Here is a 57,671-nt window from a genome sequence, read left to right as displayed (position 1 = left end):
GTACTTAAAACTTCTGGTTTATTTAATCGAACAACAGAAATAAAAGTAACTTTAGATAAATTTAACACTGTTTCAGAGGAAATCACCAATCAAACCTTAAATGATAACGATAATTTTACATTAGATAATAATGCAAATGATAGCTTTGAATCTGGTATCAAAGTTGAAAATGGAGAAATTATTATAATTTCAGATCCTAATAATACTAATAACGAGAAGTTCACCATAAGAGCCTGTGATGGAATAAATTTAAAAATAAATGATGTTCTCTGTCAATCCAAAATTCCATACCCAGTTTACGAAAACGATATCTTAAGTTATACAGCTTCCACAGTTGAATCCCATAGAAAAATGGATATTAGAATTTCTGAAGATAAAATGAACGTATATTCAATCATTGAATACACTCCAGAATACACTTATTATCTTAAAGACACATCTTTATCTAAAAATTTAGTTTTAAGAGCAAGAAAAAGACCCGGATCATATCCTAAAAAATATACGCCAAATGAACTAAAAACTGCTTTATATAACTTAAAAGTACGTAATGGAATAATTGATGAAGTATTAAATGAAGTATGCGAGGGTACACTTGGTGCAGAAATCTTAGTTGCAAAAGGTACACCTCAAGTAAATGACAAAGAAGATGAAATTAAGATTTTATTTAAACAAGAAGAAAAAAATCATTTTGATGTTGATTCTAAAGAAAAAATTGATTATAGAAATCTAAATAATTTATCTAATGTAAAAAAAGGTGAAGTTCTTGCAGTTAAAATTCCTGGTGTCATCGGAAAAAATGGATCTGATGTTTTTGGGTCAGTTCTTCCCAAAAAAACTTCACGCAGTAAGCCATTCAAAGCCACAAAAGGATGCACTATCTCAGAAAATAAAATTATTGCTACTAAATCTGGACGACCTAGTGAACAAAATGGTGTTTTCATAGTTAATGATGTCTATTCTGTCAACGATGTTGATTTAAATACTGGTAACATTAACTTTGTTGGAGATGTTGAAGTCAATAATAGTATTAATGATGGAATGAAGGTTCATGCAAAAGGCCGCCTTTTAGTTAGAAAAAATATCACATCCGCAACTGCTTCCGCAAATGGTCCTATATCTATAATGGGAAGTGTAATAAATTCTAGTATATTAGCCGGTGGGTATGATGTTGAAAGAAAAATTTACTTAGAAAATCTAAATAAATATTATTCAGATTTAACTGGTCTAATTGATGCAATTGAACTTCTTCTTGAAAAATCACCTGAAAGAAATATTGGTGAACTAATAAATGTTCTTATGGATAAAAGGTTTAAAAATATAACAAAACTTTCTATGAGTGTTTTAACTTTTAATATTTCCGCAGGAATTCAAAAAAGTGAAATATTAGACTTTATAAGAAACAAACTTATGGGTTTAAACACTTTTAATATTAAATCAATTGATGAGCTTAAATATTTTAAAGAACTAATTGAAGAAGAAATAGAAATAACAAATGATTCTTTAGAGATTCCTATAGATGTAACTTTATCTTATTGTCAAAATAGTAATATAGTATCTACAGGTAGCATTTTCATCATTGGTAAAGGTCAATTTACTTCTAAAATTAAGGCTTTTGATACCATTGAATTTACTCAGGAAAAAGCTGTTGCTAGAGGTGGAGTATTAAATGCAAGAAAATGTATAAAATTAAAAACAGTTGGAAGTGATGCAGGTGTCTTTACTACATTAGAAGTTGAAAAAGATGGTATTATAACCGCTGACATAGCTTACAATAATACAGTTTTCTGTTTTGGTAATAAGAAAAAAACATTGGAAGTTTCCGGAAGAAACGTCAAAGCTTTTATGGACAAGGATGGCGAAATCATAATTGAAAATTTCGTTCTTTAACAATTAAAAGTGATGTGAAGATTTTATAACCCTACACATCACTTTATTTTTATCCAACTTAAATATTCAATACAAATTTATCATCAACTACATCAATACTGCATTTTCCACCGTCTTTTAATTTTCCAAACAAAATTTCATCAACTAGAATATTTTTTATTTGTCCATTAATAACTCTTGAAATTTCTCTTGCACCGAACTCATGAGATGTGCCAATTTTAGCTACACGTTCAATACATTTTTGTGAAAATTCAATTTCTATTTTCTTAGCCGCAAGTTTTATCTTAAAGTCATTCAACTGCTTAGTAGCAATATCAACAGCCATTTTATCATTAATATGATTAAACACTACAATTTTATCAAGTCTATTTCTAAATTCAGGAGTAAAATAGCGTTTAACTTCCTCCATAATAGCTTCTCCTTTAACTTCACGATTTCCAAAGCCAATAAGTTGCTTTCCTATATTTTTAGCTCCTGCGTTTGATGTCATTATTATGATAGTATTTTTAAAATCTGCTTTTCTGCCTTTATTATCAGTCAGTGTCGCATAATCCATAACTTGTAATAAAACGCTCACTATATCTTCATGTGCTTTTTCAACTTCATCCAAAAGCAATACACAATGCGGAGTCTTTCTTATTGTATCAGTTAAAAGTCCACCTTCCTCATACCCAACATATCCTGGAGGTGATCCTATAAGCTTAGCTGCTGCATGCTTTTCAGTATATTCACTCATATCGAAACGTACAAGTTCTATTCCTAAAGAAGATGCTAATGTTTTTGCTATTTCAGTCTTACCAACACCAGTTGGTCCAACAAAAAGCATTGAAGCTATTGGTTTTTCATCATCTGTAAGTCCTGCTCTAGACATCTTTATACATCTTACTATTTCTTCAATAGCTATATCTTGATTAAATATTCTTGTCTTTAAATTTTCTTCCAAATGTTCCAAACTATTGATCTCATTAGTCTCAACACTTTGCTTTGGAATACTACATACTTTTGATATTACACTCTCAATTATCTTTTCATCAACAGTTATTTTTTCATCAGTACTTTCAATAGTATTACGTGCGTAAGCTCCTGCTTCATCGATAATATCAATAGCTTTATCTGGTAAAAACTTATCCTTAATAAATTTATCACTTAATATAACTGAACTTTTAATAGCCTCATCTGTATATTCAACATTATGGTATTCTTCATAGCTAGTCCTTATTCCATTTAGTATTTCAATAGCTTCCTTAATTGATGGTTGCTTAACATCTATAGTCTGAAATCTTCTGCTTAAAGCTTTATCCTTTTCAAAATGCTTTTTATATTCATCAAATGTAGTGGCTCCAATGAATTTTATTTTTCCATCTGTAAGATATGGCTTAAGTAAATTTGATGCATCTAAAGCTCCACCATTTAATGCTCCAGCCCCAACAATACTATGAATTTCATCAATATATACAATTGGATTTTTAATTTTGCTTATTAAATCAAGTATCTTCTTAATTCTTTCTTCAAAATCTCCTCTATACTTTGTTCCAGCAATAACAGATCCAATATCTAAAGAAAATATCTTACTGTCTTTAAGTTTATCTGGAACATTTCCATCCACTATAAGCTTCGCAAGTCCAAGAGTAATAGCAGTTTTACCAACTCCAGATTCTCCTATATGGATTGGATTATTTTTATTTCTTCTACAAAGAATTTGAATTGTTCTATCTAGTATATCTTTTCTCCCTATAAGTGGATCTAAGTTTTCCTCTTTAGCTTTTTCTGTTAAATCAATAGTAAATTTATGAAGAAAAGCATCTTCTCTCTTTTTAGTTTTAGCTTCTTCACTAAGTTCTAACTCATCTCTATTATTATCATCAGAATTATCTTCTTTATCTTCTGAAATAAACTCATCCGTATCAGATCTATGGCAAAGTTTATATAATAATTCTCCTTTTATTATTCCTTCCTGTTGTAGATAATACAGCGCATAACTCTCTTCCAAATCAAAAAATGCCGCCATTATATGTTCTACATCAATAGCATCTCTCTGACTATATCTAACTTGTTCATTCGCTCTAAGTATAACCTTTTGAAAATCTATACTTTCTTGAGGTTCTCCAGTTTTTCTACTTATATATGTCTTTATATATGTTGCTAAGTTATATCTTAATCCACCTATATCTCCACCTAATTCTTCGATTGCATTCATAATAGTGTCATCAAATGTAGCTGCATACAGCAAATGTTCTGGTGTAATATATTCACTATTTCTCTCTTTTGCTTCTTCGTATGCTTTTACAAGTATATTGTTTACTTCACTTGTAACCTTCATAACTATACCTCCTCAACTGTAAGTTTGAAAGGAAAATCTTGTTCCTTTGCGAGTGACATTGCTGTAGTAGCTTTTGTAACAGCAATATCATAACTATATATTCCTGCTACCCCTATTCCTTTTTCATGTACATCAAGCATTATTTTTTCTGCTTCAACTATATTTTTATTAAATATTGACATAAGAACATGTATAACAAATTCCATAGTAGTATAATCATCATTATACATTATCACTTTATAATCTTTTGGCTTTTTTATTTTTATTTTCCCTTCGCTTTTTACCTTAGTAATAGTCCCTACACTCATCTATCTCTATTCCCTCCTGGGTAGTCTTATAGAACTCTATATTATATACTAATTTTCTATAAACTTTTCTTACTTTTAATATACAATAATTAGTTTAATTAATCAAAGTTATTATCAAGATTTCTAATTTATACAATTAATTATAACTCATTTCAAAAAAAGGATTCAAAATCCTGAATCCTCTCTCTCTAAATTATATAAGTTTATCTTTAGGTTAATAATATTTCTGATTTTCACATTAAATTTGTATATAATTACGATTATCTTCATTAGTTTTATTATATTCTAAATTTTAATTACTTAGATACATTTCCTGCTACATTAAGTGCATCCCAAGTTCTAGCAAATGGTGGTGCATAACATAAGTCAAGCATTCCAAGTTCTCTAGTTGTAAGTTTACCATAAATACATGCAGCAATTACATTGACTCTCTGCACTGCATCCTTGTATCCGGCAACCTGCCCGCCTAAAATCACTTTTGTATCTGCATCATAAATTAATTTTATATAAATTTTGTTTTGTCCTGGATAATAACTTGTTTGATTCATATCTGATATAAATGTAGTCTTGTAGTTTAATCCAAGCGCTTCTGCTTTACTTTCAGTTATACCAGTTCTTCCGGCTTCCATATCTAAAACCTTAATACAGCTTGATGATAAAGAACCTTGGAACGCAATATCATTTCCACCTATATTTTCACCTACTATACGTCCAAGTTTATTAGCCCCTGTTGCAAGTGGTACATAAGCATCTTCGTTTGTTACTATTTGCTTAATAGTTGCGCAATCTCCTGCTGCATAAACATCTTCAATTGATGTTCTTCCATATTCATCTACTATGATTGCTCCATTCTTAAGCATTTTAAGCTTATCACTTTTTATAAATCCAGTATTAGGTCTAACTCCAGTTGCTACAATTACTATGTCTGCTTCTATTTCTCTATTACTGCTTATAACCTTTTTAACTCTATTATCTTCACCTACGAGTTCTTTAACAGTTTCATTAAGATATAGGTTTACACCTTTACTTCTTAATTCCTCTTCTAATAAATCTGTTATTTCTTTATCAAATACATCTTTTAATATTCTATCTTCCAATTGGAAAACAGACACTTCTTTATTATTATGCTTAGCAGCTTCTACAGCTTCAAGTCCAATAAATCCTGCACCAATTATTGCGATTTTTTTGTTTTTCTCATCGCTTATAAGATGCTTTAACATCTTCCCATCGTCCATGCTTTTCAATGTATATACATTTTCAAGCTCTAAATTTTTTATTGGTGGAATTATGCTACTTGCACCTGTAGCAATCATAAGCTTATCATAGCTATCATCAAAAGTTTCATTACTTTTTATATCTTTAACAGTAACTTTTTTATTATCAAAATCTATATTTATTACTTCATGTTCAAGCTTAACATCTACTCCACTTTTAATAAATGCTTCTGGAGTTCTTGCAATCATGTTTTCTGAATCATTAAAAAAGTTTCCAACAAAGTAAGGTAATCCACATGCTCCAAAAGAAACTATTTTAGATTTTTCATACATTATTATTTCAGCATCTTTATGGATTCTTCTAAGTTTAGCTGCTGCACTTGTCCCTGCTGCAATACCTCCAATTATTATAACTTTCATTTGTTTTCCTCCTATATTTTTATATACATTATATGATATAAAGTATATTTATTTTTCTATTTATCTTTAGTAGTTTAAGTTTAAATTTAATATTTTATAATATAATTTATGGTTAAATCATAATTATTTTGATACGAGTTGTCAATATATCCTATCAGTTTACTCTTATTAATTTCAAATTTATAATTCAGAAAAAAGTGCGTTAGCACGAATATTTTATATTACAGCAATATGGTATATACTATATAAAATTCTTATAGTACAAAAAATATTCAACACTCATAAAGACATTCAGTAGAAATATAATCTGTTAATGCTATAAGCCTATGTTTTAAAATAATGTTGTTAACATTATTTTTTATATAATATATAAAACAATTCTTACATACTATCTAATTAAAATTTCATTTTAGAGCATTACATTTTTTAGATAAATAATGTATTAAATCAAGTTGTTGATCTCAATTTAATACATTATTAACAAAATAATTTTTAGATAAATCATATGTAAAATCAAGACTATTAAATTTCTTGTAAACATTAAAAATAATAAAATATGAAAGATATCCTTCTAAATATTTAGTCGCTACTCCTTTAAATCCACCTATCCATCTTTTCAAATTACCTCTAAATTTTTTTATACATTCTTCTCTATATGCATTTAAAGTTATTCCTTTATTGTGTTTCTTTGCAACATTCATCATATATCTGTCGTAGTCTGACACTATGTATGAATTTTCTTCTATTTTTGAATATACTAAATTTTTAAAACTATCTTCACTCCAATAATCCTTGCATATTGGAACTATAATCATTGAATCGTGTCGATCTCTTGCTGCTACAATCCATATATTTTTTCTTTCTGAGGTAGTAATATTTCTGCATCCTTTAAAATTTTCCTTTTCAATTGCTTTTGTTATAAAAACTTTCCCTTCTAATTTATCAGCCATTATCTCCTGAAGCATCCCATGCATAACTTTATGTCTCCATATGAACGCTGTTCTTATGTTTATTTCTAATATTTTTGAACATGCCCTTAAAGAAATCTTTTGAAGCATTAATTCCATAAATTCAATCCATTTTTCTGGGTCTTTTTTTGAATAACGCCATAAAGCTTTTGTAGTTTTAGAAAAAGTTTTTTCGCATTCTTTGCATTTATATCTCTGAATTCCTTTATATTTTCCAAACTTAATATAACTTTTTCCATTACAATTTGGACATTCTTTAATACATCTATTTTTATAGATATCATATTTCAAAAGATTTCCTGTATGTTTTCCCAATTTTTCAAAATTACTATCTTCTTGTACCATAATAATCTCCTATATCAAAATAAAACTATTATTTTGATACTTTCCACAAAACAGCATTTCTAAACATAACAACATTTTATTAAAACATATATATATGTTTAAGCAATAATATCAATAATGCTTATTCATTCTTCAAGTTATTGATTTTTATGTATCTGCATACTCAAAAATATTAGAATCGATAGTTTTGGAAATAGAAAGAGCTATTTGGAGTATTATTGTTGGTTGATTTTAAGAAAGAAAGTTTAAAAAACTAAGGTTATAAAGAAAAATTTTAAAATGAAGAATAAGTAAAAATTAAACACCCAAATCATATATTATTTGGGTGTTTTAGACTGTTAATTAATTAACCTTTATACGCTATAACTTCAACTTCACATAAAACATTTTTAGGAAGTTCTTTAACTGCAACGCAAGAACGTGCAGGCTTACTTATAAAATACTCTCCATATATTTCATTAAACTTTCCAAAGTCAGACATATTAGCAAGGAAGCAAGTAGTCTTAACTACATTTTCAAATTTTACATTATTTGCTTCTAATATCGCACTAATGTTTTTCATAACTTGAGTTGTTTGTTCTTCAATAGTTGTTCCAACAACCTCACCTGATTTTGGGCATAAAGCAATTTGTCCTGATGTAAATAATAAGTCTCCAACTGAAACTGCTTGTGAATATGGTCCTATAGCAGCTGGTGCTTTATCTGTATTTGTGATTTTTAACATAATAATTCCTCCCGATTTTTCATATTAATTGTTTAATAATAGTTAATTAAAATTTATCTTTTATCAACTTATATTATATTTTACAACTAAAATCGTAATAAAAAAAGTTATGAAAACAGAAATTTATACATCATTGCTTCATAACTTATCTCAATTATATCACAATTTCTTAATGCCATTCAACCAATTGTACGTCTTAAATATATGATAATTTAAGATATATGAACTACTAAAAACTTCATAGTATACTTCAATTTTATCTAGATGATTTAAATTTTATTGATAAGCACATAAAAATATATTGACATTTTTTTCTTGCCATTATATTATTGTATTAAGAACTTAGTACAATAATATAATAATACAAAAGGAGTGAGATTATGACATGGCAATTCACAGATGATAGACCAATATATTTGCAACTTATGGAACAGATTCAACTAAAAATAATATGTGGCCAATATAAAGTTGGAGAAAAACTTCCATCAGTTAGAGACTTAGCAAGTGAGGCTGCTGTCAATCCAAATACAATGCAAAAAGCTCTTTCAGAGCTTGAAAGAATCGGTTTGGTTTTTAGCCAGAGAACAAGTGGTAGATTTATTACGGAGGATAGTAATATGGTTGAAAATATGAGAAAAGATTTAGCAAGAGAGCAAATTGAAAAATTTTTAAATAACATGGAAAAGATAGGCTTTGGCAGAAAAGAAGCTATTGCGCTTATGGAAAATATTGCAAAGGAGATGAAATAATAATGAACACTAATAATTTAACTACTTCTCCTACTAATGATGAAATATTAAATGATAATCCTATACTTGAATGTAAAAACTTAGTTAAGACCTTTTCTAACAAACAAGCTTTGAAAGGAATAAACCTTTCAATAAAAAGAGGTAGAATTGTTGGTCTTCTTGGACCAAATGGTAGCGGGAAAAGTACATTAACCAAAATTGCTAATGGCCTTTTAACTCCTACAAGTGGTGAAATTTTAATAAATGGAATGCATCCTGGAATTGAAACTAAAAAGATGGTTTCATACTTGCCTGAAAGAACCTATTTAAATGATTGGATGAAAGTTTCTGATATCATAAGCTTCTTTAGAGATTTTTATGAAAATTTTAACTCTGAAAAAGCTTATGATATGCTAAAAAAGCTAAATATTAATCCTAATGATAAATTAAAAACTATGTCAAAGGGTACCAAAGAAAAGGTTCAGCTTATCCTAGTGATGAGCAGAGAAGCAAAACTTTATTTTCTAGATGAACCAATAGCCGGTGTTGATCCTGCTGCAAGAGATTATATATTAAACACAATATTAACTAACTATAATGAAGATGCTACTATTATAATAACTACTCATCTTATTTCAGATATAGAGCGAATACTAGATGATGTCATCTTCATTTCACACGGTGAGATAGCTCTTGAAAAGACTGTTGATGAAATTAGAGAAGATGAAGGAAAAAGTGTTGATTCTTTATTTAGGGAGGTGTTCAAATGTTAGGAAAGTTATTAAAATATGAATTTAAAGCAACAAGTAGAATATTATTACCCCTTTATGGTGCTCTTTTAATCTTTGCTTTTATCGTAAAAATATTTATTGGGACTAAATTAGATGGCGTAAACATGGACTTTCTTGGCGGAATACCTGCTGTAGTTAGCATATTTACCTATGGTGCTACAATGGCAGCCGTATTTATAGTAACAATATTTATAATAATACAGCGTTTTTATAAAAACTTACTTGGTGATGAAGGTTATTTAATGAATACACTTCCTGTTTCTACAACTTCAAATATATCTTCAAAACTTATTTCTGCTATAATTTGGAGTTTAGTTAGTATTTTTGTTGCTATATTATCAATAATAATCATGATGTATAACAGAGAAGCATTTAGTAACTTCTTTTCAATAATACCTGAAGCATTTTCTAAAGCTTACTCTGAATTTGGTGGATCGCTTATACTTGTAGGTATAGAATTCTTAGTAGCTGGTTTACTACAACTTGCTTTAAATATCACTTTAATATATACTTCAATTTCAATCGGACACTTATTGCCTAAAATGAAGATTCTTGGATCATTTGGTGCCTTCATAGTTTTAAATATAATTATGAATACAATTTTCTCATCAATTATGCTTTTAATTCCTAATAGTTTTAGTGAATATATGAGTTTAGTGTTCCAATCTAATATGACAGCACTTGTACATCTTATAGGCTTAGGAGCTGCCTTTATAAATGCTCTTTGGTTTACTATATTCTTCTTAATCACTAGATATATATTGAAAAATAAACTTAATTTAGAATAACAGTAAAAATATATAAAGTATTTAACAAAATATCGATAATTAAATATGTAATATTTTCAATACTTTGTATGATAATAGAAAAGGAGTTGATTTTGATTAAATTATTATTGAAGCTATCAATACCACTTATAATTTTTATAGGTATATTTATATGTTTTCAAACATTTATTTTTAATGATAAGAATTATATGACATCTAATTTATCTTCATTCGATCAGTATACTATAAACAATAATAATGATTCAAAGTCATCTGATTCTTTTAAGCATATAGGATCTTTATTATTATCAGATAAAAATAATGAAGAACATAATGATAGATCTTCTTCTAGAGAAATCAGAAAGCTAATCCAAAACACTAGTCGATGTATAAGATCTAAATTTCTGCCTATAAAATAGTTTTTATCTAAAAATTTAAGGATACAGCCTAAAATACTGTATCCTTATTTATTTAATTTTTTATATACTATTAATGGCCTACATAGCAACTCCAAAATTACTTTCAGCCTATAGAACTATCTTAACGAACTTTTTCTTTCCAATTTTAATAACATCACCATTGTTTAATATTGCACTGATTTCATTTATTTTTTCACCATTTATTTGGACTCCACCTTGACTTATAAGCCTTCTTATTTCACTTTTACTTTGAATAAAATTATCATCAATAAGCAATTGTATAATATCTTCTAAATGTTTTATGCTATCATTCATTTTTATTTCTGGAATATTTTCTGGAATTGATTTTTTACTAAATGCTGCATCATAAAATTTAATTGACTCTTTTACTTCTTCATCTGAGTGATATAGTCCTGTTATAATTTTAGCTAACTCAAATTTAACATCTCTTGGGTTTTTTCCATTCTTCAATTGCTCCTTTATTTTATCTACAATATCTGGATGTTCATCAGTTGCAAGTTCAAAGTATTTAATTATAAGATTATCTGGTATTTCCATAACCTTTTTAAACATTACATTTGCTGGTTCACTAACTCCGATATAATTTCCAAGGCTCTTACTCATTTTTTCTATTCCATCTAATCCTTCAAGAATAGGCATAAACATTGCCACTTGCTCTTCCTGTCCTTTTGCCTTTTGAAGTGTTCTTCCAATTAAGATATTAAAAGTCTGATCAGTTCCACCGAGCTCTATATCTGCCTCTAATGCTACTGAATCGTAGGCTTGCATCAATGGGTAAAAGAATTCATGAATCCCTATTGGCACATTATTCTTAAATCTTTTTTGAAAATCATCTCTTTCCATCATACGCGCTACAGTAGTTGTCGCTGCAAGATTTAATACATCATCAAAGGCTAATTTTGAAAGCCATTCACTATTAAATCTAATCTCAGTCTTATCTTTGTCTAAAACTTTAAATATTTGCTCTTTATAAGTTTCTGCATTAGCTTTTACTTGTTCATCTGTTAACGCTTTTCTTCCTTTAGCTTTTCCTGTTGGATCTCCTATCTTTCCTGTAAAATCTCCAATTATAATTACTGCCTTATGCCCCAAATCCTGCATTTGTTTAATTTTACGTAATACAACTGCATGGCCTAAATGTATATCTGGTGCACTTGGATCAAGGCCAAGTTTTATTGTAAGCTTTTTATTTTCTTTTTCGCATTTTTCTAATTTTTTTCTTAAGCTTTCTTCACTTACAATAGTATCTACTCCCTTCATTATAATCCTTAATTGTTCATCAATTGTTTTGTTCATTTCAAAACTCTCCTTATATTATATTTTTTAATATAAGCAAGTTCTATAAGATTCATGAAATGCTTGCATAAGTTCTCTTCTTAAAGTGATAATGTAAAATTTACAGCTATTAAAAAAAATTATTAAAATCTATTATATCCTTAAATAGTACTATTTTAACAGTTTCAGATTCACTATAAATTCTGAGAAAATAAAAAACTCCCGTCCTCTTGAATATCAAAAGGACGAGAGAATATCTCGTGCTACCACCTTAGTTTATAGACAACTCACATTGTCTACCTCTTCGAGTACTCCATTGCTTTACATGGGTTATACTCTAGCACTATAACGTGTGCAGGTTACGTCACAGCCTACTAGATAAAAAATCGTTTGGTGTGAAGCTCAAAGATGTATTCATAATAAACTACCATGCACCTCTCATCAACCGGTTACTTTCTGTTTGGATTATATATTACTACTTATTCTTATCATAGCTTTTCATATCTTATACTCCAAAATATAGATTTTGTACTATAAGTTTTCGTTATGCCATATTAAATTATTTTAATACTACTATTATTTTTCTAAAAAGTCAATACTTACTTATATTCTTTCTATAGAAAAAGTTTCATCCTCACTAAATATATATCTAAAGTTATTATTTAAATTCTTCACGAATTCTTCAATCCATAAGTTTCTTAAACTATAGAATATACTAACGTCTACTTCTTCTTTTTCCCATGTTTCTTTATGGACACATACTCTTCTTTTCCATGTTACCTTTTCGTCACTAAGCTCTATAAATTCATTAACTCTATCACATGGCATACCATCTAAAATATAATTATTAACTTCTGTAAATATATCTTGTGCATTTTTTATATCTTGCTCTTCATTTTTAACTTCATCAGCTGCTTTTATACCTTGTTCTTTATATATATTTTCAATTTTAGTCAAAGATAGATTATCATTTTCTAAAATTGTTTTAGTATAAAAAGCCATTCTTCCTTCTGCATTATGAATCTTATTTTGTAACCATCCATGTATATTGCTGTGATCTATTAATTCTTCAAGTGATTTATGTGGTAATTTCTCACCATATCTTTCTTCGGCATGCATTTTCAACTTTTCTATATTTAAACCTTCATCTTTTGCAAGGTTCACTATCTCATCCTCTAGATTTTCAAACCATAATATTTTATTAAATAACCAATAATGGATTTTTCCTAAAAAAGCGCTCATATGTATTCCTCCTAAATTAAAATCTAGTATAAAAATTATTCTAATTAATATCTACGATTTTCATACTTATATGTAATAAAAACTTCTTATAATTAAATTTTTGTTAAAATTATTATATCTTTTTAACTTGTTTTTGTATGTAACATTTGTTACTAAAATATAATAAAAAGCAGTAATAGCTCAATATTAACTTCTCCTCTATATAGACATTTTTATTGTTTTACATGTCTACCAAAAAAGGAGCATATAACTACTATTACTGCTTCTTTATTTATAAGATTTCTTTAGGATTTAATCCATAAATATTCTTTTCTAATTGGCTATCCCTGCAAAGTAATATAAGCAACCATATACCACCTATAATCGGAATAAAACTTATAAAATACCACCATCCACTTTTTCCAATGTCATGTAGTCTCCTAACGCAAACTGCTATACCAGGAATAAGTACTCCTAAGCTGTAAATTAAAGAAATTATTGGAGATGTTCCAAGTAAATAGTCAATAACATTCAATATGATTGCGAAAATAACATTAAATAATACAAACATCCAATATTCTTTTCTTCTAGCTCTTCCATTAAAATTCACATAATTTTTAAGTACATTTAAATACCAACTCATTTTCATCCTCCCTTCTTATAATAATATACTATACAATTATTATATTATTACAGATGTTTATAAATTACAAATATCTATAAACATCTAATACACTTCAAATTATCAATAAATAATTTAATCATATACTATATTTAATCTAGGGCTATTGAAAATAAAAGCAATTTAATTATTACATCAATTTTAATTTCTCTTCATTTAATACAATTATCCTTTTCATTCCATCTAATTGTATTATTCCATCATCTTCAAATTTCCTAAGCTTCCTACTCATTGTTTCCCTCGTAACGCCTATATAATTTGCCATGTCTTCTCGTGTTATAGATAGTTCTATAATTATATTGTCATCTTTTCTATGTCCATATTTTTCAATGAGTTCTATTAATAAATATGCCACTCTTGCATCTATATCATTAGTCGCTAAATTTTGGATTAATTCTTCCATTTGAGATAATTTTTCTGCAACACTTTCTAAAATTTTAATGCCCATTTCAGGATTATTCATCATCAGTGTTTTCATCTCATCTTTAGTTATAATGCATAACTTACAATCTTCTATAGCTTCTGCATTAAATTTATGAGGAGATTCTTTTAATAACTCCAAATCTCCCACAAAATCATTTTTTGATAGAATGCTAAGTATCTGTTCTTTCCCATCTTTTGTATATTTATATAATTTAACTTTTCCTTCATTTATAAAGCATAGTGAATTTGATATACCGCCTTCTTGAAATATCACATCACCTTTTTTTACTTCTCTGCTTCCAATTGCTTTTACTACTTCCAATAGCTCAGTGCAATCTAGATTATAAAATAAAGGAATTCCACTTGCACAATGACCCTTACACATATTAGAGTTTCCAGCTGTATTCATATATATCATCCTTTATAATCTTTTATATCTAGATTAACATTAAATTTATTTAATGTACAATATATATTCTGGTTAAATACTCTATAAATTATAAACTTATCTATATTTCTCTTCTAAGCTTTCAACTATTCTTATATACTTATTTTTAACATCTTTATTCTCTTCTTCATATTTAAAACATTCTATATCTATTTCTTTAAGTATCTCATCTTTTAGCTCTCTTTGTGCAAATTTATATATAACATTGTTTTCTTTTTCAATGTGTCTTTCTAAAAGATGTGTATATGATATGGCATTTGCTATTACATCAAGCTTAGCTTCTTCATCTCCTTTTTTAACTTTAGATAGAGCTTCTTCTAAGTCTCTTACATACATTCTTCCCATATCATGTTCAACTAACATTCCATGTTTTATTATTTTCTCACCAACTGCGCCTAAATTCTCAACCATTTTGTTAAAAAGCTTTATTTCTTCTTTATTATGATGGTGTCCATCAGCATAATTTCTTATAAAATCTATTATTGTTTCAAATTCTTCATAATTTATTTCTTTATTATTTAAAATATTTAACGAAATCTTTCTAATAATTTTAAGCATTCTTGTAATCACTTCATGTTCTTTTACCATTATATCTATTGCATTCATATAACATACCTCGCTTTATTTTTCTTTAAAAATATTTTTCTTTTATTCTGCTATTTTAACCAATCATGAGCTCATATTATTATTTTCATACTTACTGTAACTTATAAATTATTTTGTTGAATTAATTTTAACTTATAAAAAGAAATACTTCTGTAACACCTGTTACATAATCATTTCTTTTTATAAGTTGCTTTTTTACATTATCTATACCAAATGTTTTATAAAAAATATAAAAAGCATGAAATTATATTTACATATTAGTAATTTATAATTTCATGCCCTCTCATATAATATTTTAATTTCTTTTTAAATTATTATACTCTAATGTTATTATCTTAAGTTAATAACAGTACCTTTTAATCTAGTCATAGCCTCAATAGAATATCTTATTCCTTGAGTTCCAATTCCAGAAGATTTAACTCCTAAGAATGGGAAATGATCTGGACCTCTTTCAGTCTTGTTATTAATTTGAACTGTACCAACCTCTAATTTATCAGCAACATAAAATGCATTATCTATATTTTCTGTAAATACAGCTCCTTGAAGACCATATTCTGATTCGTTTGATATACGTATAGCTTCATCTCTATCTTTAACTCTCATTATTGGAAGAACTGGTCCAAATGGTTCTTCCCATGCAAGTCTCATATCTTCTGTCACCTTATCAAATAGTGTTGGATAAATAACATTTCCTTCTCTTTTTCCTCCAAAAAGTAACTCAGCACCTTTTTCTTTTGCATCTTCCATCAATTCACAAACAAAATCTGCGCTTTTAGTGTTTATAAGAGGTACAACATCCCCTTGTTCTTCTAACGGATTAACAACTTTTAATTTAGCTACCTTTTCTTTTAATTTTTCTACTAACGCATCTGCAATTTCTTCTTCTACTAAAACTCTCTTAACTGCAGTACATCTTTGACCTGAATATGAATATGCTCCAGCTATAATATTACTTGCTGCAAGTTCTAAATCAGCATCTTTTAATATTATTGCTGCATCCTTTCCGCCAAGTTCCATTAAAAGAGGCACCATAGTTGTAATTTTAGAAATTCTTTCACCAACTGCACTGCTTCCTGTGAAGTTTATAAAGTCAATACCCTTATGAGTAGTAATATAATCTCCTATTTCGCTTCCTCTACCAGTTATTGTATTTATTATTCCTTTTGGAACTCCAGCTGCTTCAAATATTCTTGCTAAATATATTCCACAAAGACTTCCTTGTGTCGCTGGCTTTAATACAACTGAATTACCAGCGATTATTGCTGGTGCTATTTTAGATGCTGCAAGATTTACCGGATAGTTAAATGGTGATATTGCAAGTACCACTCCAAGAGGCACTCTATTTACAACTGATATTTTATTTCTTTTATACCCTGGAAATGTATCACCTGGTATGCTTTCTCCTGACATATTTTTAGCTGTATCTGCTGTAAATCTTATAAAATCAGCAGTTCTAACCACTTCTGAAATAGAACTTTTTCTGTCTTTTGCTATTTCCCTAATCATTATTTCAGCTATTTCTTCTGAATATTCAACAAAAAGATCTGCAGCTTTATATAAAATCTCAGCTCTTTCGTTTAAAGTAATTTTTCCCCATTCCTTTTGTGCTTCTTTAGCACCTTTTATTATAAAATCAACTTCATCTTTAGTCATAGCTGGAACTCTTCCTACCAAAGAGTTATCTATTGGTGAATTTATATCTATAAAATTATTACTTTCACTGGATACCCATTTCCCATTTACTAAATTTTTAAAATTCTTATTTCCGTCGTTTGTCACACTAAACATTTCTTTTACCTTCTCTCTTAATATAAGTGTTAATTTTAGTGGTATTATTATCAAATTCTAAGATGAATATATTATTTTGTTATATCTTCACCAGCTGCAAATAATTCATAATTTATATCTTCTTTATTAATATTCATATCTATTAAATTATGATATAAATTTCTCATAAATTGAACTGGTCCACAGAAATAGAATTCTCCATTTCTAGGCAGATTATTCTCCATATATTCTTTTGATATTCTTCCACTAATCTCAAAAGTCTCACCTATCTTATCACAATCTAAAGGCCGTGTATAGATAGTAGTTACTTCTAAATTATTATTATTCTTTTCTAATTCTTTAATTTCTTCTTTAAAACTATGATACTTTGAGTTAGGCGTACTATAAATCAAGTAAATCTTTCTATTAGTTTGTACAGCCTCATATGCCATAGTAAGCATAGGCGTTATTCCTATACCTCCACCTATAAGAACTAAAGGTTTTTCGCTGTCCTTAAGCACAAAGTTTCCAATAGGCGCTGTGATATATAATGTGTCATTTACTTTAATCTCATCACATAAATTTTTACTTATAAGTCCTTCGTCTTCTCTTTTTACACTTATTCTATAAAATTCTCCATTGGAATTTAGTGATAGTGTATATTGTCTTGGAATTGTAAAACTTCCATCCTCATTTTTCATTTTTACAGCAATATATTGTCCTGCTATAAATGATGGTAATCTGCTTTTGTCTTCATTTTCTAAATAAAATGATTTTACTAAATCATCTTCTTCAACTATTTTTCTAACTTTTATTTCTTTAAATCCTCGCCATTTTTCCGTTTGTTCTTTATAATTAATGTTCATCATTTGTTCCTCGTTATTTATCATTTGTATTTAAAGTCTGTAAGTATATTATAATGTTAATATACTAAAAAAAATGTGATTCAAATCACATTTTAATAATTTAAATCACACTTTTAAGCACAAAATTTTAAGACTATTTTCTAGCACCTTAAATATATAGCTACAGTCCTGCAATCTTTACATTTTTTAGTTTAATTTGACTTGGCATCTCATTGGCACCATCTTCCTGTAATTCTTTAGATAAACTAAGCTTTTCTTGAACATCTTTTATATTAGCAGATAATGAGCCTCCAGTTAACGGTATAAATTTATCGCCACATTTTAATAATGCAAGTCTAATTTCTCCTGAAAAATCTCCTGTTAAAGTATCCATTTGAAAATCAGAAAATCTTAATATTTTTAGATTGTTTTCTTCAAACATATCATCTTCGCTTGTTTTTCCACCTTTAATCTTTACTGCCTTATAATCGCCAACCGGTTCTACTCCTAAATAATCAGCGAATTTATATGAACCATAAAATGTTTTTAACACTCCATCTTCAATTAAAACTCTATCTTTTAATTCTATTCCTTCATTGCTGAAAGGTACAATTGAAGTTAATGTTATGTTTAATTTATCACCTTTTATTTTTCTGCCTTGAACTTTATCATTAACATTAAAATTTGAATATTTTTGATATACCATTTCAGTTAATGCATTCTCAGAATAGTATTTGAAAAATTCTTTAACACTATCTTCAACTAAGATTACATCATATATTCCATTTTTAGGTGCATTTTCACTTCTTGCTCTATATCCTGTAATTATAATTGCTTCTTTTGCTTTTAAAGCTAAATCTTCTTCTAGCAATTCATCATAATTAAAGCTATTATATATTTCAACATCTTGTTTTTCTATCCATTGAGTAATGAATTCACCATTAATACTACATCTTATATAAGATGCATCTGTTCCATTAGATGAAATTATTCTCTTATCTATCTTTGTAACAAAAATTTCAGAAGAATTAATAAAGCCTTTTTCAAAATTATCATATTTATATAATGCATTTTTTACTTTTAAGGCAATATCTTCTAATGATAAATTTAATAATTTACTTTCTTTTATTTTCTTTTCTCCAAAATAGCCTTTAGGCAATTTATATATTTTATTCTTTACAAAAGATGCTGCATAACTTGCACTTTTTATAACTTCTTCTATTTCATGTTTATCCATGGATTCATAAATCTTAATTCTTGAATCACCTTTATATCTTATATCACCTTCACTAAATTCTTTAAATAATTTCACTTCATATTGTGTTATGTTCTTTTTTCTGTTCATATCTAAGTCTTTTTTTATTAAATATAATTCTATGCTCTCTTCAATTGTTTTAGAAACAATGTATTCATTAATATTATTTTCTTTAAGAACACTTAAAATAATATCAATCATTTCTCTACCTCCTTTTATCCTAATCTCGCTCTACATTTAATATATGGTCCACCAGATGATACCTTAACAAACTCTTTATATCCTTTTCCGCAATATCCTGAACCGCTAACTCCAAAATCTTCTGATATCATTGAAATAGATTTAAGAAGGTCTGGAACATATCCTGTAATTATTATTGGAGAGAATATTTTTCCTGTAAATTCACCATCTTTAATTTCTTTTGCCATTGTTAACATACATTGAATTCCCCAGTTTTTAGGGTCCTCCATTCCACTTTGACATCCATCAACCAAGAATCCATATTTGATTGATTTTATCATATCTTCAAGCTTTGAAGTTCCTTTTTCAAAAAATGTGTTTGTCATTCTTGTATATACTTTTCTATCAAAGCTTTCTCTTCTTCCATTTCCTGTTGTCTTTTTCTTTAAGGCTAATGATGTTAAATTATCATTTATACCACTTTCTAATATTCCATCTTTTATTATTACAGTATCATGAGCAGCTTCACCTTCATCATCAAAGAAATATGAGCCTGTATTTAATATTGCACTTGCTCCATCTCTCATTGTAACGCAGTCTGCTGCAACACTTTTACCTATATAGTCTTTAGCTTTTGCTCTATCTTTTACAAACATGTCCATCTCAACACCATGACCAAAAGCTTCATGAGCAATAAGCCCTGTAATGTCAGGTGTACAAATAATATCGTATTCACCTGGTTCTATTCTCTTTGCTGATAAAAGATCTATTCCTTCTTTAGCAACCTCTACAGCTGATTGTTGTAATTCCTTTAAAAGCTCTGCTCCTTTAGCACCAGCAATTGCTTTGAACCCAACTTTATTTCCTTTTTCATCTGCAGATATGCACATGCACATTCCGTCACTCCACATAATGCCTTGTTCTAGTTCTTTATTCGGTGATACAAATATTTTATTTATCTTTAAATAACTATATCTGCTTTTAGCTTCAACTATTCTATCATCATATTCAAGAATAGTATCCTTATATTTTATAAGAAAATCAATGATTTTTTCATCCCCAAATTCTTTTGGATCAATTTCGATTTCTGAATTTTTTGAAAAATTCATTTGTTCTTCAATTACCATTTCATAGTTTCTAACGGTAATATCATTATTTATAAAATGTGCTGTATTCCTTACACTTTCAACTATATTTTTTATATTAGATTCATCTATTTTGTCAAAAGCATATTCACTATAATTACTTCCATTATATACTCTAACTACAAATCCTCTTTCATTAAAAAAAGCTTCTTCTATATTTATTGAAGTTTTTGACACTGTATAATTTTTCCCACAAGAGTCTGTAGCCAAAATAGATGCATACTTAAATTCCTTTAAAAGTTCTTTTAATAATTTTTTCATTAACGGTTTAATATTTTGCATATAATTGCCTATCTCAATATACATATAAATCCTCCTATTTCAATATTTGGTTTATAAACTTTTATCTTCTAACATTAATTCTATCACTTTTTACATTTCCTTCAATATGCTTATATTTTTTTACAGCATCCTTCTCTATTCTCTTAACTTCTTTTTGAGTAACTGACTTCTTGCTATATCTTACAAATTGAAACCATTCTAATAAATTGATTAATATTATCGTATTCAAAATTTTCATTACTTTTTAATCTTTCTAAATATTCCTTAATAGTTTCGCCATATATTATTGGATAACCTAATTTCTCCAAAGAAGAAAATATTTTTTTCATGCAGATAAGTGCCTTCTCCTTATTAGTAGATTTTCTATATATTCTTCTTTCATTTATGCTTATTCTTCAATAAAAAATACTAAAGTTTAATATATCCATATTTACTTGTAGTGACATTTGAGTTGAAAAATATAAAAAAAAGACTTTAGAAAAATATCTTCTCACCAAAACAACTTCGGGATAAATATTTCGTTAAGACCTATATATAAAAATTAAAATCAAAAAATCAGTTCTTTGGTTATATGCTCTTAGTACTATTGAATTTTCCATTATAATTTATCTATTTTCAATATATGTCATATTAAAAAGCTCACTAAGCTACAGTAAAATTTTGTATATATTTCATAGTTTAATAATATATATTATTTTTTATTAACTTATCATAATTTAACCATTATTTATTTAAGGCTTCCATATAAAATAACCATTTTATTATTAAACTGATAATTTTCTCTTTTGCTTTTAAATAATTTATCACTTATACTTAAGTAACAATAAGAATTAAGGAGGCTGATGCATATGTGGAGCTTTTAATTTAAGCTCTATTGTCGTTAGTTAGGTATCTCATATGGGTAGACCTTAGCATATATAGGGCTTAATAAAATAGCAAAACTATAAAATTAATGAAAGAGGTATTTATTATGTCAAATGTAGCATTTAAGGTATACGAAAGAAATATAAAAGAAAATACAAATAAACTTAGAAAAACTGGCCAAATTCCTGGGATAATTTATGGAGAATTCCTTGATAATACAATCTCAATAAAAATATCTAATGCAGAATTAAAAAAAATGGTCCGTGAAAATAATAGTGGATCTATCATCCAAATTGATTTAGATGGTAAAAACATGAATTGTGTAGTTAAAGAAATTCAAGGAAATCATCGTCAAGAACCATTACACATAGATTTACAATATGTTAAACCAAATGAAGTAATAAAAATGAGAATTCCTGTAAAATTTATTGGGCAATCAAATCTAGAATCCAGAAAATTGCTTCTAGAAACTTTTAATCCTTTTATAGATTTCCAAGGTGATGTTGAACAAATCCCTGAATCAATTGAAGTTAATGTAGCTAACTTGAAGTTTGAAGATAAAATATTGGTTGAAGATATTGACTTTCCAAAAGAAGTAACAATAGTAACTGATCCTAAAACTCTTTTAGCCGTTGTAAACAGTTAATTTTATGAATATAGTAGTTTTATATTATTCTTGTAGTTTAGATATTTACTTAAATATAAAAGAAGCAAAAGTGTTGGTTTAAAACACTTTTGCTTCTTTTATAAATTATATATTAATAATATTAGTTAATGAGATATCTATTTTAAAATTTTTTCAATTAAAGGATTCACCTTTACATCTTCATTAGTAATTACAAAAGCTTCATGTAATTCTTTTATCCACTCTTCTTTTAAATCCTCATCATGATAAACATAGCATATAGTATCCCCTATATTTATCTTATCTCCTCTTTTACAGTTGATTTTTAATCCCACTCCATGATTTATTAAATCTTCTTTAGTTGCTCTTCCTGCACCAAGATGCATTGCAAGTATTCCTAATTTTTCTGAATGAAGTACTTCTACATTACCTTCTCTTTCTGCTTTTATTTCTGTAATAAATTTAGACTTAGGTAATAAGGAAGTGTCATCAAGCATAGCTGTATTACCGCCTTGTGCTTTAACCATTTCTTTAAATTTTTCAAAAGCTCTGCCTGAGTTTACTGCATCCATAAGCATTTTTCTTGCTTCTTCCTTAGTTTGTGTAATTTTACCCTGAATAAGCATTATTTCTCCAGCCTGCATACAAAGCTCTGTAAAATCTTTAGGTCCATTACCTTTTAATGTTTCAATTGCTTCTATTATTTCTAAAGAATTACCAATAGCATTTCCAAGTGGCTGATTCATATCAGTTATCATAGCCATTGTATTTCTTCCTAGATTATTACCTATTTTTATCATTTCATTTGCAAGTTCTGTTGCATCTTCAACATTATGCATAAATGCACCTTCACCATATTTAACATCTAAAAGTATAGTATCTGATCCAGATGCTAATTTTTTAGACATAATAGATGAAGCTATTAGTGGTATAGAATTTACTGTTCCTGTAACATCTCTAAGAGCATATAATTTTTTATCAGCAGGAACTAAATCTCCTGTTTGACCAATTATAGCTATTCCAACCTCTTCAACCTGCTTTTTAAATTGTTCTTCTGATAAGAAACAATTAAATCCTTCTATAGATTCTAACTTATCTAAAGTTCCTCCTGTATGGCCAAGGCCTCTTCCTGACATTTTAGCAACCTTAAGTCCACATGCTGCAACCATTGGTCCAAGTGCCATAGAAGTTTTATCTCCAACTCCGCCTGTTGAATGTTTATCTGCCTTGATTCCTGGAATTGATGTTAAATCTATCACATCACCGCTGTTCATCATTGCTTTAGCTAAATATGCAGTTTCATCTTCATTCATTCCATTTAAAACTATTGCCATAAGAAGGGAACTTGTTTGATAGTCTGGTATTGATCCGCTTACAACACCATCAATCCAAAATTGTATTTCTTCATGAGTTAATGCTTTTTTATCTTTTTTCTTATTTATTATATCTACAAAATGCATATAACCAACCCCTTTTCAATTCACAATTCATAATTCACAGTTTAATATGCAATTCACAATTCAATTTATAACTCACAATTTAATGTGCAATTCACAACTCAATTTATAATTTACAATTTAATGCATAATTTATAATTAACAGATCAAATTTCAATAATAAATTTTTATGGAATATAAAAATTTTATAGACCATCTAATGAAAAGTTAAAGTAATTTTCACATTTTGTTACTTAAACATTCTCCTTAGAGCTTCATACTAATTTACCTGCTTCGATTTCTAAAATGCAATTAATTGTGAATTTTGAATTGATTAATATCCTTGTGTTTCTTCACCTTTTAAAAGACCTACAGCTCTACTAGTTCCGATTCTGTCACAGCCTTCATTTATAAACATCTCAAGATCTTCAACAGTGCTTACTCCGCCAGCTGCCTTGATCTTTACATTTGGTCCAATATGCTTCTTGAATAATTTCACATCTTCAAGAGTTGCTCCGCCTGTTCCAAATCCAGTAGATGTCTTAATATAATCTGCACCTGCATCTGTAACGCATTTGCACATTGCTATTTTTTCTTCTTCTGTTAAATAACAAGTTTCAATTATAACCTTTAATATTTTATCACCACAAGCTTCTTTTAATGCTTTAATTTCTTCTGTCACTTTATCATATAATTTATTTTTAACATCAGTTATGTTTATAACCATGTCAATTTCATTTGCTCCATCTTCAATAGCTTTTTTAGTTTCAGCTACCTTTCCCTCAGTTGATGAATATCCTAAAGGAAATCCTACTACAGTACAAATATTAAGTTCTGGGTATTTTTCATGTATACGAGTTATATAGCATGCTGGTATACATACTGATGCTGTCTTATACTCAATTGCCTCATCGCAAATTACTTGAATGTCTTCCCAAGTTGCTACTGGTTTTAATAAAGTATGATCTACATGTTTTAAAATTTCTGCAGTATTCATTTATTTTCCTCACTTCTTAATTATTAATTTATAATATATGCACTTATTATCTTGCTTTAACTAGAGTTTTATACTATGCATATAATTTATATCTATATGATATTCTTCAAGTGTTTTAATGTCAACATAAAATGTTAAAGTTCAAACATTTTATATACATGATTGATGCTTTTTATATAAATGTTAATGTTTAAAAAGATATTTATTTTAAATAAATGTTGAATTCTAAACACAAAATGTTAAAATTAACTCATACTATTATGTAAAATAATCTTTAATAATAACATAAATATAGTAAATAAGGATGAGTATTTATGAATAAAAAACTAAATAGAACAAATAAGATTATAGAGATTTTAAAAGAAAAAAATGGTGCTACCGTAAAAGAATTAGCATCTATGTTAAATGTCTCAGAAATGACCATAAGGCGCGACCTTAAAATATTAAAATCAAATAATATAGTTAACAATGTTTATGGTGCAACAATTTACAATCCATCAAATAATATAGACAGACTTGAGTCTTTTTATGAAATTGAAAATGAAACCATAAAGCATGAAAATGAAAAAATTAAAATTGGAATAGCTGCTGCCAATCTTGTTACTGATAATGACATAATAATAATAGATACTGGAACAACAACTGAAAAATTAGCAGAAAACATATCTTCTGATATATCAATTACCGCTCTTATCTATAATACTAATATTCTAAATGCACTAAGTAATAAAAAAAATATTAACTTAATATTTTCTGGAGGATATTTTCATCCAAATACGCAGATGTTTGAAAGCCCTGAAGGTATAGATTTAATAAGAAAGACAAGAGCAACAAAAGTATTTGTTTCAGCGGCTGGTGTTCATGAAAATTTAGGTGTTACATGTTCAAACAATTATGAAGTATTAACTAAGAATGCCATATTATCTTCTTCAGTTGAAAAAATTCTTTTAGTTGATTCTGAAAAATTTGGCATTGTGAAATCTGCTTACTTTGCTGATTTAAATATATTTACTACTATTATTACTGATAGTGGAATAAGTAATGAATGGAAAGCTAGAATTGAAGAAATGAAAATACAACTTATTATTATATAGAAATAAGTTGTATTTTTCTTTTATAAAATATATTTGGGTACGGTATAATCTGGCATAACGCCATCTAATGATAAATAATAATGTCTTATTGGATTCAAATCATCATCAAGTTCATAAACAAGTGGTGTTCCTGTTGGTATGTTTAAGTTAACTACTCCATCACTATCCAAATTATCTAAATGCCATACTAGCGCTCTTAAAGTGTTACCATGAGCAGATATTATAATATTTTTATTTTCTTTTAACTTTGGAACTATAACTTCTTCCCATTCCTCAAGTACTCTTCTTTTAGTATCTTCGAGGTTTTCTGTTAATGGTATTTTTTCCTTCTTTAATTCTTTATACTTTTCTTCTTTTCCTGCATATCTTGGATCATCTTCAGTTAATGCTGGTGGTGAAGTGTTAATTGATCTTCTCCATATATGAACTTGTTCATCACCATACTTTTTAGCTGTTTCTTCTTTATTAAGCCCTTGAAGTGCTCCATAATGTCTTTCATTAAATTTCCAGCACTTATGAACTGGTATATACATTAAGTCCATTTCATGAAGAACTATCCATAAAGTCCTTATTGACCTTTTAAGAACCGATGAATAAGCTACATCAAAAGAAAAATTATTTTCCTTTAAGATTCTTCCTGCCTTCCTAGCTTCAATCAGTCCATTTTCAGATAACTCTACATCTGTCCATCCTGTAAATCTATTTTCTAAATTCCATTCACTTTGTCCATGTCTTATAAAAACAATTTTTTTCATAAAATCACTCCTTCCTATACAATATTATTTATTGTTTTCATGTTATATATTCTTAATATTATAAAGTTTAATTATAGCTTATCTTAATTATTTCTATATTTTTCTTAAAATAATGTTATTTAAAAATTTTATATTTTAAAGAAATTCTATTATTGCAATTTATATAGATGACTTTTATAATAGATATAATTTAATTAAAATCGTAATCTAAAAATAACAATAATATATTAGTGCAAGGAGATGAGATTTTGAAAAAAGAATTATTTATAAATACAATTAAAGCTTCTACAAAAGCTATAAAATGCGATTTAGTAATAAAAAACATAACAATTATAGATGTATTTAATAAAGATAAATTTACTGATACAGTAGGAATTAAAGATGCCTTCATCGTAGGAATTGGTGATTATGAAGGCACTGAAGTAATAGATGGTACAGGAAAATTCATTTGTTCTGGATTAATAGATGCTCATTGTCATATAGAGTCAAGCTTAGTTACTCCATCTGAATATTATAAAGCAGCCCTAATAAACGGTATAACCTCCGTAGTTGCAGATCCACATGAAATTGCTAATGTTCTTGGAACAGAAGGCATAGATTTTATGATAAATTCATCTAATGATATTCCATTTGATATGTACTTTATGCTTCCATCATGTGTACCTGGAACAGATTTTGAAAACTCTGGTGCAACTTTAGAAGCTAGAAATTTAAAAAAATACTATAAAAGTGATAAAATCCTTGGTCTTGCTGAGGTTATGAATTTCCCAGCTGTTGTAAGCTGCCATGATTCTATGATAGATAAGCTTTATGACTGTATTGGAAATTCTAAAGTTATTGATGGACATGGTGCTGGTCTTTCAAGTATGATGACTAATACATATAGAACTGCAAATATTTCAACAGATCATGAATGTATAAGTGCTAAAGAAGCTCTTGAAAAAGTAAGGCGCGGAATGTATGTACTAATTCGTGAAGGTACTGCGGCTAAAAACTTAAACGATCTTCTTCCAGCGGTAAAGGAAAATAACAGTACTCGTTTCTGCCTTTGTACTGATGATAAGCATATTGATGACATGCTTAGAAATGGTTCAATAAATTCATCAATTGTTAAATGCATAAAACAAGGTTTAAAACCTGAAACAGCAATTCAAATGGCTACACTCAATCCATCAGTTTTATATAAATTAAATAATAAAGGCGCTATAGCCCCTGGATATGTAGCTGATTTCATTATATTAGATGATTTAGATAACTTTAAAATTAATAAAGTCTATAAGAACGGAAAACTGGTAGTTAGTGATGGTAAACTTCTAGATTCAGTTTGCAAGGAAAATTCATCAGACTTTAATATTAAAAATTCTATACATTTGCCAACTCTTAAAGAAGATAGTTTTAATATAGATATAACAAATAAGTCTATTCTTAATGTTATGGAGATAATACCAAATAAATTGGAAACAAATCATCTAAAAATTGATATTACAGATGATATAAAAGAAAAATATAAAAATCATATTTTATTTAAACAATGTGTAAATAAAGATTTATTAAAAATAGCCGTAATTGAAAGACACAAAAACACCGGAAATATCGGATTAGGTATATTAAAAGGGCTTAAACTAAATAGTGGAGCTGTAGCAACTACAATAGCCCACGATTCGCATAATTTAATAATCGCTGGTACTAATGATAAAGATATGATTTTTGCCGCTAATGAATTAGAAAAAATGCAAGGTGGAATAGTTATAGTTCAGAACGAAACTGTTTTAGCTTCAATTTCACTTGAAATAGCTGGCCTTATGACTAACAAAAATTATATAGAAGCTATAAAAGACATAGAAAATCTTGATAAGGCACTTAATAAGGTTACGTCTAATCTTGATTTTAATTTGTTTTTGACACTCTCATTTTTATCATTGCCTGTAATTCCAGACTTAAAGATTACAGATAAGGGATTATTCAATGTTAAAGAATTTAAATTTATAGATGTAGCAGAATAACTTACATCAACTTAAGAAACAAATTATATGTGGCACAACATAAATATCGGACATACTGAGTTTAGGGTGAATAACCGAAATAAAGCTCTTATGTGATGCTCGCTTGCTACAAAAATGAAGCTAAGAATTCAAACATGCAGACTTGCATCCACAAATGTTTGCTCCAATGTAAAATTAGACAAACAATTCTGGAACAAGTCTACATGAAGAATTCTAAAGCTTCATTTTTTTATGCAAGACACCGCACACATAAGAACTTTATTTCTTTGTTTCATCTAAATTAATAGTATTTATAACTATTTCTCTAAAATAAATATATTTTTTAATACATATATAGATGTTTTAATAAAATGTTGTTATTAAAAATATTAATAAATATTTCTGAGGTATAAGATAAATAACAACATTTATTTAAAACATAATTATATAGATATAAAAGTTAATATTTTATAATTTTTTAAAAGGTATTAATTTATAAATATCAGCAAACACCTACTAATATACATTTTATAGAAACAGCCTCATCATTAGATGAAGCTGTTTCTATATTGTTAAGTTCGTGCCTCACCAAACATTATATGCTTGTATACAAATTCACACAAAATGCAAGATTTAGGTTCTCTGCTTAAGAATATGCACTTATAAAAGCTACAATAAATATATTTGATATCTATGATTTTATGGAAAAACAAAGAAATTCAATATATGAATATGCGTAGCATTGTATTGGAAATTTCAGCTTTTAAATTCTTTGGTAGAGGCTGTTCCAAAATTGTTTGTCCAGAAACTTGCTTTATGGAGCAAACATTTTTGGATGCAGCCTCTGCCATTAGAATTTTTAGATGAAATTTTCCTACAATCGAGCATATCATATATTTAATTTCGGTTGTTATGCACTAAACTCTGATTCTACACAATATATTTATTGGGCAATGCTATGCCAAACAACGTACCTCATGCTTAGAATGAGATGTTATGTCTTTCTTATTCTTTTCATTGTCACCAAAGTAAACTATTGATATAGTCTCAACTATTTCCGCAATTTCTTCTATATTTAGGTATTGCTTGTTCCTTTCATAAACTGCATTTATGGCACTATTAACTGCCTTAATCTTAGATCTGCTTATATTAATTCCTATAGTTTTGTAATTGCTTAAAGTTCCATTTCCATCAAATATTTTTTCTAATGCTTTCATCAACCTGTTAATCTCATTTTTCATCTTATTAGGTGTCTGAATATTTTTATTTTTTAAGAACATATTAAAGTCATATAAATTTTCGCAATTTGCATTTGATATTTCTAAATTTAAGTAATCATACTTTGTCCCATTTCCTTCGTTTATAGCTGCAATACTACAATAAATTCTTCTATTTGCTTTAAGTACTATTTCCTTAATTAATTTAGTATCAAAATTAACATAACTTCCTTTCCTTTCTAAAAATATTGAATTATTTATAATTTCTAAATTAGATGCTGTAATTTCTATTCCTATCATTTTATAATTAAATATTGTTCCATTACCTTCATTAATTCTTACTAAAGAAGTAATTATAGATTTACATTGTTTCTTTATCTCACTTAGGCTTGTTAAATTTATTTCTTTAAGCAAATTATTTATATCACTTAAATATTCTTCTGTAATCTTATTAATTCCAACTTCTTTATATTCTTCAACTGTGGCTTTTCCTCTTTTTATTTTTTCAATTATTTCATTTTTACTTAATTTAATATATGATTCTTCATCTTTTAATATTTTATTTTCACTAAATGCTTGTGGCATATACATTATTGTTAAACCAATCATTTTTATAAACTTTCTCTTCATTCCCTTACTCCCTTTCGTCATCAAAGCAATCATTAATCTAAAATATATTTTCTTTTTAACAAATCCTGTATATATTTTACATCATTTGGTAATTTATGTAAATACAAAAAAACGAGCAGTTATTTTTAATCTCTACTCGTTTTTTATATTATTCTATATATTTTTGATTTTATCTTAGCACTTTAAGAAGGTTATCCAAAGATTTCTTAAGTGTCTCCGCCTGCTCTTTCGATAAGTGAAGTTTTCCTTTAATTTCGCATGGGACACATGTTATCTTCTCTTTCAGTTCCATTCCTTCTTCAGTAAGTTCAACAACAACAACTCTATCATCATTAATATCTCTATATCGTGAAATCAATCCACTCTTCTCCATTTTTTTTAATAATGGTGTAAGTGTTCCAGAATCTAAATGTAGTCTTTCTCCCATTCCTTTAACTGTTGTTTTTTCTTCTTCCCACAAAACCAGCATAGCAACATATTGAGTATATGTTAAATTAAATTTATCTAGGCAAGGCTTATATAATTTAATTACTTCTCTTGATGCGGCATACAAAGAAAAACAAAGTTGATTTTCTAGTTTTATATCATCATATTTCCCCATAAACTAAATCTCCTAATCTTACCTTTTTAAAGAGTCTAAATAGCTGACAGCAGATAATGCTGCAATATTTCCCTCTCCAGCTGATTTTATATATTGATATGGCTTTCCAACGACATCCCCTGCTGCAAAACAACCTTTTATACTTGTTTCCATAGATCTAGTAACATCAATATGATTATCAACAATTTTTATTCCAGGAACTAATTGTCCTGGTGATACACTATCTCTTAATATAAATATGCCGTCAGTTTCTATTTCTCTATCTTTTAACTTTAATTTTTTTACTTTTTCTTCTCCAATAACTTCTACTGGTATTCCTTTAACTATTTCAATTGAATCATCAACTTCTACTTCTTCATCATACATTGGAACATAATATACATTTGATGCTATTGATGCTATAAAATTAGCTTCTTCCTCATCATGTTTATTATATGCTATTATTGTTACTACTTTGTTTTTATAAAGGGGCGCATCACAAGTTGCACAATAACCTACTCCTTTTCCAAGAAATCTTTCTTCACCGTCTAATAATCTCCCATATTGAACTCCAGTAGCTAATATTACGCTTGTAGCTTCATACATTTTATCATTTACCATTATCCCAAAATAATCACCCATGGCATAAATATTATTTACTCTTTCCTCTGTGATTTCTATCCCCATCTCATCAATGTGCCTTGAAAATTCATCTGCTATTTCTTTTCCACTTCTATTATAAAATCCTAAATAATTATTTATTTTATGAGCTTTCACAAGTTTACTTGTTAAATCCTTGTTACCAAATAAAATAAAATTCTTTTTTCTTATTTTCGCATTCAGTGCTGCTGATAATCCAGCTGGACCGCTCCCTATAATTGCAATATCATATCTGTTTTCCATGATTTCCTCCATAATTTTTTACCTTAATTATGATTTATTAAAAAGAAAAAATTATCACTATCTACGTTTATCATTTTTACTACGAATAAAAATATCTATCCGAAAATTCTTAAGTTCTAAAATTCTTAGATTCTTAAGAATTTGGGAATATTAGAATAAAAGTTCTAAAATTCTTAAAAATTTAAGAATATTAGAACCGTACAATTTATATCTATAGAAAGTTATACTATCTTATTTCAATTCATTTTAAGCTCTATATTTCTTGTTTAATATAAAAAGATTAAAGATATTCTTAATCATTTTTCATATTATTATACATGAGCTTCTAATGTTTCTTTAATTCTGTCTTTAGGTAAGAATCCTACCATCATATCTTCTTGCTTTCCATCTTTGAAAATCATCATTGTTGGTACACTTGAAATTCTAAATTCATCTGCAAGTTCTGCACTTTCATCAATATCAACTTTTATTATCTTTGCTTTTCCTTCCATTTCAGTTGCTAATTCCTCTAAAACAGGAGCTAACATTTTACAAGGTCCACACCAAGTTGCAAAAAAGTCAACAAGAGTCACCCCATTTTTTATTTCTTCTCTAAATTCTTCTGTACTTACTATCTTTGCCATTTATAATTCCTCCACTTCATATAAATATTAATGTATCTATATTTAATATTTTTAACTAGTTTTATATTAGTATACGTTTATATAAATAGTATTTTAGAAAATTTAATTGTGTACAATATATTTTATTACATTGTACTGTGTTTTGTGATTATTGTCAAATATTTTTTTAAAACAAGTCCACTATTGTCATGCTTGCTTAAATAAAAGTTGAGTAGTGGGAAAAATTAAAAGTTTTTGATAAAAACATAAATTCTCTTTAATTATATTTATATTAATAGATTTGCTGTTTTTCTTTAATTCTTAACTTTTCCCTCTTCTCTTTTAACTTTTCATCATTTATATTATTAGCTTTATAGTGCTAAAATCTTTATATTTTCCTATCAAACTTTTAAATACTAAGATATTATTATGAATTCATCTAATCCAATCTTATATTCATTAAGCATTTCAATAGCTGTATCCCTAAAGGAATTCTGTTCTGACTTTTTATCATCAATTATAAAATATCCTAATTTTTTATTGCTGTTTTTATTATTTTTATACTGCCTGTTCAAAATTTCAGCAGTCTTTACTAACAAATCATTCCAATCATCAACTTTAACCAGATTTTCTTTTAACCTAAATCCTTTTGGTTCAATTAAAGTCAAATCTTTAAAAATCTCAATTTCTACATTATTATCTTCATCAACTAATTCTTTATCAACAATTTTTTCTAATTCTACATTGTTTTTCTCACTATTTTCATCTGCTTTGTTAATTTTTTTTTCATATTCATCTTTCATCCAATCAATATATTCTCTTATATTCTCAACGACATCATATATAGCTATAGATGTATCTCTATGAGCTTGGCTTAATTTAAAATCTCTACTATCTTTTATTATTTCACTTGACTTGTCTTCAATAAAATTAATAGTATCTTCTAAAGTTTCCGCCAAATTATTTAATGAATTTCGTATTTCAATAGACATTGATGGGAAATTATTAATTACATATTCAATATCATTTGTATAAAATAGTGATAAATCATCTCTTCTAAAAGAATTCTTATGACTTGTTTGGTAAGTATCGCAAGTAGTATTATTAATTTCATTAGATATACTTATATTTTCATCTTCTGTAATAGATTCCTTTTTAAAAAACCCCATATTAATAACCTCACTTTCTAATCAATTCGTAATTATTTATATATTAACATTCTTTAACATTTTTTAACAGCACTATTTCTAATGTATTTTAAAAATTTAATATACATATTATTAATAGATTATATTCAGAAATTAATTTTAGTTTTATTTATTGATTAAACACAAAAAAATATATATACTGTACATAAATATAATACTATTATTGAGGAGGCTTTTAATTTGATATTATTAAAAAAATTAAAAGGAGGACATAATATGTGGGTTGTTTTTGCATTACTATCTGCACTTTTTGCTGCACTTACATCAATTTTAGCAAAAATAGGTATAGAAGGTATTAATTCCAATCTAGCAACAGCAATACGTACAGTAGTAGTTCTAGTTATGGCATGGGGCCTTGTATTTTTAAGCGGGACACAAAATGAAATTTCAAATATCGGAATAAAAAGCTGGATATTTCTTATATTATCTGGACTAGCCACAGGACTTTCATGGCTTTTTTATTATAAAGCACTTCAAATAGGAGAAGCTTCTAAAGTTGTTCCAATAGACAAATTCAGTGTTGTTATAAGCATGGTTTTAGCATTTGTAATACTAAAAGAAACAATTACTGCTAAAACTATAATAGGTGGTATATTTATAACTATTGGTACTTTTGTTATGATATTATAAAAATAGACAGTTTTTTTATTATTTATAATTGTAATAAAAAACTGTCTATTTGCTATTATTATTTTGAAAATTAATACATCCTTTGTCTACTACCATTTGATTAATTTAAATAGTATTACTAAGAAACCATTATAATTATAATTAAAATATAATATTTCTATTGTAGTAAGATTTTATTCTATATCGTTATAACTCTTCCCTCTTCATCACTCTTACTCCATATTTTTCCAAAACAATTTCTTTACTTATATTTTTATCTAAAACTAAATCACGATATTCTAAATCTCCCAAATTTACCATTTTATCTTCATCGCTAAAATTCATAATAAATACATACTTATTATTATCCTTATATCTTGCTTGTGCTGTAACTCCTGTAGGAAGATCAATTTCAATCACTCTAGAAATACCTAAGTCATTAATTATTCTATTATAAAAATCTGTATTAAATTTTTCTTTAGTTCTAGCTGCTATATAGTAGCATTTTCCTTTTCCATAAGAGTTTACTGTTAGAGCAGGCATATTTTTGTAAAAATCATCTTTATATTGTGCAAGCACTTCAGCAGTTTCTGCATGAATTAAATCACAATAATCTATTACCTCATATGCTCCATTCATTCCTTTTACTGCATCATCGTTAAACTCTATACAATTTGTCTCATCATCATATAATGAATCAATTTCTTCAGCCCATATTCCAGTAACTTCTCTAAGAGGTCCTGGAAAGCCATTAAGGAAGCATAAATCATTTTCATCTACTATACCACTAAAGTATGTTGTTACAAGAGTGCCTCCATTTTTCACAAATTCACTTATTCTTTCAGCCACATTAGGTTTAATCATATATAACATAGGTGCAACAATTAATTTATATTTAGAAAAATCACAATCCATATTTATTACATCAACAGAAATACCATTATCAAAAAAAGTTTTATACATGTCTTCACATGTTTCTTGATAATTTTTCTTATTAGGCTTTAAACCCTGCAAATCATCAATTGCCCATTTATTTTCCCAATCATATATAACTGCAACTTCACTTTTTGTTATTGCTCCCTTTACTTCTTTAATTTTCTCTAATATTTCGCCAACTTCCGTTACTTCTTTGAATACTCTGGTATTCTCATGCCCGCAATGGTCAACTACTGCACCATGAAATTTTTCTGATGAACCTCTGCCTTTTCTCCATTGAAAATACAAAACTGAATCTGCTCCATGAGCTATGCTTTGTATTGAAGATAGCAAGTGCATTTTAGGTTTTTTAAGTTTATTAACTTCATGCCAGTTAACAAGACTTGGGGTATTCTCCATAACAAGAAAAGGTTGCCCTTCTTTTAAGGATCTATTAATATCATGCATGAAGCCAGTATCTAAACCCACATTATAATTTCCATCTCTTTTTGAATGCCATTTAGGATATGTATCCCAAGATACAATATCTACTTCTTTTGCAAATTTCCAATAATCTAATCCAGCATATGTTCCCATAAAGTTAGTTGTTATTGGAATGTTAGGAGTAAATTCTCTTATTGGTGCTATTTCGTTCTTATAAAAATCTATTGTCTGTTCTGTCACAAATCTTCTCCAATCAAGATTATGTGCATGTACAAAGATTTCTCCCTTTTCAGATGGACTTTCTATTTGTGTGAAGTCATTAAATTTATGACTCCAGAATCCAGTCCACCAGGCATCATTTAATTTTTCTATATCATTATCATACTTTCTTCTTAGATAATCTCTAAATGCTTCTTGGCATTTATCACAATGACACTCCCCGCCATATTCATTAGAAATATGCCACATTATAAGTGCCTTATTATCTTTATATCTCTCAGCTAACATCTTGTTTATTTTATAAGTTTTTTCTCTATAAACTGGTGATGTGAAACAATGGTTATGTCTTTGTCCATGTAAATTCTTACTTCTATCCATATTGACTCTAAGTACTTCAGGATATTTTTTAGACATCCACGCAGGTCTTGCACCACTTGGTGTAGCCAGTATTACATTAATATTATTTTTATTCATGTTATCCATAAGCTCATCAAGCCATTCAAATGTGTACTTCCCTTCTTCTGGCTCAATTGCACTCCATCCAAATATATTTATTGAAACAGTATTGCAATGTGCAAGTTTCATTAATCTTACGTCTTCTTTTAATATCTCTGGATATTTAAGCCATTGGTCAGGATTGTAATCACCTCCATGTAAAAAATTCTTTATATTCTCATTAAATAAATCATAATTCTTATTCATATTCTTCCTCACTCTTTTCTTTAATGAAGAACAGATACACCATTTTTGAACCACTCACTGATACTTAACAATAAGCATAATTAGTGCAGCTGCTCTCAATTTTATTGTATATTAACAGCCAATTATCCTTTATATTGTGACATATATTCTTTTACTTGTTTCTCACATTCTGCATATATTTTATCAAATCCAGCCTGATTTAATTTTTCTTTATATTCTTTTACTGCTGCGTCTACATCATCACACATACCTAAATCAATAGGAACTCCATATTGAGTAATAACATTACCTACAGCTGCCATTTCATTTTTCACATTGCTGTCATCGAAAGAGAATGCTGCAAGTGGGTTTGTTACTGTATATTCTTTTGCCCACTTGTCTTTTACTTCTTGAACTATAGCAGGCTCATCTTTTGGAGTACGAGCGCATTTTTGGCTGTACCATCCCCATGGACAAACATTAGCTGTTGGAAATCCTTCACTAGCATCTAAACTAGTATATTTATCATCTCCATCCGCCTCCCAGTGCTTTCCTTCAATACCAAACCAAGTCAAATCATAAATATCTTTATCGTATCTTAATAAATCTATTGCCATTAAAGCTCTTTCTGGGTTCTTTGAAATTGAATTAATTGCAATACCATTATTAGTAAATGTATTAATCATTCTATTAATTCCTGTTGTTTGATCCGCTACTTGTGCATTCCACTCTGGATTTGTCTTATTCATTCTTTGTACTCTATCTGCAACAGAGCCAATATTCCATACCATTGTTGCAGTTTTTCCTGCCATAAAATCTTCATCTCGCGTTGCTTTACTTGAAATTGAATCGCTTGACCAATAACCTTTATCCGCAAATTCCTTCATTTTTTTAGCATATTCTAAATACTCTGGAGTATCAAAATAGCTAAATATTTTTCCACTCTGATCATTAACATCAAAACCTATGCTTGGTAGTGGAGCACCTGCTATTCCACCGAATCCATATTTCTCCATCATATATGGATATTGAAGATTTTGACCTCCACCATTTGCAATTACTTTAATTCCACTTTCTTTATCAGAGGCAACTGCATCCATATAAGTTTCTAGCTCTTCATAATTTTCAACCTTTTCTATACCATACTTCTTCATTAAATCCCCTCTTACACCAAATACTCTTGTACCATATTCTATTTGGTCACTAGGAATCATATAGATTTTCCCATTAACTTTAGCTTGTTGCCATGCTTCTTTTGGTTCATTTGCATATATATTTGGTGCATACTCTTTAAGCATATCTTCTGTTATTTCATAAAATCCATTTTTAGTAGCAACCTGACTATAGTATCCCCAACTTGATGCTGTGAATATTATGTCAAAATTTTCGCCTGATTGAAATAACAATTGATATTTAGTAGTCATATCTGACCAAGGTAAAAAGCTAACATCTAATGTTGCATTTATTTTTTCTTTCATTATTTCATTAACTTTACCATATACTTCATCAAAATCTTTTGGTTTATCTCCTATAAGATACATTTTTAGTTTAACTTCTTCTAATTTGCTAGGATCTGCTGAATCAGCACTTCCTGTACTAGCTTTGCTACCACAGCCAAGCATTAATGAGCTTGCAATTACTGTAGTTAATCCAATAGAGACCATTCTTTTAAGAATTTTTCTTATCATTTCTACTCCCCCTAATTTTACTAATCCGTTATACGTTTTCATTGAACATATTTATAATATCATTCTTACTTTTAAAATAATGAGTAAAATCCTTTAAATTTAGTAGAATATTATTCTCTAATTATTTATATTCATATAAAAACCAATACGGAAATTTTCTTACTTTTATTTTATTCTTACTGTAATAGTGACAGTTATCTTTAAAATAATCTGTCACTACATAATCTATTTATTATTACTCTTTTACAGCGCCTATTGTTACTCCTTGGACAAAATATTTTTGTATAAATGGATATAATAATATAATAGGTCCTGTAACTATAATTGTAAGTGCCATTTTTAAAGATTCACTTGGCATATCAATTGCTGCTCCAATACTTCCGCCTGTTTGAGATAGTATCGTTTTATATGCTTCTACATTATTCACTATTTTATATAAGTAATATTGAAGTGAATATAAATTCTCATTATTTATAAAAAGCATGCAATTATACCAGTCATTCCAATAACCAATAGCTATAAATAATCCAACTGTTGCAAGTGCTGGTTTTGCTAATGGCAATATTACTTTTATAAATATTTCAAAATCACCAGCACCATCAATTTTTGCTGCTTCTATCAAAGCTTGTGGAATACTGTTCAAATAACTTTTCATAAGTATAATATTAAATACACTTAAAAGTGGTGGCAGAAGCATTGCTAAATAACTGTCTTTTAATCCTAAATATCTTACCATCAATATATACCACGGTACAAGCCCACCACTAAATAAAGTTGTAAAATAGAAATAGAATGAAAATTTATTCCTCCATTTAAAGTCTTTTCTTTGAAGTACATATCCAGTCATTGCTACTACAAACAATCCTACTCCAGTACCAAGTACTGTTAAACTAATTGTTACACCATAAGCTCTTATGATTGCCATTGGATCTTTTAGCGCTGTTTTATATGCCTCTAATGAAAAGCTTTTAGGAAATAATGTGAATCCATTTTTTATAATTTCCTGTTCATCTGTTAAAGACCCCATTAAAACTAATAAAAATGGTATTAAACAGATTAATGCAATCAATGCTATTATTGTATAGCTGATAGTATTAAATATCTTGACATCATTACCTTTCTTCATATATCTGCCCTCCTAATTAAAATAATGAATAGTCATTATCATAGCGTTTAACTAAATAGTTAGTTATCATTATAGTCACAAAGCAGAAGACTGACTGATATAAACAAGATGCTGCTGACATCCCAACTTCTCCAGATTGTATAAGTGACCTAAATGTAAATGTATCTATAACATCAGTTGCATTAAATAAAGGTCCATTATTTCCTATGATTTGATAAAACATTTGAAAATCGCCTCTAAAAATATTTCCTATTGCAAGTAATGTAAGTATTATCATTGTTGGTACTAAACTTGGAATTGTAACTTTAAAAATTCTTTGAAATATATTGGCTCCATCTATCTTTGCTGCTTCATATGTTTCTGTATCAATTCCCATTATTGCAGCTAAATATAAAACAGTACCATATCCAACATTTTTCCATGCTGATACAAATATCAATATAAATGGCCATACAGCTGTGCTAGTATAGAAATTAAACTTTTCTCCACCTAATTTAACTATTAATGAATTTATAGTTCCATTTTCTAAATTCAGCATATTATATGCTATAATTCCAACTACTACCCATGATATAAAATATGGTAAAAACATTGCTGTTTGTGTAAGCTTTTTGAAATACTTTCCACCAATTTCAGCAATCAATATCGCTAGTCCCATTTGTAGTATTGTATTTACTGTTATAAAACCTAAATTATAAAGTATAGTATTTCTTGTAACAATCCAAGCTTGCCCAGAAATAAAAAAATACTTAAAGTTGTCAAATCCTACCCACGGGCTACCTAATATTCCATCTCTGAAATTATAATTTTTAAATGCCAGAATAGTTCCTCCCATTGGTATATAATTGAAAATAAAGAAATAAAGTATCGCAGGTAACAACATTAATAATAAGATTCTATTTTTCTTTAAAGTCAATAAAAAACTAGTTAATTTGCTTTTATCAGTCTCTGGTGTAACACATACATCATCAATTGACATATCTAATTTATGTTCCATAAGTTATCCCCCTTTTCTTTTATACGTTTTCACTATATTAAGGATATCATCCTAAGAAGATATTTTTTTAGTAAAATATTTTACTTTAGGTAATATATTTAATTTTTATTTGAAATTTAAAATTTTTATTGTATACTGATTATGATAAATGTAAATGTTATTTTAAAAACATTCCTTTCTTGATAATTTTCTAATACGTATTTCATGAACACATTAAAATCATTGAGATTGGGGGATAAACCGATGATAAATTTATTAATTGTAGATGATGAAATCTTTACACTTGAGGTGTTAGTTGATATATTACCATTAAAAACTTTAGGCATAACAAACACAAAACAAGCCTTTGATGGAGTAAATGCTTTAGAAATAGTTAAAGATTTTAAACCTGACATACTTTTAACAGATGTAAAAATGCCCAGAATGAATGGTATAGATTTAGCCTTTGAAATAAGAAAACTTTATCCAGACTGTTCAATAATATTTATGAGCGGATATTCTGATAAAGAATATTTGAAATCTGCTATACAATTAAAAGCAATAACCTATGTCGAAAAGCCTATTGAACTTGAAGAACTAGAAATTGCTATTAAGAATGCTATCTTAGAAAATTCAAAATCCAAAACAATAAATTATAATATAGAAGATACTCTAGCCTTAGAAATGACAAAACCTTGGGATATTTCAAGAATTGAAGATATCCTTAGTTCTTGTGTTTCAAAAACAATGAGTAACTTAATATATGAGTCATCATTTTTAACTATATTAATACCCATTAATATTTCAATTACAGATAATAAAATACTTTCTGAATTAAGAAATGTATGTAGACTATATAACTTTAATTGTTTTATATCTAAAAAAGGGGATAATCTTATTATAATACAATTATTTTTTTCCAAAAATAATGCTACCTCTAATTTTTCTAATAGCGTATTTACTTCTTTATTTGATTCTTTTGGTGAGCATTTATCAAATTATACTGATTATTTTATTTGTGTTGGAAAAATAGTACATTCTATAAATGAAATTTATGATTCATTTATGAGTGCTAATGAAGTTACGAACTATACATTCTTTTATAATTACAATTCTGTCATATTTCCATCATCAAATAATACTGATGATTATTCTATAGGTTCAGATTTTTCTTCTAAGTTTAATGGATATCTTTTAAAAGAAGACAAATATAATCTAATTTTATTTATAAAGCAATTAACATTAGAATTTAACAAATATAGATCTACTCCTATATCATCAGTTAAAGATACTTATTATAAATTAATTCTGCTTGTATCTAATTTTGCAAACACGCGAAATATATCGTTTACCAAGCATACAAATCATGGAGATATATTTGAATTAATTTTAGAGTGCCCTAATATATTTGTTTTAGAAAAACTATTTATAGATTTTATAGAAGAAATATTTGCAGCATTAGAAGATACTTCTAAAAAAAGTGCTCCTGTTGTTGCTGTTTTAGATTATATACACCAAAACTATTCTAGTCCAAGCTTATGCCTTGAAGAAATAAGCAAAAATACTTTTTTAACACCAACATATATATGTGTTATCTTTAAAGAGCATACATCAAAAACAGTTAATAAATATATAACAGAATATAGAACTGAAAAAGCAAAAAGCTTTCTTAAGGATACTAATATAAAAATGAGTGATGTTGCTGAAAAAGTTGGTTATAATGATCCAAATTATTTTTCTAAAATCTTTAGAAAAGCAACTAACTATACACCTTCTGAATATAGGAGGCTTTTTACAAGATGAAATTGAAATTAAAATTAAAGTTAAAATTAGTAACTCAATTCTTTTTGATATTTTCAATTTTAATACTGATACCGCTTATAATTCTTTTTGGATATACTTATACAAAAATGTCTTCAATGATACGAGAAAATATACTTGCATCTACTGAACAAGCTTTTAATCAATCTACTTCTTTTATTTCTTATAAAATTGGCAGATTATATAATACCTCAAATTCATTAGTAATAGATAACAATTTAACTTCAATACTTTTAAAAGATCCAGACAATTATCCGTTGCCTAATCAAATTCAGGACATGGAGATTTTAAGAACATATGCTTATTCTTATCAACATAATATAGATATTTCTGATATTGAAATATATTTAAATGATGATTTTATTTATTCTAATGATAAAAAAAATATTTATCCTATAAGCGCCCTTGATAATTCAAAATGGCTTGCTACTATTAAAGATCGTAACATGCGCTATTTTTGGACGCCTTATAGTTACATTTCTAGTAATGATACTAATTTTGTTGCACTAGGTAAATCAATTATAAATCCTGGAGACTATACTGATATAATAGGATATTTGTTTATAAAATTTAATAAAAGTGATTTAGAAGATATTCTGAATAAAATTAATTCTAACCCTCAAAGTTTTAGTTGTATAGTTAATTCATTTAATGATGTTATTGCTACATCTAATATGGATTTATGTTTAAAATATAAAAATATTATAAATTCAACATATCCTAGTGATAATACATCCTTAAAAAAGCTGAATTTAAAATTTAATGATATCTATATTCAAAGTACTTATATAGATAAAACGGATTGGCGCATTATAAATATTGTTCCATATAGCACAATAAACTCTAAAATTACTAATCAGAGGATCTATCTTATTTTTATTGTATTGATATTTGGAGGTACTGCACTCTTTGTTGGATATAAATTTTTTGGTTCAATAACTAAGCGTTTATCAAAAGTTATAAATGGAATGAGAGATGTTCATGCAGATAATTTAGATAATTTTATAAAAAGTGATGAAGATAATAAGGATGATGAATTAGGTGAGTTAATTAATAACTATAATTATATGATTTCTAAAATGTCTAAATTGGTTTCAGATCAATATAAATATGGTAAAGCAGTAAAAAATGCCGAGCTTAAAGCTCTTCAATCACAAATAAATCCTCATTTTTTATATAATACATTAGATATGATAAACTGGATGTCATATAAAAATATGAATTCTGAAATCAGCACTGCTGTAAAAAGTTTAGCAAAATTCTACAAACTATCTTTAAATAAAGGAAATGATCTTACTTATATTGGCGATGAATTAGATCATGTATCACTATATGTAAAAATTCAAAACATGAGATATAGAAATAGAATTTCTTTAGAAATTAATATTAGTGAAGAAATAAATAACTACTTAATTCCTAAAATAACACTTCAACCTATAGTGGAAAATTCAATAAGTCATGGTATTTTAGCTAAGGGAAATGTTAATGGTAAAATAACCATATCTGGCGACATACTCAATGATGAAATCTACTTAAATGTTTATGATGATGGAATTGGTATTGAGAAAGAAAAATTACCATTGCTTTTATCATCTGAAGAAATAGAAACTAATGGTAGTGGTTATGGATTAAAAAATATAAATCAGCGTTTAACTCTTTTATACGGGGAATCCTATGGTCTTTCTTTTAACAGCACTTATGGTTATGGTACTACTGTAACAATAAAGCTTCCATTGATAAATAAAACTGAAAATGATGAAATTTTATAAAACTAAGGAGTCTTATTATGAAAAAAGAATTCTACGATAAACCAATTTACACAATTTCAAATTATATAATTAGTTTTGTTCAGACTAGTATTCATTTTGCAATATGCAATCTGTTACTTATATTATATTTTATATTAACTGCAATTAATCCAAATACTTTTTCAATTCTGCTTCTATTTGTTGCATTAATACCACTTGGACCTTCAATAGGTGCTCTTTATTCTGTTATAAATAAATCACTTAGAGAAAAAGACATGTTTTTTTCTTCTCAGTATTTTAAAGTTTATAAAAATAATTTTTTAAATAATTTGAAGCTTTGGACAATCCTACTATCACTATTTATAATTTTATTTATGGACTTTCAGTTCTTCTATTTTCAAAAACCTAATAGTGGACTACATATAATTTTTTTAATACTTCTAATCTTTTTAGGCTTAATAAGCTTATATGTTTTTCCTATTAATTGTCGCTTTGAAGTTAAAATAAAAGATTTACTTATAACCTCTCTTTATTATATGATCAAAAAATTTCCAACAACAATATTAAAAGCCGTATTAATATTTCTAACATACTATTTATTTAAAAATGTTTCTGTCATATTTTTATTATTTGTTCCAGTAATTCTTTGTTTTATATTTTCTTATTATGATAAAAATATGATTTTAGAACTTGAAAATCGTAGCATAACAAATATTAAATCTATTTAGTCAATTGGGCATTGCAAATGCATGAAAGTCCTGTATAAACTAAAAATCATGCATAAATAGAGCAAATTATCAATATATGCATGGTTTTTATTTATAAAAATTTATACATAAACATTTTACAATAGCCCTTTATACATTTTTTACATATTCTTTTATAATGTAACTTATTTAATCACTTATGAGCTCACTAGCTTCTATATATGGATTTCTATATCTATTTTTCTTAATTGTACTTTTTCCAATATTAATAGCTTTTTTAGGACATATATTTATACATGCCATACAATCTACACATTTTCCATTCCATTTTGGCTTATTGCTTTCAATTGTAATATTATTTACAGGGCATATTTTTTCACACATATTACATCCAATACAATTTTCATTCACATTAAAATTCTTATCTTTATTTTTTAATACATCTTTAAAAATTTTATATTCAAAGCAACCTATTCCATACTTGAATGCTGCTTCTTTTTCTTCTCTTTTTGATATAGACTGTATAAATTCTTCTATCTTACTATCATAATTTGATATTGTATTCTTTGCACGTTTTTCTGTAGGATTGGTTCCCATTTTTGTATAATTTGAGATATATTTAACTGTAAGATAATTATTTATATTCCTTCCTAATAATTTATTAATTTGATAAAAGCTTGTATTAGCACCTCCTCCTCCGGAAACTCCAATAGCAAAAATATATGCATCTGGATTTATTTTTACTCTTGAAAGAAAATCATACATTACTATTGGCACACCAGCATAGTGTATTGGATAAATGAATCCTATCATTTCATCCTCTATTTCAAAACTTTCTTCTCTTAAAGCTTTTGGAATAGATATAAGTTCACAATTTTCAAATGCATATTTTATTTTTTTAGCTACATATAAGCTATTTCCTGTTGCTGTATTATATAATATCTTCATAATTCCTCCTTGATTTATCTCATCATATTTTCTGTTATATTTAAAAATAATTTTGTATATTCATTTCCTATTCGACTAGTTGCAATTGTAATCAGTACTTTTCACTCATTTTCTTTCTCTACTTAATTTTATATTTTGATAATCATCGAATTGTATTTTTAAGAATTAAATCTAGGAGCTTCTAATATACTATTTGCTCTCAAAGTTAACTCTTTTATTTACTATATATGTTTCTTTCAAAAATATATTCTGAAATGTTTATTGCTTACTTTTCTTTTTTAATCCCATTTGGTACTTACCTATAAATGGTGCAGCTATTTTTCTTGGAATCATAACAAGTAATTTATTTTCAATGCCAGGTATTACATTCCCTTTTCCTTTCATAAGAGCATCATATCCCTTTTTAGCAACAAAGGCTGGATCTTTTGCTTTAGGATTATCCTCCTTACCTTCACGTTTGCAAAAATTAGTTTTAGTAGCCCCTGGACAAAGTGCTGTAACAGTAACATTATATGTCTTTAATTCGTGTGCAATCGCTTCAGTTAATGATAGTACATATGCTTTGCTAGCATAATATACAGCAGTATATGGTCCTGGATGATAAGCTCCTGTTGATGCTACATTTAAAATTTTCCCGTGTTTTCTTTTAGCCATTTCTCTTCCATAAAGCTTAGTTAATATGGTTAAACTACTCATATTTAAATTCATCATCTCATAATCTTTTGTTATTTCTTCATTAATAAATTCATTTACATATCCAAACCCTGCATTATTAATTAGGATGTCTACGTTAATATTATTATTCTTTATTTCTTGATATAATTCTTCAGCAGTACCTTTTTTACTTAAATCTTTCTCAAAAATATAGACCATAATTTTATATTTTTCTTCCATGTCTTCTTTCATGTTTTCCAGTACTTTGATATTTCTTCCTGAAAGTATAAGATTATACTTATTCTCAGCAAATATTTTAGCAAATTCATAACCTATTCCACTAGTTGCTCCTGTTATTAAAACATATTCTTTCATTTACTTTTCACCTCTTGTGAATATATTTCTATAGTTTGATATATATCGAATCATATATTTATATTTGTCCTTATATTAAATAAAATTCGGCCTACTTATTTGTCTATTTTAAGCATACTGCAAGCTTCATTTACTAGCTCTTCATTTATCCTGGCAATAAGGTATTTCCCTTTTTTTTCTGTGAAAATAAGTCCGGCATTTGTAAGCTCTTTTAAATGATGTGAAATAGTAGGTGCGCCAATATTAAATTTATTAATTATATCTGTAATAAAACACCCACAACATTCATCATCTTCAAAAGATTTTTCATTACATTTCAAAATTTCTAAATATATTTCTAATCTATTTTCATTAGACAATGCTTTAAATATTTTTGCTAATTCCTTTGAATCCATAGTTCCTCCATAAAAATTGTACATCATAATTCTATCTTTGCATAACAGTTTGATACTTATCGAATTGTTATTTTTATAATATTCTTTTATTTTATCTCTGTCAATAATCTTTAAAGATGTATTGCACAACATAAATAAGGGATGTAGTAAGTTTATAGTGAAATAACCGAAATAAAGTTCTCAAATTGGGCTCGCTTGCTTAAAAAATGAAGCAAGAATTTTTTTAGAATGTAATAAACGTACATTAACATCTTAATTCTGTCAAAAACACATTTGTTTTTTGAGTCAAGCATAAATTATAACAAAAATAAATTAGGTATCTATGGTTTTAGAGAAAACAAAGAAATTCAATATATGAATATGCGTAGTATTGTATTGGAAATTTCAGCTTTTAAATTCTTTGGCAGAGGCTGTTCCAAAATTGTTTGTCCGAAAACCTGCTTTTTGGAGCAAACATTTTTGGGCGCAGCCTCTGCCATTAGAATTTTTAGCTGGAATTTCCCTACAATCGAGCATATCATATATTGAATTTCGGTTATTTCTCACTAAACTCTGATTCTACACAATATCTTTATTAAACGCTTGTTCTAAATCATAAATTATATCATCAATATGTTCTGTTCCAATTGATAATCTTATTGTGTTTGGTTTAATTCCACTTTCTCTTAATTCTTCTTCGTTCATTTGTGAATGTGTAGTACTTGCTGGATGAATTACAAGAGATTTAACATCTGCAACATTAGCAAGTAATGAGAAGATCTCCAATTTATCAATAAATTCTTGAGCTTCTTTTACACCACCTTTAATTTCAAAAGTGAAGATTGAACCTGCTCCATTTGGGAAATATTCTTTATATAATTTATTATATTTACTATCTTCTAATGCTGGATGATTAACACTTTCAACTTGTGGATGATCTTTTAAGAATTCTACAACTTTTAATGTATTTTCAACATGCCTTTCAACTCTTAACGATAGTGTTTCTAACCCCTGTAATAATAAGAATGCATTAAATGGGCTTATGCATGCACCTGTATCTCTTAATATAATTGCTCTTATTCTAGTTACATATGCTGCTGCACCTACAGCTTCTGCAAATTTTATTCCATGATAGCTTGGATCTGCTTCTGTTAATTGTGGGAATTTTCCTGATCCAATCCAGTCAAACTTTCCTGAATCTACAATTACTCCACCTAATGATGTTCCATGTCCACCAATAAATTTAGTTGCTGAATGAACAACAATATCTGCACCGTGTTCTATTGGTCTGAAAAGATATGGTGTTGCAAATGTATTATCAACAATTAATGGTATTTTATGTTTATGTGCAATTTCTGCTACTGCATCCACATCTATAAGACTTGAATTTGGATTTCCTAGTGTTTCTATGAATATTGCTTTTGTATTATCTTGTATAGCTTTTTCAAAGTTTTCTACTTCATCTGCGTCTACAAAAGTTGTTGTTACTCCATAGTCTGGAAGTGTATGTGCTAATAAATTATAAGATCCTCCATATATGGTTTTAGCTGCAACTACATGATCCCCTGCCTTTGTTATATTTTGAATTGCATAAGTTATTGCGGCTGCCCCTGATGCCACTGCAAGTCCTGCAACTCCTCCTTCAAGTGCTGCTACTCTGCTTTCAAATACATCTTGTGTTGAATTAGTTAATCTTCCATATATATTTCCAGCATCAGCTAGTCCAAATCTTGCTGCTGCATGTGCACTATTTTTAAATACATATGATGTTGTTTGATATATTGGTACTGCTCTTGAATCTGTTGCTGGATCTGGACTTTCCTGTCCTACATGAAGTTGTAATGTTTCAAATTTTAATTTTCTTTCTTCTCTACTCATTGATATAACCCCCGTTTTAATAATATATTTTAAACCACATAAATATGATTTAATTACTATGATTTATTACAATAAAGATATCCATTTAAAAGTTAATTACTATCTACTACATTTAAATTTTATAGAATTAAAAACTTTATCTTCCATGGTCTTTTGGAAAACTAAGCTGATCTTTATTGCATAATAAAAAGCTACTTTCAAAGATAAGAAAGTAGCATAAATTCTATTATTATACAATCTTATCTCTCAGATAAAAATATCTGCAGGATTTAGCACCTTAAACTATACTAATGATATATAATTCAGGTTGCCAGACTTCATAGGGCCAGTCCCTCAGTCTTTCTTGATAAAATAATTAAATATTCGATTAAAGTATTCTTATTGAATTACTATGATATGAGTATATATTCTTTATTCATATATGTCAATACTTTTTTCTATATTATTCATTTTTTTTACTCATTATATATATTTTATAAAAACACAATATTATATGTTACTACATATAATATATTAAAAGTAAATTAACAATTAAGCAAAAGATAATTTTTTAAAGGATGTGTTAATCATTGAATAAAGATGATAAACTCACTACAAATTCTCAAGTGGATCCATCTGATCCTTCAACTATTACCCCATTTGTTGATCCACTTCCAGTACCATCTATAGCTAAACCAATTAATTCATGTAATTGTTCAGATTCAGAAGAACCATATTATAAAATCGTTATGAAAGAAGCATATCATAAATTTCATAGATCATTCCCACCAACTAAAATGTGGACATATAATGGAATATTTCCTGGACCTACAATAGAAGTTATGAGAGATGTTCCTATTTTAGTTAAATGGATAAATAATCTGCCAGATGAACATCTACTACCAGTTGATCATACCCTCCATGGTACTATGGATACTCCAGATGTAAGAACTGTAGTTCACTTGCATGGTGCTAATGTAAATGATGATAGTGATGGAAATCCTGAAGCATGGTTTACTAAAAATTATGACACTGTAGGTGAAAGGTTCACTAGAGAAGTTTATGAATATACTAATCATCAATTTGGAGGTACTCTCTGGTATCATGATCACACAATAGGAATAACAAGGTTAAATGTATATGCTGGTTTATCAGGATTTTATCTTATAAGAGACAGTTTAGAAGATAGGTTGAATCTTCCAACGGGTAAATATGAAATACCGATGATTATTCAAGATAGAACATTTAACAGAGATGGTTCATTATTCTATCCTGATTCACCACCACAACAAGACCCACCAGCACCTCAACTACCAAAACCATCAATAATACCAATATTTTTCGGAGAAGTAGCAACTGTAAACGGCAAGGTATGGCCATACCTTAATGTTGAACCACGTAAATATAGATTTAGAATATTAAATGCTTCAAACGGTAGAGGTTATACTCTTAGTTTAGATAATGGTGGTACCTTTACTCAAATAGGTACTGAATTAGCCTTATTGCATGAATCTCAAGAAATTGACTCTTTCATATTGGAACCCGCTGAAAGAATTGATTTAATAATAGATTTTTCAAAATATACTGGCAAAGAAATAATTCTAAAAAATTCAGGTGGCGGTATTCCTATGGCTAGCAATAACATCATGAAATTTAAGGTTTGTCTTCCATTAACTAAGCCTGATACAAGTGTTATTCCTGATCAATTACTTCCATATCATAACATTAATCCTTTATTAGCACGTAAGGAAAGAACCTTGCATTTAGATTCTATGCAAGACGATTTTGGCAGAACAATGCACCTAGTAAATGATAGGATGTGGCATGAACCAACTACAGAAAAGCCTGAATTAGACAGTATAGAAATATGGCATTTAGTTAATCATTTTCAATTTCCTCATCCAATTCACGTTCATTTAGTTGATTTTGAGATACTTGGAAGAAAGACTTTTACTGATGACGATTTTGATGAAAATGGAAACTATAAGTTTGATATAGATGCCTTAGAACCACCAGCCGACTTTGAAAATGGCTTAAAAGATACTGCAAGAGCAGAGCCTGGAATGGTCACAACAATTGTTATGCATTTTAAAAAGCTCGGAGATTATGTTTATCATTGTCATATACTTGAGCATGAAGATAATGATATGATGAGACCATTTAAAGTTATCGAGAATTCTGTTCCAGTAGAATAAAACTATAAATTTAAAAAAATAAATGACTGATTGATGTATAACCAATATCAGTCATTTATTATTTTATTTGCATATGAATCTAATTTCTATATTCATCTATTTTTATAATAATAATTCTTAAAATATCACTATTATGCTAATATTCAGTTATATATATTCTATAAATAACTGAATATTAGCATAATATTTAAAAATGTAACTATCAAACCAATAGTCCATAAAATAATATTTTCAATTAAAGTATTTTTATATTCTCCCATAACTTTTTTAGATGAGGTTAAATAAATTTGTGTAAAAATAGTTATTGGTAATTGTACGCTTAATAACATTTGTGAATATAATAAACCATTAAATGGATTGTTAACAAAAAATATTATTATTAAAGCTGAAATAACTGTAATCAATACACCCATTTTTGTATTTCTATCATCTATATCATAAGATTTTTTGAACATTCCAGCAAATATTGATCCTCCTGCCATTCCAGCTGTAACAGTTGATGCTATTCCTGAAAAAAGTAATGCTATCGCAAATATTATTGCCGCAGAATTTCCTAGTAACGGTTTCAATAATTCTTGTGCTTGTTCAAGTTCTGTTACTGAAATATTATTTTTGAAAAATGTTATTGATAAAAGTACCATTGCACTATTTATAATAAATCCTATTATCATAGATAACAATGTATCCATAAATTCATATTTTAATTGTCTCTCCATTATGGATTTATCTTGAAGATTCCATTTTCTACTTTGAATTACTTCTGAATGTAAAAACAAGTTATGTGGCATAACCACTGCACCTAACACACTCATTATTACTGGTATAGATCCACTTGGTATAGATGGAATTATCCAGCCTCTAGCAGCTTCTCCCCAATCAACATTAACTAAAGCCACCTCAAATATAAAGGCAATTCCAACTATTGATACAAAACCAATTATTACTTTTTCTATTTTTCTATATGAATTTGAAAATAGCATATATATTATTAAAATTGTTGCTATTAAAGCTCCAAATTTTATAGGAATACTAAAAAGCATTTTTAAAGCTATAGCAACCCCTAAAATTTCTGCCATTGCAGTCCCAATTGCAGCTAGTATTGCTGTTGATGTTATTATTTTACCTATGGTAGGTCTTATATACTCACTTATTGCTTCTGAAATACATAAGCCTGTAACTATTCCCAAATGTGCAGCATTATGTTGCAATACTATTAACATTATAGTTGATAGTGTTATCATCCATAATAGTTTATATCCGTAATCAGATCCAGCTGCAATATTAGATGCCCAATTTCCTGGATCTATAAATCCAACTGTAACCAAAATTCCTGGTCCTACATATTTTAAAAATTCCTTTCCATTAAATTTTGAAGCATTCTTATTAAAAATTTTTTTTTCTATATTCTTCATATTCTTCATATTCTTCTCCATATAGTCCTCCTTTCTTTACTACTTAAATATATTCTTTTCAATTTATTTAAAATAATATTAAAGCCATTTAATCTAACAAGATAATTAACTAATAGTTTAACTAGCAATTCATTTATATTATGCAATTATCTTTATTAATTAACAATTTTTATAGTCATTATTATTATAGTACTCTAGCAACGAAATGCAACTATGTGATTCAATTACTTCGTACGTAAATGACCTCGTATATTGTTAAATTTATTAATATACGAGGTCAAAAAAATATTATTTTTCTATTATACGGCAATAAATAAAAATTATTTTTTAGTCTTGAAAACTATATTTTTACCATCTGATGTTAATTGTATTTGCCCTTGAGTGTCAGTTCTATATGTTTCTATATTATGGTTTTTTATTTTTTCTAAAGTTTCTTTATGTGGATGTCCATATTTATTATCTAAACCACAACTTATCACTCCATATGTTGGAGATACAGCATTTAGAAACTCCTCACTTGATGATGTACTTGAACCATGATGGCCAAATTTTAATACATCAGATTTCAATTCAGAAGAAGTATATTTCTCTAGAACTTGTTTTTCAGCTAATTCTTCCGCATCACCTGTGAACATTAATTTTGTTTCTCCATAAGTCAATTTCATAATAGGAGAATAATCATTAAAATCATCATAAGCATCATCTATTGGCGAATACACATCTATTCGCGCCCCACTTCCTAAATCAATGCTAGTTCCATCTTTTATAGTTTTTATTTTTAGCCCTTGATTAGAAATTGCATTTATCATATATTCGAATGTCTTAGTTGTATTACTTACTTTAGGCATATAAAAGTTTTCCACATTATATTTCTTTAATACATCCGTCATTCCACCTATATGATCTTCATGTGGATGAGTTGCTATTACAATTTCAAAATCATCAATATTCTTTTCTTCAAGTTGTGACATTAACTTTTCTACATCACTTCTTGGACCAGCATCTATTAAAATATCATAATCATTTACTTTAACATAAATTGCATCACCTTGACCAACATCTAAATATGATACCTCTAGCTGTCCTGTAACTGGTCCTATTTCTTTGTTACTTATAAAATCATTTCCAAATAAATAGCTTCCTAAAGCAATTAAGCCAAACACTATTATTGTTATAACTTGTGCTTTTCTATTTCCTTTATGCTTTTTCATTGTCTTCTTAAAAGCGTTCTCTAAGTTTTTGTTATTTTTACTCATCTAGTCCCCCTTACTCACAAATATATACTTTAAATAGAAGTTTAGTAATATTTATGAAAACATGTGTTCGTGTCTATTTTATTATACTTTATTTTTTCTATTAAATAAATCTTTTTCTTCTATATAATTTATATTTATACAAACTAATCTAAATTTCTTACTTTACATCATAAAAATCAGAAAATTAACTATTCTATAGAATTTCCACATAACATCATTATTTAACATTAAATTTGCAAAGCTCTTTACAAATATAAATTATTGTTAGATAATAATTATATAGGAATGGAGGTAATATTTATGGAAAATATAATTTTAGAAGAAGGAATGAAGGCTCCTGATTTTACTTTAATGGGATCTGATAAAAAGGAACATAAGTTAAGTGATTATACAGGCAAAAAAGTTATATTATATTTCTATCCAAAAGACAATACTCCTGGATGTTCACTTGAAGCACAAAACTTCAAAGCTCATATAGATGAAATTAATGAAAAAGATGCTGTAGTAATAGGTATAAGTAGAGACACATTAAAATCTCATGATAAATTTATAGAAAAATATGATTTACCTTTCTTATTACTTTCTGATACTGAAGAAGTTGTTTGTAATCTATATGGAGTATTAAAAGAAAAAACCATGTTTGGTAAAAAATGTTTCGGCATAGAAAGAAGTACTTTTGTAATCGGAAAAGATATGACTATTGAAAAAATATATAGAAAAGTAAAAGTTGCTGGACATGTTGAAGGTCTTGTATGTTCACTATAATAAAAAAGTTATCTTATGTTAATATCATAAGATAACTTTTTTATTCTTTATGCATAATTTTATTCTTTATTCATAATTTCCCATAATTAGCACCTAGCTAGTAAACGCGACTCAATTTTGCTTATGAAATTATATTTGTAGATAATACATAGATAGTGTTTAGATAAGTATAGTTATATATTATATATAACATACCTAAAGAATAATAAATAAAAATTATTTGCAATCTAAAAAGAGATAGTTATTTCTAACTATCTCTTAAACTTACCTAGCAACGTCCTACTCTCCCACACAGTCTCCCATGCAGTACCATCGGCGCTATAGACCTTAACTTTCCTGTTCGGAATGGGAAGGAGTGTTACCTCTATGCCATCATCACTAGATACATAAATTTCCGAAATCTCTGATTTCGTTGAAATTTAGTACTCATCAGCTTGCCTGATTGAGTTTCCTTAATCCCAAAATCTCCGATTTTGTTGCAAATTAGCACTCAGCGAGCGAACGCGAGTCGAGTTTCCTTTTGAAAATCTAATCTGCTTAAAATCTTGATTTAACAAATTACTATAAAAGAACTTAATGTTCTTTCAAAATTGCACATAGTTCCTAATGTATTACAACTTAATTATTGGTCAAGCCCTCGACCTATTAGTATCAGTCAGCTAAATACGTTACCGCACTTACACCTCTGACCTATCAACCTTGTAGTCTTCAAGGGGTCTTACTAGCTTATGCTATGGGAAATCTCATCTTGAGGTGGGCTTCACACTTAGATGCTTTCAGCGTTTATCCCTTCCCGACTTAGCTACCCAGCAATGCTTCTGGCGAAACAACTGGTACACCATAGGTCAGTCCATCCCGGTCCTCTCGTACTAAGGACAGCTCCTCTCAAATTTCCTACGCCCGCGACGGATAGGGACCGAACTGTCTCACGACGTTCTGAACCCAGCTCGCGTGCCGCTTTAATGGGCGAACAGCCCAACCCTTGGGACCTACTTCAGCCCCAGGATGCGACGAGCCGACATCGAGGTGCCAAACCTCCCCGTCGATGTGAACTCTTGGGGGAGATCAGCCTGTTATCCCCGAGGTAGCTTTTATCCGTTGAGCGATGGCCCTCCCACGAGGTACCACCGGATCACTAAGCCCGACTTTCGTCCCTGCTCGACTTGTAGGTCTCGCAGTCAGGCTCCCTTCTGCCTTTACACTCTTCGAACGATTTCCGACCGTTCTGAGGGAACCTTTGGGCGCCTCCGTTACATTTTAGGAGGCGACCGCCCCAGTCAAACTGCCCACCTAACAATGTCCTGTCACCAGTTTCATGGCATCCAGTTAGAATTTCAATACTATCAGGGTGGTATCCCAACAACGACTCCATCAAGGCTGACGCCCTGATTTCCCAGTCTCCCACCTATCCTGTACAGACAATACCGAAATTCAATGCTAAGCTACAGTAAAGCTCTACGGGGTCTTTCCGTCCAATCGCGGGTAGCGAGCATCTTCACTCGCACTACAACTTCGCCGGATTTGCAGTTGAGACAGTGCACAAGTCATTACGCCATTCGTGCGGGTCAGAACTTACCTGACAAGGAATTTCGCTACCTTAGGACCGTTATAGTTACGGCCGCCGTTTACTGGGGCTTAAGTTCACACCTTCGCTTGCGCTAAGTGTTCCCCTTAACCTTCCAGCACCGGGCAGGCGTCAGCCCCTATACATCAGCTTACGCTTTAGCAGAGACCTGTGTTTTTGTTAAACAGTTGCTTGTGCCTATTCTCTGCGGCCTACTTTCGTAGGCACCCCTTCTCCCGAAGTTACGGGGTCAATTTGCCTAGTTCCTTAACTGCAATTCTTCCGTCGGCCTTAGGATTCTCTCCTCATCTACCTGTGTCGGTTTGCGGTACGGGCACTACTTCTCTCCCTAGATGCTTTTCTTGGAAGCATGGAATCAGATACTTCGGTTCCGTAGAACCTTCCCTATAACGCCTCAGAATTGTTAGAGCGGATTTGCCTACTCTAACTCCCTAAACGCTTCGACTAGCATCCAATAGCTAGCACATCCTATCCTTCTCCGTCACACCCTCGGTAATAACGATGATAGTGGTATTGGAATATCAACCAATTGTCCATCGACTACGCCTTTCGGCCTCGCCTTAGGTCCCGACTAACCCTGGGAAGACAAACTTTACCCAGGAAACCTTAGATATTCGGCCTGTAGGATTCTCGCCTACATCTCGCTACTAATGCCAACATTCTCACTTGTAATCAGTCCACCGCTCCTTACGGTACGACTTCAGCCCGATTACAACGCTCCTCTACCGCTCACACTAAGTGTGAACCCGTAGCTTCGGTGGTAAGTTTGAGCCCCGGACATTTTCGGCGCAGGATCTCTTGACTAGTGAGCTATTACGCACTCTTTTAATGAATGGCTGCTTCTAAGCCAACATCCTAGTTGTCTTAGAAATCCCACATCCTTTTCCACTTAACTTACACTTTGGGACCTTAGCTGACGATCTGGGCTGTTTCCCTTTTGACCATGGAACTTATCTTTCATAGTCTGACTGCCGACCTGATAGTATATGGCATTCGGAGTTTGATAAGGTTCGGTAAGCGCTATGCCCCCTAGCCCATTCAGTGCTCTACCTCCACTACTCACATTTGTCGACGCTAGCCCTAAAGCTATTTCGAGGAGAACCAGCTATATCCGAGTTCGATTGGAATTTCTCCGCTATCCACAGCTCATCCCATGCTTTTTCAACAGCAACGTGGTTCGGTCCTCCACGAGGTTTTACCCTCGCTTCAACCTGGCCATGGATAGGTCACCCGGTTTCGGGTCTACAGCATGCAACTAGTCGCCCTATTAAGACTTGGTTTCCCTTCGGCTCCGTACCTTAAGTACTTAACCTCGCTACATACCGTAACTCGTTGGCTCGTTCTACAAAAAGCACATCATCACACACATAAGGTGCTTTGAT

47 protein-coding genes, 2 rRNA genes, 1 riboswitch and 1 other annotated feature (2 of these 51 only partly in view) are annotated in these 57,671 nt (G+C 28.6%); of the genes, 14 read left to right on the top strand and 35 right to left on the bottom strand.

The window, feature by feature from the left end:
• Positions 1–1,887 carry the 3' portion of a DUF342 domain-containing protein gene (locus CNEONATNEC86_RS06025; protein ID WP_159135691.1) on the top strand. 93 nt of this gene lie to the left of the window's left edge, so the window shows 1,887 of its 1,980 coding nt (coding positions 94–1,980); the start codon falls outside the window, past its left edge; its stop codon occupies positions 1,885–1,887.
• Between the two features lie 58 nt (positions 1,888–1,945).
• On the opposite strand, the gene clpA is transcribed toward CNEONATNEC86_RS06025, so the two are convergent.
• The 5 genes from clpA to CNEONATNEC86_RS06000 form a co-directional block, all read right to left on the bottom strand.
• Positions 1,946–4,207: an ATP-dependent Clp protease ATP-binding subunit ClpA gene (clpA, locus tag CNEONATNEC86_RS06020; protein WP_058294373.1), complete on the bottom strand. Its 2,262-nt coding sequence runs from the start codon at positions 4,205–4,207 to the stop codon at positions 1,946–1,948.
• A gap of 2 nt (positions 4,208–4,209) precedes the next feature.
• Entirely contained in the window at positions 4,210–4,515 is a 306-nt protein-coding gene (locus tag CNEONATNEC86_RS06015) for an ATP-dependent Clp protease adaptor ClpS (protein WP_058294372.1), read from the bottom strand.
• Positions 4,516–4,811: 296 nt separating this feature from the next.
• Positions 4,812–6,149, bottom strand: coding sequence for a CoA-disulfide reductase (locus CNEONATNEC86_RS06010; RefSeq protein ID WP_159135690.1), 1,338 nt, complete (start codon positions 6,147–6,149; stop codon positions 4,812–4,814).
• Positions 6,150–6,610: 461 nt separating this feature from the next.
• Positions 6,611–7,462, bottom strand: coding sequence for a transposase-like zinc-binding domain-containing protein (locus CNEONATNEC86_RS06005; protein WP_058294370.1), 852 nt, complete (start codon positions 7,460–7,462; stop codon positions 6,611–6,613).
• 346 nt (positions 7,463–7,808) lie between these two features.
• The gene (locus CNEONATNEC86_RS06000; protein ID WP_058294369.1) at positions 7,809–8,186 is read right to left on the bottom strand and encodes a RidA family protein; all 378 of its coding nucleotides are present in this window, start codon (positions 8,184–8,186) and stop codon (positions 7,809–7,811) included.
• 380 nt (positions 8,187–8,566) lie between these two features.
• Between CNEONATNEC86_RS06000 and CNEONATNEC86_RS05995 the strand changes: the two genes are divergently transcribed.
• The 4 genes from CNEONATNEC86_RS05995 (at position 8,567) to CNEONATNEC86_RS05980 (ending at position 10,891) form a co-directional block, all read left to right on the top strand.
• Entirely contained in the window at positions 8,567–8,935 is a 369-nt protein-coding gene (locus tag CNEONATNEC86_RS05995) for a GntR family transcriptional regulator (protein ID WP_058294368.1), read from the top strand.
• 2 nt (positions 8,936–8,937) lie between these two features.
• Positions 8,938–9,687 (top strand): ABC transporter ATP-binding protein, encoded by a 750-nt coding sequence (locus CNEONATNEC86_RS05990; protein WP_058294367.1) that lies wholly within the window; start codon positions 8,938–8,940, stop codon positions 9,685–9,687.
• A complete protein-coding gene (locus CNEONATNEC86_RS05985) occupies positions 9,681–10,493 on the top strand; it encodes an ABC transporter permease (RefSeq protein ID WP_159115844.1) in 813 nt (270 codons plus the stop codon). Before CNEONATNEC86_RS05990 ends, CNEONATNEC86_RS05985 begins: the two co-directional genes overlap by 7 nt.
• 92 nt (positions 10,494–10,585) lie before the next feature.
• Entirely contained in the window at positions 10,586–10,891 is a 306-nt protein-coding gene (locus CNEONATNEC86_RS05980; RefSeq protein WP_058294365.1) for a hypothetical protein, read from the top strand.
• A gap of 108 nt (positions 10,892–10,999) precedes the next feature.
• Here the strand turns inward: CNEONATNEC86_RS05980 and tyrS are convergent, their stop codons facing one another.
• The 10 genes from tyrS to CNEONATNEC86_RS05930 all read right to left on the bottom strand — a co-directional run bounded on the left by tyrS (position 11,000) and on the right by CNEONATNEC86_RS05930 (position 21,370).
• Entirely contained in the window at positions 11,000–12,208 is a 1,209-nt protein-coding gene (gene tyrS / locus CNEONATNEC86_RS05975) for a tyrosine--tRNA ligase (protein WP_159135689.1), read from the bottom strand.
• A gap of 217 nt (positions 12,209–12,425) precedes the next feature.
• Positions 12,426–12,688 (bottom strand) — a binding site (T-box leader).
• 102 nt (positions 12,689–12,790) lie between these two features.
• Positions 12,791–13,429 (bottom strand): hypothetical protein, encoded by a 639-nt coding sequence (locus CNEONATNEC86_RS05970; RefSeq protein ID WP_159135688.1) that lies wholly within the window; start codon positions 13,427–13,429, stop codon positions 12,791–12,793.
• Positions 13,430–13,700: 271 nt separating this feature from the next.
• Positions 13,701–14,051 (bottom strand): DUF805 domain-containing protein, encoded by a 351-nt coding sequence (locus CNEONATNEC86_RS05965; RefSeq protein ID WP_058294362.1) that lies wholly within the window; start codon positions 14,049–14,051, stop codon positions 13,701–13,703.
• Positions 14,052–14,220: 169 nt separating this feature from the next.
• Positions 14,221–14,922: a Crp/Fnr family transcriptional regulator gene (locus tag CNEONATNEC86_RS05960; RefSeq protein WP_058294361.1), complete on the bottom strand. Its 702-nt coding sequence runs from the start codon at positions 14,920–14,922 to the stop codon at positions 14,221–14,223.
• Positions 14,923–15,018: 96 nt separating this feature from the next.
• Positions 15,019–15,567 carry a hemerythrin domain-containing protein gene (locus CNEONATNEC86_RS05955; RefSeq protein ID WP_125148318.1) on the bottom strand — a complete coding sequence of 183 codons (549 nt, stop codon included), beginning with the start codon at positions 15,565–15,567 and terminating at the stop codon, positions 15,019–15,021.
• 330 nt (positions 15,568–15,897) lie between these two features.
• A complete protein-coding gene (locus CNEONATNEC86_RS05950) occupies positions 15,898–17,355 on the bottom strand; it encodes an NADP-dependent glyceraldehyde-3-phosphate dehydrogenase (RefSeq protein ID WP_159135687.1) in 1,458 nt (485 codons plus the stop codon).
• Positions 17,356–17,426: 71 nt separating this feature from the next.
• Entirely contained in the window at positions 17,427–18,203 is a 777-nt protein-coding gene (locus CNEONATNEC86_RS05945; protein ID WP_230131914.1) for an FAD-binding oxidoreductase, read from the bottom strand.
• Positions 18,204–18,360: 157 nt separating this feature from the next.
• Positions 18,361–19,635, bottom strand: a complete 1,275-nt coding sequence (locus CNEONATNEC86_RS05940; RefSeq protein WP_159135686.1) for a metallopeptidase TldD-related protein — start codon at positions 19,633–19,635, stop codon at positions 18,361–18,363.
• Between the two features lie 14 nt (positions 19,636–19,649).
• On the bottom strand, positions 19,650–21,065 hold the full coding sequence (locus CNEONATNEC86_RS05935; protein ID WP_159135685.1) for a TldD/PmbA family protein: 1,416 nt from the start codon (positions 21,063–21,065) through the stop codon (positions 19,650–19,652).
• 149 nt (positions 21,066–21,214) lie between these two features.
• Entirely contained in the window at positions 21,215–21,370 is a 156-nt protein-coding gene (locus CNEONATNEC86_RS05930; protein ID WP_159135684.1) for a hypothetical protein, read from the bottom strand.
• Between the two features lie 641 nt (positions 21,371–22,011).
• Between CNEONATNEC86_RS05930 and CNEONATNEC86_RS05925 the strand changes: the two genes are divergently transcribed.
• A complete protein-coding gene (locus tag CNEONATNEC86_RS05925) occupies positions 22,012–22,551 on the top strand; it encodes a 50S ribosomal protein L25 (protein ID WP_159115837.1) in 540 nt (179 codons plus the stop codon).
• A gap of 137 nt (positions 22,552–22,688) precedes the next feature.
• On the opposite strand, the gene CNEONATNEC86_RS05920 is transcribed toward CNEONATNEC86_RS05925, so the two are convergent.
• Positions 22,689–23,990, bottom strand: coding sequence for a pyrimidine-nucleoside phosphorylase (locus CNEONATNEC86_RS05920; RefSeq protein WP_058294353.1), 1,302 nt, complete (start codon positions 23,988–23,990; stop codon positions 22,689–22,691).
• A gap of 310 nt (positions 23,991–24,300) precedes the next feature.
• Positions 24,301–24,963, bottom strand: a complete 663-nt coding sequence (gene deoC / locus CNEONATNEC86_RS05915) for a deoxyribose-phosphate aldolase (protein ID WP_058294352.1) — start codon at positions 24,961–24,963, stop codon at positions 24,301–24,303.
• A 314-nt stretch (positions 24,964–25,277) separates the two neighbouring features.
• Between deoC and CNEONATNEC86_RS05910 the strand changes: the two genes are divergently transcribed.
• On the top strand, positions 25,278–26,057 hold the full coding sequence (locus tag CNEONATNEC86_RS05910) for a DeoR/GlpR family DNA-binding transcription regulator (protein WP_125148322.1): 780 nt from the start codon (positions 25,278–25,280) through the stop codon (positions 26,055–26,057).
• A gap of 20 nt (positions 26,058–26,077) precedes the next feature.
• Here CNEONATNEC86_RS05910 and gpmA read toward each other — a convergent pair whose 3' ends face one another.
• Positions 26,078–26,812 carry a 2,3-diphosphoglycerate-dependent phosphoglycerate mutase gene (gene gpmA, locus CNEONATNEC86_RS05905; protein WP_125148323.1) on the bottom strand — a complete coding sequence of 245 codons (735 nt, stop codon included), beginning with the start codon at positions 26,810–26,812 and terminating at the stop codon, positions 26,078–26,080.
• A gap of 248 nt (positions 26,813–27,060) precedes the next feature.
• Here gpmA and ade point away from each other — a divergent pair, with 248 nt between their 5' ends.
• The gene (gene ade / locus CNEONATNEC86_RS05900) at positions 27,061–28,815 is read left to right on the top strand and encodes an adenine deaminase (protein ID WP_159135683.1); all 1,755 of its coding nucleotides are present in this window, start codon (positions 27,061–27,063) and stop codon (positions 28,813–28,815) included.
• Positions 28,816–29,750: 935 nt separating this feature from the next.
• Here the strand turns inward: ade and CNEONATNEC86_RS05895 are convergent.
• The 5 genes from CNEONATNEC86_RS05895 to CNEONATNEC86_RS05875 all read right to left on the bottom strand — a co-directional run bounded on the left by CNEONATNEC86_RS05895 (position 29,751) and on the right by CNEONATNEC86_RS05875 (position 33,895).
• Entirely contained in the window at positions 29,751–30,641 is an 891-nt protein-coding gene (locus CNEONATNEC86_RS05895; protein WP_159135682.1) for a hypothetical protein, read from the bottom strand.
• 169 nt (positions 30,642–30,810) lie between these two features.
• The gene (locus CNEONATNEC86_RS05890) at positions 30,811–31,242 is read right to left on the bottom strand and encodes a MarR family winged helix-turn-helix transcriptional regulator (RefSeq protein ID WP_058294347.1); all 432 of its coding nucleotides are present in this window, start codon (positions 31,240–31,242) and stop codon (positions 30,811–30,813) included.
• 18 nt (positions 31,243–31,260) lie between these two features.
• On the bottom strand, positions 31,261–32,124 hold the full coding sequence (locus CNEONATNEC86_RS05885; RefSeq protein WP_125148326.1) for an NAD(P)/FAD-dependent oxidoreductase: 864 nt from the start codon (positions 32,122–32,124) through the stop codon (positions 31,261–31,263).
• A 311-nt stretch (positions 32,125–32,435) separates the two neighbouring features.
• On the bottom strand, positions 32,436–32,747 hold the full coding sequence (gene trxA, locus CNEONATNEC86_RS05880; protein ID WP_058294345.1) for a thioredoxin: 312 nt from the start codon (positions 32,745–32,747) through the stop codon (positions 32,436–32,438).
• A gap of 395 nt (positions 32,748–33,142) precedes the next feature.
• Entirely contained in the window at positions 33,143–33,895 is a 753-nt protein-coding gene (locus tag CNEONATNEC86_RS05875) for a hypothetical protein (protein WP_125148327.1), read from the bottom strand.
• A gap of 255 nt (positions 33,896–34,150) precedes the next feature.
• Here CNEONATNEC86_RS05875 and CNEONATNEC86_RS05870 point away from each other — a divergent pair, with 255 nt between their 5' ends.
• The gene (locus tag CNEONATNEC86_RS05870) at positions 34,151–34,564 is read left to right on the top strand and encodes an EamA family transporter (RefSeq protein WP_058296869.1); all 414 of its coding nucleotides are present in this window, start codon (positions 34,151–34,153) and stop codon (positions 34,562–34,564) included.
• A gap of 186 nt (positions 34,565–34,750) precedes the next feature.
• Here the strand turns inward: CNEONATNEC86_RS05870 and CNEONATNEC86_RS05865 are convergent, their stop codons facing one another.
• The 4 genes from CNEONATNEC86_RS05865 to CNEONATNEC86_RS05850 all read right to left on the bottom strand — a co-directional run bounded on the left by CNEONATNEC86_RS05865 (position 34,751) and on the right by CNEONATNEC86_RS05850 (position 40,613).
• A complete protein-coding gene (locus CNEONATNEC86_RS05865; protein WP_159135681.1) occupies positions 34,751–36,823 on the bottom strand; it encodes a beta-galactosidase in 2,073 nt (690 codons plus the stop codon).
• Between the two features lie 122 nt (positions 36,824–36,945).
• Positions 36,946–38,490, bottom strand: coding sequence for a DUF3502 domain-containing protein (locus tag CNEONATNEC86_RS05860; protein WP_159135680.1), 1,545 nt, complete (start codon positions 38,488–38,490; stop codon positions 36,946–36,948).
• Between the two features lie 235 nt (positions 38,491–38,725).
• Positions 38,726–39,616 carry a carbohydrate ABC transporter permease gene (locus tag CNEONATNEC86_RS05855; RefSeq protein ID WP_058294341.1) on the bottom strand — a complete coding sequence of 297 codons (891 nt, stop codon included), beginning with the start codon at positions 39,614–39,616 and terminating at the stop codon, positions 38,726–38,728.
• Positions 39,617–39,632: 16 nt separating this feature from the next.
• Positions 39,633–40,613 (bottom strand): ABC transporter permease, encoded by a 981-nt coding sequence (locus CNEONATNEC86_RS05850; protein ID WP_083498742.1) that lies wholly within the window; start codon positions 40,611–40,613, stop codon positions 39,633–39,635.
• A 243-nt stretch (positions 40,614–40,856) separates the two neighbouring features.
• Between CNEONATNEC86_RS05850 and CNEONATNEC86_RS05845 the strand changes: the two genes are divergently transcribed.
• From CNEONATNEC86_RS05845 to CNEONATNEC86_RS05835, 3 genes are read left to right on the top strand one after another with little or no spacing between them, the layout of a single operon-like run.
• The gene (locus tag CNEONATNEC86_RS05845; protein ID WP_159135679.1) at positions 40,857–42,395 is read left to right on the top strand and encodes a response regulator transcription factor; all 1,539 of its coding nucleotides are present in this window, start codon (positions 40,857–40,859) and stop codon (positions 42,393–42,395) included.
• A complete protein-coding gene (locus tag CNEONATNEC86_RS05840) occupies positions 42,392–44,182 on the top strand; it encodes a sensor histidine kinase (RefSeq protein ID WP_058294339.1) in 1,791 nt (596 codons plus the stop codon). The genes CNEONATNEC86_RS05845 and CNEONATNEC86_RS05840 overlap by 4 nt, the downstream gene beginning before the upstream one ends.
• Before the next feature lie 17 nt (positions 44,183–44,199).
• Complete coding sequence (locus CNEONATNEC86_RS05835; RefSeq protein ID WP_058294338.1) at positions 44,200–44,889, top strand: DUF624 domain-containing protein; 690 nt, start codon at positions 44,200–44,202, stop codon at positions 44,887–44,889.
• A 168-nt stretch (positions 44,890–45,057) separates the two neighbouring features.
• On the opposite strand, the gene CNEONATNEC86_RS05830 is transcribed toward CNEONATNEC86_RS05835, so the two are convergent.
• The 4 genes from CNEONATNEC86_RS05830 to CNEONATNEC86_RS05815 form a co-directional block, all read right to left on the bottom strand.
• Complete coding sequence (locus CNEONATNEC86_RS05830) at positions 45,058–45,816, bottom strand: EFR1 family ferrodoxin (protein ID WP_159135678.1); 759 nt, start codon at positions 45,814–45,816, stop codon at positions 45,058–45,060.
• Between the two features lie 258 nt (positions 45,817–46,074).
• Positions 46,075–46,845 (bottom strand): SDR family NAD(P)-dependent oxidoreductase, encoded by a 771-nt coding sequence (locus CNEONATNEC86_RS05825; protein WP_125148329.1) that lies wholly within the window; start codon positions 46,843–46,845, stop codon positions 46,075–46,077.
• Between the two features lie 95 nt (positions 46,846–46,940).
• On the bottom strand, positions 46,941–47,240 hold the full coding sequence (locus tag CNEONATNEC86_RS05820) for an ArsR/SmtB family transcription factor (RefSeq protein ID WP_058294335.1): 300 nt from the start codon (positions 47,238–47,240) through the stop codon (positions 46,941–46,943).
• A 558-nt stretch (positions 47,241–47,798) separates the two neighbouring features.
• The gene (locus CNEONATNEC86_RS05815) at positions 47,799–49,097 is read right to left on the bottom strand and encodes an O-acetylhomoserine aminocarboxypropyltransferase/cysteine synthase family protein (protein ID WP_125148330.1); all 1,299 of its coding nucleotides are present in this window, start codon (positions 49,095–49,097) and stop codon (positions 47,799–47,801) included.
• 236 nt (positions 49,098–49,333) lie between these two features.
• Positions 49,334–49,450, bottom strand: a riboswitch (SAM riboswitch).
• 216 nt (positions 49,451–49,666) lie between these two features.
• Here CNEONATNEC86_RS05815 and CNEONATNEC86_RS05810 point away from each other — a divergent pair.
• Positions 49,667–51,271, top strand: coding sequence for a multicopper oxidase family protein (locus CNEONATNEC86_RS05810; protein WP_243145349.1), 1,605 nt, complete (start codon positions 49,667–49,669; stop codon positions 51,269–51,271).
• A 158-nt stretch (positions 51,272–51,429) separates the two neighbouring features.
• On the opposite strand, the gene CNEONATNEC86_RS05805 is transcribed toward CNEONATNEC86_RS05810, so the two are convergent.
• Positions 51,430–52,683 carry an Nramp family divalent metal transporter gene (locus CNEONATNEC86_RS05805; RefSeq protein ID WP_242868446.1) on the bottom strand — a complete coding sequence of 418 codons (1,254 nt, stop codon included), beginning with the start codon at positions 52,681–52,683 and terminating at the stop codon, positions 51,430–51,432.
• A 320-nt stretch (positions 52,684–53,003) separates the two neighbouring features.
• Complete coding sequence (locus CNEONATNEC86_RS05800; protein WP_058294332.1) at positions 53,004–53,939, bottom strand: ComEC/Rec2 family competence protein; 936 nt, start codon at positions 53,937–53,939, stop codon at positions 53,004–53,006.
• A gap of 300 nt (positions 53,940–54,239) precedes the next feature.
• Between CNEONATNEC86_RS05800 and CNEONATNEC86_RS05795 the strand changes: the two genes are divergently transcribed.
• Positions 54,240–54,704 (top strand): peroxiredoxin, encoded by a 465-nt coding sequence (locus CNEONATNEC86_RS05795; RefSeq protein ID WP_058294331.1) that lies wholly within the window; start codon positions 54,240–54,242, stop codon positions 54,702–54,704.
• A gap of 266 nt (positions 54,705–54,970) precedes the next feature.
• Here CNEONATNEC86_RS05795 and rrf read toward each other — a convergent pair.
• Positions 54,971–55,087 (bottom strand): 5S ribosomal RNA (rrf, locus tag CNEONATNEC86_RS05790).
• 242 nt (positions 55,088–55,329) lie between these two features.
• Positions 55,330–57,671, bottom strand: a 23S ribosomal RNA gene (locus tag CNEONATNEC86_RS05785) (it continues 565 nt past the right edge of the window).

It is taken from the genome of Clostridium neonatale, from assembly GCF_900465025.1.
Classification (GTDB): domain Bacteria; phylum Bacillota; class Clostridia; order Clostridiales; family Clostridiaceae; genus Clostridium; species Clostridium neonatale.
This window is presented reverse-complemented; position numbering and strand designations above follow the sequence as displayed.

Excerpts from the sequence above, each read along its gene's own strand:
- clpA (WP_058294373.1), bottom strand. The coding sequence starts at position 4,207 with ATGAAGGTTACAAGTGAAGTAAACAATATACTTGTAAAAGCATACGAA.
- CNEONATNEC86_RS06015 (WP_058294372.1), bottom strand. The coding sequence starts at position 4,515 with ATGAGTGTAGGGACTATTACTAAGGTAAAAAGCGAAGGGAAAATAAAA.
- CNEONATNEC86_RS06010 (WP_159135690.1), bottom strand. The coding sequence starts at position 6,149 with ATGAAAGTTATAATAATTGGAGGTATTGCAGCAGGGACAAGTGCAGCA.
- CNEONATNEC86_RS06005 (WP_058294370.1), bottom strand. The coding sequence starts at position 7,462 with ATGGTACAAGAAGATAGTAATTTTGAAAAATTGGGAAAACATACAGGA.
- CNEONATNEC86_RS06000 (WP_058294369.1), bottom strand. The coding sequence starts at position 8,186 with ATGTTAAAAATCACAAATACAGATAAAGCACCAGCTGCTATAGGACCA.
- CNEONATNEC86_RS05995 (WP_058294368.1), top strand. The coding sequence starts at position 8,567 with ATGACATGGCAATTCACAGATGATAGACCAATATATTTGCAACTTATG.
- CNEONATNEC86_RS05990 (WP_058294367.1), top strand. The coding sequence starts at position 8,938 with ATGAACACTAATAATTTAACTACTTCTCCTACTAATGATGAAATATTA.
- CNEONATNEC86_RS05985 (WP_159115844.1), top strand. The coding sequence starts at position 9,681 with ATGTTAGGAAAGTTATTAAAATATGAATTTAAAGCAACAAGTAGAATA.
- tyrS (WP_159135689.1), bottom strand. The coding sequence starts at position 12,208 with ATGAACAAAACAATTGATGAACAATTAAGGATTATAATGAAGGGAGTA.
- CNEONATNEC86_RS05970 (WP_159135688.1), bottom strand. The coding sequence starts at position 13,429 with ATGAGCGCTTTTTTAGGAAAAATCCATTATTGGTTATTTAATAAAATA.
- CNEONATNEC86_RS05965 (WP_058294362.1), bottom strand. The coding sequence starts at position 14,051 with ATGAGTTGGTATTTAAATGTACTTAAAAATTATGTGAATTTTAATGGA.
- CNEONATNEC86_RS05960 (WP_058294361.1), bottom strand. The coding sequence starts at position 14,922 with ATGAATACAGCTGGAAACTCTAATATGTGTAAGGGTCATTGTGCAAGT.
- CNEONATNEC86_RS05955 (WP_125148318.1), bottom strand. The coding sequence starts at position 15,567 with ATGAATGCAATAGATATAATGGTAAAAGAACATGAAGTGATTACAAGA.
- CNEONATNEC86_RS05950 (WP_159135687.1), bottom strand. The coding sequence starts at position 17,355 with ATGTTTAGTGTGACAAACGACGGAAATAAGAATTTTAAAAATTTAGTA.
- CNEONATNEC86_RS05945 (WP_230131914.1), bottom strand. The coding sequence starts at position 18,203 with ATGATGAACATTAATTATAAAGAACAAACGGAAAAATGGCGAGGATTT.
- CNEONATNEC86_RS05940 (WP_159135686.1), bottom strand. The coding sequence starts at position 19,635 with ATGATTGATATTATTTTAAGTGTTCTTAAAGAAAATAATATTAATGAA.
- CNEONATNEC86_RS05935 (WP_159135685.1), bottom strand. The coding sequence starts at position 21,065 with ATGTATATTGAGATAGGCAATTATATGCAAAATATTAAACCGTTAATG.
- CNEONATNEC86_RS05930 (WP_159135684.1), bottom strand. The coding sequence starts at position 21,370 with ATGAAAAAAATATTTTCTTCTTTGGAGAAATTAGGTTATCCAATAATA.
- CNEONATNEC86_RS05925 (WP_159115837.1), top strand. The coding sequence starts at position 22,012 with ATGTCAAATGTAGCATTTAAGGTATACGAAAGAAATATAAAAGAAAAT.
- CNEONATNEC86_RS05920 (WP_058294353.1), bottom strand. The coding sequence starts at position 23,990 with ATGCATTTTGTAGATATAATAAATAAGAAAAAAGATAAAAAAGCATTA.
- deoC (WP_058294352.1), bottom strand. The coding sequence starts at position 24,963 with ATGAATACTGCAGAAATTTTAAAACATGTAGATCATACTTTATTAAAA.
- CNEONATNEC86_RS05910 (WP_125148322.1), top strand. The coding sequence starts at position 25,278 with ATGAATAAAAAACTAAATAGAACAAATAAGATTATAGAGATTTTAAAA.
- gpmA (WP_125148323.1), bottom strand. The coding sequence starts at position 26,812 with ATGAAAAAAATTGTTTTTATAAGACATGGACAAAGTGAATGGAATTTA.
- CNEONATNEC86_RS05895 (WP_159135682.1), bottom strand. The coding sequence starts at position 30,641 with ATGAAGAGAAAGTTTATAAAAATGATTGGTTTAACAATAATGTATATG.
- CNEONATNEC86_RS05890 (WP_058294347.1), bottom strand. The coding sequence starts at position 31,242 with ATGGGGAAATATGATGATATAAAACTAGAAAATCAACTTTGTTTTTCT.
- CNEONATNEC86_RS05885 (WP_125148326.1), bottom strand. The coding sequence starts at position 32,124 with ATGGAAAACAGATATGATATTGCAATTATAGGGAGCGGTCCAGCTGGA.
- trxA (WP_058294345.1), bottom strand. The coding sequence starts at position 32,747 with ATGGCAAAGATAGTAAGTACAGAAGAATTTAGAGAAGAAATAAAAAAT.
- CNEONATNEC86_RS05875 (WP_125148327.1), bottom strand. The coding sequence starts at position 33,895 with ATGGGGTTTTTTAAAAAGGAATCTATTACAGAAGATGAAAATATAAGT.
- CNEONATNEC86_RS05870 (WP_058296869.1), top strand. The coding sequence starts at position 34,151 with ATGTGGGTTGTTTTTGCATTACTATCTGCACTTTTTGCTGCACTTACA.
- CNEONATNEC86_RS05865 (WP_159135681.1), bottom strand. The coding sequence starts at position 36,823 with ATGAATAAGAATTATGATTTATTTAATGAGAATATAAAGAATTTTTTA.
- CNEONATNEC86_RS05860 (WP_159135680.1), bottom strand. The coding sequence starts at position 38,490 with ATGATAAGAAAAATTCTTAAAAGAATGGTCTCTATTGGATTAACTACA.
- CNEONATNEC86_RS05855 (WP_058294341.1), bottom strand. The coding sequence starts at position 39,616 with ATGAAGAAAGGTAATGATGTCAAGATATTTAATACTATCAGCTATACA.
- CNEONATNEC86_RS05850 (WP_083498742.1), bottom strand. The coding sequence starts at position 40,613 with ATGGAACATAAATTAGATATGTCAATTGATGATGTATGTGTTACACCA.
- CNEONATNEC86_RS05845 (WP_159135679.1), top strand. The coding sequence starts at position 40,857 with ATGATAAATTTATTAATTGTAGATGATGAAATCTTTACACTTGAGGTG.
- CNEONATNEC86_RS05840 (WP_058294339.1), top strand. The coding sequence starts at position 42,392 with ATGAAATTGAAATTAAAATTAAAGTTAAAATTAGTAACTCAATTCTTT.
- CNEONATNEC86_RS05835 (WP_058294338.1), top strand. The coding sequence starts at position 44,200 with ATGAAAAAAGAATTCTACGATAAACCAATTTACACAATTTCAAATTAT.
- CNEONATNEC86_RS05830 (WP_159135678.1), bottom strand. The coding sequence starts at position 45,816 with ATGAAGATATTATATAATACAGCAACAGGAAATAGCTTATATGTAGCT.
- CNEONATNEC86_RS05825 (WP_125148329.1), bottom strand. The coding sequence starts at position 46,845 with ATGAAAGAATATGTTTTAATAACAGGAGCAACTAGTGGAATAGGTTAT.
- CNEONATNEC86_RS05820 (WP_058294335.1), bottom strand. The coding sequence starts at position 47,240 with ATGGATTCAAAGGAATTAGCAAAAATATTTAAAGCATTGTCTAATGAA.
- CNEONATNEC86_RS05815 (WP_125148330.1), bottom strand. The coding sequence starts at position 49,097 with ATGAGTAGAGAAGAAAGAAAATTAAAATTTGAAACATTACAACTTCAT.
- CNEONATNEC86_RS05805 (WP_242868446.1), bottom strand. The coding sequence starts at position 52,683 with ATGAAGAATATAGAAAAAAAAATTTTTAATAAGAATGCTTCAAAATTT.
- CNEONATNEC86_RS05800 (WP_058294332.1), bottom strand. The coding sequence starts at position 53,939 with ATGAGTAAAAATAACAAAAACTTAGAGAACGCTTTTAAGAAGACAATG.
- CNEONATNEC86_RS05795 (WP_058294331.1), top strand. The coding sequence starts at position 54,240 with ATGGAAAATATAATTTTAGAAGAAGGAATGAAGGCTCCTGATTTTACT.